Below are 57,545 nucleotides of genomic sequence, written 5' to 3'. Positions count from 1 at the left end.
ACTTTGATCCAGCCGTTACCGTACCGCGCCGCGTTGACCACCATGTTGGCAACCGCACGTTTGATGGAGAGCGGGTGCATGCGTACCTGGATCTCCCCCGCCTGAAGGTCGGTATCAATCTCGCGCTCGTAGCCGCTTTCCGCCGCCACCACCTCGCCCAGCACCGCGTTCAGATCCGCCATCTCCATTGGCATCTCCTGCCCGGTGCGCAGGTAGTCGATGAACTGCTCAATGATGGCGTTACACTCTTCGATGTCCTTGTTGATGGACTCGGCAAGGTAACCGTCCTCTTCCCCCATCATCTCCGTCGCCAGGCGAATACGCGTCAGCGGCGTGCGCAGGTCATGGCTGACGCCCGCCATCAGCAGCGTACGGTCATCCGCCAGCTGCTTCACGCCTGCCGCCATATGGTTAAACGCGCGCGTCACCGAACGGACTTCCGAGGCGCCATACTCGCGCAGCGGAGGAGGAATAATTCCTTTACCGACCTGCAGCGCAGCGTGCTCCAGGTCGACCAGCGGTCGGTTCTGTATACGGATAAATAGCCACGCGCCGCCTATCGCCAGCAGCATAATCGCCAGGGTGTAGCGGAACAGCGGCGAGAAGTCGCCCTGATGGATTTCGGTCAGCGGGACGCGCACCCAGATATTGGGTGACAGCCAGGTTTTCAGCCAGACGACGGGCGAGCTTTTGTTGACCTCAACGCGCACTTCCGTTGGGCCGCCCAGCTGCTGCGCCATCTGCTGGCTGAGGAATTCGTAATGCTGCGCCCAGCGCAGGCCCGCGTCTTCCGCCGCTTCGTTGGAGTAGAGCGAAATGCCCAGCTCACGGTAGATTTCACGGCGAAACGCCGGGGGAACGACGAGCTGCGTGCCGTCCTCCAGCTGCAGTTTGTCGGTCATCAGCATACGGACTTCGTAGGCCAGGACCTTATTAAACTGCTGGAGGCTCGGCAGGATCGCAAAGTTCAGCACCACCAGATAGGTCGTCACCAGGCTGACGAACAGCAGGGTGACGATCAGCAACAGGGTGCGGGCAAACGAGCTACGCGGCGAGAAGCGCATTCGCCTCATGCTTTAGAGCCGTCCGGGACGAACACGTAGCCCAGACCCCATACGGTCTGAATATAACGAGGATGAGCAGGATCTTCTTCCACCATGCGGCGCAGGCGAGAGATCTGCACGTCAATAGAGCGTTCCATTGCGGAGTATTCGCGACCGCGCGCCAGGTTCATCAGCTTGTCACGGGAAAGCGGTTCACGCGGGTGGCTGACCAGCGCTTTCAGTACCGCAAACTCGCCGCTGGTAAGCGGCATTGGCTCGTCTTCACGGAACATCTCGCGCGTGCCGAGGTTCAGCTTGAACTTGCCGAAGGCGATGACGGCTTCTTCCTGAGACGGTGCACCAGGCAGTTCGTTCGCCTGACGGCGGAGAACAGCGCGAATACGCGCCAGCAGTTCACGCGGGTTAAACGGTTTTGGAATGTAGTCGTCCGCGCCGATTTCGAGGCCCACGATACGGTCAACTTCCTCGCCCTTCGCCGTCACCATGATGATCGGCATCGGGTTGCTCTGGCTGCGCAGACGACGGCAAATAGAAAGCCCGTCTTCGCCAGGCAGCATCAGGTCGAGCACCATCAGGTGGAAAGATTCACGGGTCAGCAGACGGTCCATCTGCTCAGCGTTCGCGACGCTACGAACCTGGAAGCCCTGCTCGGTCAGATAACGCTCCAGCAGCGCACGAAGGCGCATGTCGTCATCCACGACCAGAATTTTGTAGTTCTCTTGCATTGTGTGTACTCCCAAAGGTTCGGATAGTCTTTGTAACAGCGTATTCTAAAAAAGTGCACGTATTCGACCAGCTAATTCTGGTATAAATTCTAGTCGAAATTGTTACAAAGCATATTTAACAGCAGCTTATCTGCTCATTTCATCACATAAATCATTATTAATCCTGTCTGTTACACTGTGTGGTACGTATTGTGCGCAAGACAGAAAACCGGCAGCAAAGGCTTTACCATGAAAACGCCCCTTATCACCCGCGAAGGGTATGAGAAACTCAAAAAAGAGATGGATTACCTCTGGCGCGAAGAGCGTCCTGAAGTGACAAAAAAGGTGACCTGGGCGGCAAGCCTGGGCGATCGCAGCGAAAACGCTGACTACCAGTACAACAAAAAGCGGCTGCGCGAAATTGACCGCCGGGTTCGCTATCTGACGAAGTGCCTTGAGAACCTGAAAATTGTCGATTACTCCCCGCAGCAGGAGGGCAAAGTGTTCTTCGGCGCTTGGGTCGAGATTGAAAACGACGACGGTGACACCCTGCGGTTTCGCATTGTTGGCTACGATGAAATTTTTGGTCGTAAGGATTACATCTCCATCGACTCCCCGATGGCCCGCGCTCTACTGAAAAAGGAAGTGGGCGATCTGGCCGTCGTTCAGACCCCGGCCGGAGAAGCCAGCTGGTACGTCAATGAGATCGTCTACGTAAAATAGTCCGAGAGCGCCCTCCCCGGCTGGCATTTTGCCGTGTCAGCCCGTATAACTATCCCCTGATTTTTCGACTCAACAGATGATAAAGCCATGATGAAAGATTCGCTCTGCCGCATTATTGCGGGTGATATTCAGGCCAGAGCCGAACAGGTAGAAGCTGCCGTTCGCCTGCTTGATGAAGGGAACACCGTGCCGTTTATTGCACGCTATCGTAAGGAAGTCACCGGCGGTCTGGATGACACGCAGCTGCGTAACCTGGAGACCCGTCTGGGCTATCTGCGCGAGCTGGAAGAACGTCGTCAGGCGATCCTCAAATCCATCGGCGAACAGGGCAAACTGACCAGCGAGCTGGAAAGCGCCATTAACGGTACCCTGAGCAAAACCGAACTCGAAGATCTCTATCTGCCGTATAAACCGAAGCGCCGCACGCGCGGGCAGATTGCGATTGAAGCGGGCCTTGAGCCGCTGGCCGACCTGCTGTGGAACGAGCCGTCCCACGACCCGGAAACCGAAGCCGCCAAATTTATCGACGCCGACAAAGGCGTAGCGGACACCAAGGCCGCCCTCGACGGCGCGCGCTACATTCTGATGGAGCGCTTCGCCGAAGACGCCGCCCTGCTCGCTAAAGTGCGTGATTACCTGTGGAAGAATGCCCACATCGTCTCTACCGTCGTCGCGGGTAAAGAGGAAGAAGGCGCGAAATTCCGCGACTACTTCGATCACCACGAATCGATTTCTACCGCCCCTTCACACCGCGCGCTGGCGATGTTCCGCGGCCGCAACGAAGGCGTGCTCCAGCTCTCCCTGAACGCCGACCCGCAGTTTGACGAGCCGCCGAAAGAGAGCCACTGCGAGCAGATCATTATCGACCATCTCGGCCTGCGCCTGAACAACGCCCCGGCGGACAGCTGGCGCAAAGGCGTGGTGAGCTGGACCTGGCGCATCAAGGTGCTGATGCACCTCGAAACCGAGCTGATGGGCACCGTGCGCGAGCGCGCCGAAGATGAAGCGATTAACGTCTTCGCCCGTAACCTGCACGACCTGCTGATGGCCGCCCCTGCCGGCCTGCGCGCAACCATGGGTCTCGATCCGGGTCTGCGTACCGGCGTGAAGGTCGCCGTGGTTGACGGCACCGGCAAGCTGGTAGCGACCGATACCATCTATCCGCACACCGGCCAGGCAGCGAAAGCGGCCGTCGTGGTGGCGGCGCTGTGCGAAAAATACAACGTGGAGCTGGTTGCCATCGGCAACGGTACGGCGTCCCGCGAAACCGAACGTTTCTACCTCGACGTGCAGAAGCAGTTCCCGAAAGTGACGGCGCAGAAAGTGATCGTCAGCGAAGCGGGGGCATCCGTCTATTCCGCGTCCGAGCTGGCGGCGCTGGAGTTCCCGGACCTGGACGTTTCCCTGCGCGGTGCGGTTTCTATCGCACGCCGCCTGCAGGATCCGCTGGCGGAGCTGGTGAAGATCGATCCGAAATCTATCGGCGTGGGTCAGTATCAGCACGACGTGAGCCAGACTCAGCTGGCGCGCAAGCTGGATGCGGTGGTGGAAGACTGCGTAAACGCCGTCGGCGTTGACCTGAACACCGCCTCCGTTCCCCTGCTGACCCGCGTGGCGGGCTTAACCCGCATGATGGCGCAGAACATCGTCGCCTGGCGTGATGAGAATGGTCAGTTCCAGAACCGTCAGCAACTGCTGAAGGTGAGCCGTCTGGGGCCAAAAGCCTTTGAGCAGTGCGCGGGCTTCCTGCGCATCAACCACGGCGATAACCCGCTGGATGCCTCTACCGTTCACCCGGAAGCGTACCCTGTGGTGGAACGCATTCTGGCCGCCACCCAGCAGGCACTGAAAGATCTTATGGGTGACAACAGCGCCCTGCGCAACCTGAAAGCCGTTGATTTCACCGACGACAAATTTGGTGTCCCAACCGTCACCGACATCATCAAAGAGCTGGAAAAGCCGGGCCGCGATCCGCGTCCTGAGTTCAAAACGGCGACCTTTGCCGACGGCGTGGAAACCATGAACGACCTGCTGCCCGGCATGGTGCTGGAAGGCGCGGTGACCAACGTCACCAACTTTGGCGCGTTTGTGGATATCGGCGTGCATCAGGACGGTCTGGTGCATATCTCATCCCTTGCCGACAAGTTCGTTGAAGACCCGCACACCGTAGTCAAAGCGGGCGACATCGTGAAGGTCAAAGTGCTGGAAGTGGATCTGCAGCGCAAGCGTATCGCCCTGACCATGCGTCTGGACGAGCAGCCTGGCGACACCAACGCGCGCCGTGGCGGAAACGGCGGTGGCCGCGAGCAGCAGCGTCCGGCCGCGAAAGCGGCAAAACCGCGCGGACGTGAAGCGCAGCCTGCAGGCAACAGCGCGATGATGGATGCGCTGGCGGCAGCGATGGGTAAGAAACGCTAAGGTTGTCAATGCCCGGTGGCGCTGCGCTTACCGGGCCTACGGTTTTGTAGGCCGGGCAAACGCAGTGCCGCCCGGCAAGCAGGCCGCAACGAATTAAAATAAATAGAATGTAGCCATATTTAAACCGCTAATTATCACCCCGTTAACAAATACTCCTCTTTTCATTTTCCAGGCAATTCAGCAAATATTGAGCAAGGTCAAACAGGCCGTAAATTAATACCGCAAACAACATTCCGTCACAGTTTTAATATTGCTGATAAAAACTATTCTCATTATCATCCCATAGTAGATAATTTAACCTTTCGTGGAATCAGGCGTTATGCAATTCACTCCAGACAGTGCATGGAAGATTACCGGTTTTACCCGCGAAATTAGCCCGGCCTATCGGCAAAAGCTGCTGTCGCTGGGCATGCTGCCCGGCTCGTCATTCCAGGTCGTGCGCGTGGCGCCGCTAGGTGACCCGGTTCACATCGAAACCCGCCGCGTGAATCTGGTGCTGCGTAAGAAAGACCTCGCGTTAATAGAAGTCGAAGCCTTATCCCGATAACAAGCCAGCGGTTTCAGTGAGTCTAAAAAAATGAAAAAGTTAACTATTGGCTTAATTGGCAATCCTAATTCCGGCAAGACCACCCTTTTTAACCAGCTGACCGGCGCACGCCAGCGCGTGGGCAACTGGGCGGGCGTGACGGTTGAGCGTAAAGAGGGCCAGTTCACGACAACGGACAACCAGGTGACGCTGGTTGACCTTCCCGGCACCTACTCCTTAACCACCATTTCGTCGCAAACCTCGCTCGATGAGCAGATCGCCTGCCACTATATTCTCAGCGGCGACGCGGACCTGCTGATCAACGTGGTGGACGCCTCCAATCTCGAGCGTAACCTTTATCTGACGCTGCAGCTGCTGGAGCTGGGGATCCCCTGCATCGTGGCGCTCAACATGCTCGACATTGCGGAGAAACAAAAGCTGCGCATCGACGTCGATGCCCTCTCCGCGCGCCTGGGGTGCCCGGTCGTTCCGCTGGTCTCGACGCGCGCTCGCGGTATTGACGCGCTGAAGCTGGCCATTGACCGTCACCAGGGTAATCGCGACATTGAGCTGGTGCATTACGCGCAGCCTCTCCTGCGCGAAGCCAATTTGCTGGCGCAGGAGATGGACAACAGCATGCCTGCGAAACAGCGCCTGTGGCTCGGCCTGCAGATGCTGGAAGGCGATATCTACAGCCGCGCTTACGCCGGGCATGCGGCAGATAAGCTGGACGCGACGGTAGCCCGTCTTAGCGACGAGCTGGACGACCCGGCGCTGCACATCGCCGATGCGCGTTATCAGGCCATCGCCTCGATTTGCGACGTTGTCAGCAACGCCCTGACGGCAGAACCCAGCCGCTTTACGGCAGCGGTGGATAAAGTGGTGCTTAACCGCTTCCTCGGTTTGCCCATCTTCCTGCTGGTGATGTACGTGATGTTCCTGCTCGCCATTAACATCGGCGGCGCACTCCAGCCCATTTTCGACGCCGGTTCCGTCGCGGTCTTCGTGCACGGTATTCAGTGGGTGGGTTACACCCTGCACTTCCCGGAATGGTTAACCATCTTCCTCGCACAGGGGATCGGCGGCGGTATCAACACCGTTCTGCCTCTGGTGCCGCAGATCGGCATGATGTATCTGTTCCTCTCGTTCCTGGAAGATTCCGGCTACATGGCGCGCGCCGCGTTCGTGATGGATCGTCTGATGCAGGCGCTGGGTCTGCCGGGTAAATCCTTCGTTCCGCTGATTGTCGGCTTCGGCTGTAACGTGCCGTCGGTGATGGGCGCGCGCACGCTTGATGCGCCGCGTGAACGTCTGATGACCATCATGATGGCGCCGTTTATGTCCTGCGGTGCCCGCCTGGCAATCTTTGCGGTCTTTGCCGCTGCCTTCTTCGGTCAGCAGGGCGCGCTGGCGGTCTTTTCGCTGTACGTGCTGGGCATCGTGATGGCGATCCTCACCGGTCTGATGCTGAAGCACACCATCATGCGCGGTGAAGCGTCACCGTTTGTGATGGAGCTGCCGGTGTATCACGTGCCGCATCTGAAAAGCCTGGCGATCCAGACCTGGCAGCGCCTGAAAGGCTTTGTGCTGCGCGCCGGTAAGGTCATTGTCATCGTCAGCATTTTCCTGAGCGCGCTGAACAGCTTCACCCTCAGCGGGCAGGCGGCAGATAATATCAACGACTCTGCCCTCGCCTCCGTCAGCCGCGTCATCACGCCGGTCTTTAAACCGATTGGCGTGCATGAGGATAACTGGCAGGCAACCGTCGGGCTGTTCACCGGCGCGATGGCAAAAGAGGTGGTTGTCGGCACCCTGAACACGCTTTACACCGCTGAGAACATTCAGGAGCAGGAATTTAATCCGGCAGAGTTTCATCTCGGGCATGAACTGCTGGTTGCCGTAGAGGAGACCTGGCAGAGCCTGAAAGACACCTTCAGCCTGAGCGTGCTGGCGAACCCTATTGAGGCGAGCAAAGGCGACGGCGAAATGGCGACGGGTGCCATGGGCGTGATGGGCGAGAAATTTGGCAGCGCGTCCGCGGCCTATAGCTACCTCATCTTTGTTCTGCTCTACATTCCGTGCATCTCCGTGATGGGGGCGATTGCCCGCGAGTCCAGCCGCGGCTGGATGGGCTTCTCCATCCTGTGGGGGTTAAACATTGCGTACTCGCTGTCGACGCTCTTTTATCAAACCGTTAACTTCAGCCAGCATCCGCGCTACAGCCTGGTCTGCATTCTCGCGGTTGTGCTGTTTAACGTGATAGTGCTCGGTCTTCTGCGGCGGGCACGCAGCCGCGTCGACATCGACCTGCTGGCAAACCGTAAAACCGCCGCGACCTGCTGCAGCAGCCCGGCGGGCGACTGTCACTAAGGAGCAAACCATGGCATCGTTGATTCAGGTTCGTGACCTGCTGGCACTACAAGGGCGGATGGAGGCGAAACAGCTGAGCCTCAGCCTGCATACGCCGCAGCCGATGATCGATGCCATGCTGGAAAGACTGGAAGCCATGGGGAAAGCCGTGCGGATTCAGGAAGACGCGGACGGCTGTCTATCCGGCAGTTGTAAAAGCTGTCCGGAAGGAAAGGCCTGCCTCAGGGAGTGGTGGGCACTGCGTTAATCAAGCCAGGCATCGCTGCCTGGCTTTATCGTATTACTTGTAGACGTCCGCCGTTGCGCGTACGTTTTTGGTCTGCTTTTCAGCGCTGGTGACGACGTAGTACGTTCCGCCCAGCTCATCCGCTTTCTTCGACAGCTCTTTTCTCGCGTCCATCGGCGCGGTGGTGTCAGACGTAGAAATTTCACCAATTTTCGTCAGATTCATGCCGGCAACTTTATCTTTTTCCAGCTCTTTTGCCGCAAAGACGCCAAATGACAGTGACCCAATAACCAGAGAAGTGACAATACCTGTAACAAGTTTCATAACCTGACTCTCCATAGGATTGTTGTTTTGATTATCGTAGGCAGAACAACCGCAACGACATCAGGAGTATGGTTGCGGTGTGTAACTTTTTCCAGGCTGGATAGAAAATAATCAGTCTAAACGTTGACTTAACGCAATGAGCGCTGAACAAAACTCCGTCGGATGGGAGATGAACGGGGCATGTGCGGCTTTGGCAATAATCTGCGATTCGCTGTCCGGCCAGAGCGAATCCAGTAGCGGAACCACTTTGCGCGGCACAATCCCGTCGAGGTAACCGTAGATACGCAGGTGCGGCACCGTCAGCGCGGCCAGCGGCTCGCGCAGGTCAACCGTTTTCAGGAGCTCAAGACCCCCGTTAAGCACCTCAACCTCCGGCATCGGCAGCGAAAGCACGGTCTGCTTCAGCGTTCGGGCATCTTTACGCGCGGTGTCAGTGCCCATTGTCTGCAATGCAAGAAACCGCTCCACGGTCCGCTGAAAATCTTCGCTCAGCTGCTGCTGGAAGCCCGCCAGCACTTCAGGTTTGATCCCTGGCCACGCGTCCTGCGCGCTAAAACAGGGTGACGACGCCACCGTTACCAGGGCTTGTACGCGGTCAGGCCGCGACAGTGCAATCTGGCTCGCCACCAGCCCGCCCAGGCTCCAGCCCAGCCAGACCGCGTTTTGCGGCGCTGCGTCCAGAACCTGCTGCGCCATCTCATCAAGCGATAACGCGCCATATCCGCGGCTGCGGCCAAAGCCGGGTAAATCCACCAGATGCAGTGTGAAATGCGAGGCAAGTTCCTCACGTATGCAATGCCATATCTCCGCGTTCAGGCCCCATCCGTGCAGCAGCACAAGATGGCAATTTCCTGTCCCTACGGTCTGCCACCACAGCGTCTTCATCAGTTACTGTTCTCTTTTTTCACATGGAGGTTGCACATGCTAACAGTACCTGGCTTGTGCTGGCTATGCCAAATGCCGCTGGCGCTCAGCCGGTGGGGCGTCTGCTCCGTCTGCACGCGATCGCTGGAATGGCGTATCGGGACCTGTCCACAATGTGGTTTACCGGCCACAAATCCCTCTTTGCCCTGTGGCCGCTGCCTGAAAAAATCTCCGCCGTGGAGCGCGCTGGTGGCCGTGGATGATTATGTTCCCCCGCTGAGCAGGCTGATTCACGCGCTAAAGTTTTCCGGGCAGAGCTCGCTGGCACAGCCCCTTGCCCGCCTGCTATTGCTGGCGGTTTTGCAGGCACGGCGTCAGCGTGCGCTGCCGAAAATCGACATGGTGGTGAATGTCCCCCTATACCGGCGTCGGCACTGGCGGCGCGGCTATAACCAGAGTGACCTGATCTGCCGCCCCCTCGCGCGGTGGCTCGGCTGTCGGTATGAGGCCAACGCGCTTACACGAGTTCATGCCACCGCCATCCAGCATCAGCTCAGCGCCCGGCTGCGCAAAAGAAATCTCAAAAATGCCTTTCGCCTTGAATTGCCGGTCGACGGTCTCCATATCGCGATTGTGGATGATGTCGTCACCACGGGCAGTACCGTTGCTGAACTTTCCCGACTGCTTTTGCGAAGCGGCGCCGCGTCGGTTCAGGTATGGTGTCTGTGCCGTACCTTGTAGCCCTTCTTCAATGGGCGTATGATTATACCCAGGTAATTTAGTCAACTATTAGGCCAAAGCTATGATCCGTATTTCCGATTCTGCACAAGCGCACTTTGCCAAACTGCTGGCAAATCAGGAAGAAGGGACGCAGATCCGCGTGTTTGTGATTAATCCAGGCACTCCGAATGCAGAATGTGGTGTTTCTTATTGTCCTCCGGACGCTGTGGAAGCGACTGACACTGCCCTTAAATTTGAACAGCTCACCGCCTACGTTGATGAGCTGAGCGCACCGTATCTTGAAGATGCTGAGATCGACTTCGTCACCGATCAGCTGGGTTCTCAGCTGACCCTGAAAGCGCCGAACGCGAAAATGCGTAAAGTGTCTGACGATGCCCCGCTGATGGAGCGCGTTGAGTATCTGCTGCAATCCCAGATCAACCCACAGCTGGCGGGCCACGGCGGCCGTGTAACCCTGATGGAAATCACGGAAGACGGTCTGGCGATCCTGCAGTTCGGCGGCGGCTGTAACGGCTGTTCGATGGTCGACGTGACCCTGAAGGAAGGGATCGAGAAGCAGCTGCTGAACGAATTCCCGGAACTGAAAGGCGTGCGTGACCTGACCGAGCACCAGCGCGGCGAGCACTCTTACTACTAATTCAGTACCTGTCCGTATTGCCCGGTGGCGCTGCGCTTACCGAGCCTACAAAAATAGTGAGGTCTGATGCCCTCACCCCGGCCCTCTCCCACGGGAGAGGGTGAAAACATTAAAAACGGTAACCTCGTGGTTACCGTTTTGCGTTTACCTCTCCTTCTATATGTTGACCTGCGTCTCATAATTCACATTTTGCCTGCCTGGGTGATTCTCAATCACATCATGTTACCCGTATCATTCTCGTGGGCACTAAGCACACTCATAACAGCCGACTAAACTTAATGGTTTCCAAGGCATCAGTATTAGTGCCGTTAACACTCTGTTCCCAGTTGGGACAATCGGAATTTGTCGTTGAAACAATGACGTTACCCATAACAATTCAAAGGCCAGGTAAATCATGCCATTAGTCATCGTTGCTATCGGTGTTGTGTTATTACTGCTCTTGATGATCCGCTTCAAGCTGAACGGATTTATCGCTCTGGTTCTGGTGGCACTTGCAGTCGGTCTGATGCAAGGGATGCCGCTGGTTAAGGTTATTAGCTCCATTAAAGCCGGCGTCGGCGGTACGCTCGGCAGCCTGGCGCTGATCATGGGCTTCGGTGCCATGCTCGGCAAAATGCTGGCGGACTGCGGTGGCGCGCAGCGTATCGCCACCACCCTGATTGCCAAATTCGGTAAACAGCACATTCAGTGGGCCGTGGTGTTAACCGGTTTTACCGTCGGTTTCGCGCTGTTCTATGAAGTGGGCTTCGTGCTGATGCTGCCGCTGGTGTTCACCATCGCGGCTGCGGCAAACATCCCGCTGCTGTATGTCGGTGTGCCAATGGCTGCGGCGCTGTCCGTGACCCACGGCTTCCTGCCGCCGCACCCGGGTCCAACCGCTATCGCGACCATCTTCCACGCGGATATGGGTAAAACCCTGCTGTTCGGTACGATTCTGGCGATCCCAACCGTGATTCTGGCAGGCCCGGTTTATGCCCGCTTCCTGAAAGGCATTGATAAGCCGATCCCGGAAGGTCTGTACAGCGCCAAAACCTTCACCGAAGAAGAGATGCCTGGCTTTGGCGTCAGCGTCTGGACCTCTCTGGTACCAGTGATCCTGATGGCCATGCGTGCCGTGGCGGAGATGATCCTGCCGAAAGGCCATGCGTTCCTGGCCGTTGCGGAATTCCTGGGTGACCCGGTGATGGCAACGCTAATTGCGGTGCTGATCGCGATGTTCACCTTCGGTCTGAACCGCGGTCGCTCAATGGATCAGATCAACGACACGCTGACCTCTTCCATCAAAATCATTGCCATGATGCTCCTGATCATCGGCGGTGGCGGTGCGTTCAAGCAGGTTCTGGTCGACAGCGGCGTGGACAAATACATCGCTGCCATGATGCATGAAACCAACGTGTCGCCGCTCCTGATGGCCTGGTCAATTGCTGCGGTTCTGCGTATTGCGCTGGGTTCTGCGACCGTTGCGGCGATCACCGCGGGCGGTATCGTTGCCCCGCTGATTGCGACCACGGGCGTAAGCCCTGAGCTGATGGTTATCGCCGTCGGTTCCGGCAGCGTGATTTTCTCTCACGTTAACGACCCTGGCTTCTGGCTGTTCAAGGAGTACTTCAACCTGACGATCGGTGAAACCATCAAGTCCTGGTCCGCGCTGGAAACCATTATTTCGGTGTGCGGTCTGGTCGGGGTGCTGCTGTTGAATATGGTTGTCTGATGTAAAAAAGCCGGGTGGCGCTGACGCTTACCCGGCCTACATTCTATTCCCTCTCCCTCTGGGAGAGGGTTAGGGTGAGGGTGAAACTACCGCTTCTTACCCACCGCCCTTCTGCGCTTGTCCAAATCCTTAATCAGCCTGTTCACCCCGTCATCGGCAAACATCTTCTCAAGCGTTGTGGACAGCTTGCGACGCCAGTTCTTGTACTGATAGCTGGTGCCCGGGATGTTCACCGGCTCCGCCATATCAATCCAGTCTTCCGGCTGCAGGCCCAGCAGCGCGCTGTTGCTGTCGGCAATATAGCGCTGCAGGCCGCGATTGAGGGTAGCGGTCATGGACATCAACGACGCCTTATGCCCGGCACGTTTCGGCAGACAGCCCTGCTTGTGCAGCGCATCCAGCAGCCCCTGCTTCGAGAGCTCGCGATCCTGATACAGGCCGCGCAAAACCTCTTCATCAGGATACAGACCCAGCGTTTTGCCGAGCGTCAGATCGCCGCTTTCCCAATAGCCACGAAGCGTAGGAAGGTCATGCGTCGTCGCGACTGCCATTGACTGTTCAGGGTACGCTTTCGGCGCGCGGAAGGTTTTCTCATGGTCGTTTTCAAAATAGAGCACTTTATAGGAGTAGACGCCGCTGTCGCGGAGCTTGCTGACAATTTCCACCGGCACGGTACCGAGATCTTCACCGATCACCATGCACTGGTGACGCTTACTTTCCAGCGCCAGGATCGACAGCAGATCGTCAACCGGGTACTGCACGTACGCCCCGTGGTCGGCGGTTTCACCGTACGGGATCCACCACAGGCGCAGCACGGACATCACGTGGTCGATACGCAGCGCACCGCAGTTCTGCATGTTGGCGCGCAGCAGGTCGATAAACGGCTCGTAGGCGCGCGCCGCCATAACGTGCGGATCCATCGGCGGCAGTCCCCAGTTCTGGCCGAGCGGGCCGAGGATATCCGGTGGCGCACCGACAGAGGCTTTCAGGCAGTAAAGCTCACGGTCGCACCAGGTTTCCGCGCCGCCTTCCGCCACGCCCACGGCCAGATCGCGATACAGGCCGATCGGCATCTTATAGCCCTGGCTCACCTGCCAGCAGGCGGCAAACTGGCTGTACGCCAGCCACTGCAGCCACAGGTAGAAATCCACTTCATCGGCATATTTATTACAGAACGCTTTCACTTCAGGCGTGTCGACGGACTGATACACTTCAGGCCAGACCGGCCAGCCCCAGCGCATTTCGTCCTCTTTCACCTGATACGCGTGCAGCGCATCAAACGCCGCCTGCCAGTACAGGCTCTCGCCCTCCTGCATCACAAACTGGCGGAACGCGGCCATCTGCTCGTCGTCACGCTGCGAAAAGCCTTTCCACGCCAGACGCAGCGCGGCCATTTTCAGCGCCGTGACGGTGGAATAGTCCACCCAGTCTGCGTCGCGCGCCTGCTTCAGCGCCTGCTGCGTGGTGCTGAGTTTCCACCACGCCTGCGCCTCTTTGCTGTTTTTGAAGTCATCTAACGCGTTAACGTCGATATAAATCACGTTCAGCCAGCGGCGGGACGACGGGCTATACGGGCTGGCGCTCTCCGGGTTGGCCGGATAGAGCGCGTGGATCGGGTTGAGGCCGATAAACGCGCCGCCGCGCTCGCCCACGGATGCCAGCATCTTTTTCAGATCGCCAAAATCACCGATGCCCCAGTTGCTGTCGGAGCGCAGGGTGTAGAGCTGCACGCAGGCGCCCCACAGCTTTTTGCCTTCGAGCAGCGCCTGCGGCTCGTAGCAGCGTTTTGGCGCGACGATTACCCGGCAGTGGAAACGCAGGTCATCCTGGGTGAGCGTGAGGGTGTGATACCCCTCCGGCAGCTTCGCCGGAAGGTTTAACGTTTTGCCGCCGGTGGCGTGGCCTTTGTGCTGATGCCCCTCTTCGGTGGTAAGCAGCCAGCTAAACTCGCCGCGCCCCTCCACCGCCAGCGGCATCTTTTTGCCTGCAGTGAATACCTTCACGTTCGGCACCGGCGCAACCGACGCTTTCGCGTCGGCTTTGTGCATGGCGTCCAGCAAACGTCTTTTGGTGTCGGCGCCAATAGACTGCGGTTTGCCGTGAGCATTAATGTAACTGAGGCTGATCCCCGCCGCCTGCGCGGCGCTGTCCAGACGTTTACTCTCCATCGCGCTTCCTTAGCGTTTTGCCTGCCAGATACGGGCCTGATAATCACGGATTGAACGGTCAGAGCTGAACATACCGCAGCGGGCGGTGTTCAGAATGCACGCGCGGGTCCACGCTTCCTGGTCACGATACAGCACGTCGACCTGTTTTTGCGCTTCGACGTAGGCCGTGAAGTCCGCCATCACCAGATACGGGTCACCGCCGTGTTTGTCCATGCTGTGCAGCATCTGGTCAAACGCGTGCTTGTCGCCGTCGCTGTATTTACCACTTTCCAGCTCTTTCAGTACAGCATCCAGCACTTTGTCTTTCTTACGCCATTTCACCGGGTCATAGCCTTTGGCCTTAATGGCTTTCACCTCTTCCACGGTATGGCCAAAGATAAAGATATTCTCTTCACCGACCTTCTCGGCGATTTCGACGTTTGCCCCGTCGAGCGTACCGACGGTCAGCGCGCCGTTCAGCGCCAGCTTCATGTTGCCGGTACCGGACGCCTCTTTCCCTGCCGTCGAGATCTGCTCGGAGATATCCGCCGCCGGGATCAGCAGTTCAGCCGCCGAGACGCAGTAGTCCGGCAGGAACACTACCTTCAGCTTGTCGCCCACTTTCGGATCGCTGTTGATCGCCGCCGCCACTTTATTGATGGCGAGGATAATGTTTTTCGCCAGGTAGTAGCCCGGCGCCGCTTTCGCACCGAACAGGAACACGCGCGGCACGCGGTCGGCCTGCGGGTTCTCGCGGATCTCTTTGTACAGCGCCAGAATGTGCAGCAGGTTCAGGTGCTGACGTTTGTACTCGTGCAGGCGTTTGATCTGGATATCGAAAATGGCATTCGGGTTGATCTCAATCCCGGTACGCATTTTCACGAACTCCGCCAGGCGAACCTTGTTCTCCAGCTTGATCGCGCGGTACTGCTTGCGGAACTTCGCGTCGTCAGCCTGTTTTTCCAGGTTGATGAGCTGGTCCAGATCGTTGGCCCACTCTTTCTTCAGGGTCTTGTCCAGCAGGCCGGCCAGCAGCGGGTTGCACTGCTTGATCCAGCGGCGCGGCGTGATGCCGTTGGTCACGTTGTGGAATTTGGTCGGCCACAGCTGGTGGTATTCCGGGAAGAGATCTTTGACCACCAGATCCGAGTGCAGCGCCGCCACGCCGTTCACCGCAAAGCCGCTGACTACGCACATGTTCGCCATGCGCACCTGCTTATCGTGAACCACCGCCAGCTTCGCCCAGACCGCTTTGTTGCCCGGCCAGGTTTTATCCACCAGGGTTTTAAACTGGTCGTTAATCTTGTTGATGATCTGCATGTGCCGCGGCAGCAGCGTTTTCACCAGCTTCTCATCCCAGCACTCGAGCGCTTCCGGCATCAGGGTGTGGTTGGTGTAGGCAAAGGTGCGGCTGGTGATGGCCCAGGCGTCGTCCCAGCTCAGCTGATGCTCGTCGATCAGCACGCGCAGCAGTTCCGGGATGGCAATAGTCGGGTGCGTGTCGTTGAGCTGAATCACTTCGAAGTCCGGCAGCTGCGCCAGCTTGCGGCCCGCCAGGTGATGGCGACGCAGAATGTCCGCCACGGAGCAGGCGCACTGGAAGTACTGCTGCATCAGGCGCAGCTTTTTACCCGCCAGGTGGTTGTCGTTCGGGTAGAGGACTTTGGTCAGCTTCTCGGCGTCGATGCCCTGCTGCTCGGCGCGCAGGAAATCGCCGTCGTTGAATTTGGTCAGGTTAAACGGATGCGCGTGCTTCGCCTGCCACAGACGCAGCGGCTGCGCCACGCCGTTACGGTAGCCAAGCACCGGCAGATCCCAGGCTTCACCGGTAATGGTGAACGCCGGTTCCCAGAGCCCCTGCTTTGTGACTTTCCCGCCAATGCCGACCTGCACATCCAGCTGCGCGTTGTGGCGGAACCACGGATAGGTATTGCGATGCCAGTCGTCCGGTGCTTCCATCTGATGGCCATCGGCAAACGACTGACGGAACAGGCCGTACTGATAGTTCAGACCATAGCCGATCGCCGACTGGCCGACGGTCGCCATAGAGTCCAGGAAGCAGGCCGCCAGACGTCCCAGGCCGCCGTTGCCCAGCGCCGGGTCAATCTCTTCTTCCAGCAGGTCGGTCAGGTTAATATCGTGTTCTTTCAGCACATCGCCGACGTCCTGATACCAGCCGAGGTTCAGCAGGTTGTTGCCGGTCAGGCGGCCAATCAGGAATTCCATCGAGATATAGTTCACGTGACGCTGGCCCTTAACAGGCTTCGCCACCGGTTGAGCATCCAGCTGTTCTGCGAGCGCACCGCTCACTGCCTGCCACCACTGGTGAGGCGTCATTTCGTTTGCAGCATGAAGGCCAAAACGCTGCCACTGACGCGTCAGGGCAGCCTGGAATTGAGCTTTGTTGAAGGTAGGCTGTGACATAGGGGATCGGCATCCTTTAGAAAGAAAACACAAGTTGGCGCTAGTGTGCCTGGCTCATTTCACCTCTTCCTCCTCCTGTGGGGGATTAGACAGGGAGGAGTAGCGGGGATGAGCAGAAAAGTGTGATCGAGGCCACTCTCAGAGCATAGTTCGAGTGTGCCCTGAAGATAAAAAAGTAACAGGGGAGAATGTCAAAGAAATGAAATGCAGTTTCGGGGGAAATTAATCCGCTCAGAAATAATTACTTACGTAGAATAATAATTTAGTCATCGGGTCACCTTTATGGAGACTATTACTCTCACTCAACTTTACCCGGACTTTATTAAATTTGACGTCACTATACCTTTCTGAAACCAGTTTCAGCGCAGCGGTAATGTATACAGACAAGCCAGCAGTGACGCGGCGTGAAGCCCCTTTCGGGAAAGTTCCAACATTTGCCTGAATGTTTTGTGACAGAGTGCAAATTCAGAACCACAAAACCCAGACATAACTTGCAATAGTTCTCTTTCTGTTCGACCTTATATCCTATTAATTACGAAGCGCAAAAAAAATAAAATCTCTCGTTCCCCACAGTGAAGTGAAACCTATGTTGATTCCGTCTAAATTAAGTCGCCCGGTTCGCCTTGACCATACAGTGGTTCGCGAGCGTCTGTTGGCTAAACTTTCCGGCGCGCATAATTTCCGACTGGCGCTGGTTACGAGCCCTGCAGGCTATGGAAAAACAACGCTCATTTCGCAATGGGCCGCGGGTAAGAGCGATCTTGGCTGGTACTCCCTCGACGAGGGCGATAACCAGCAGGAGCGTTTTGCCAGCTATCTGATTGCCGCCATACAGCAAGCCACCCACGGACACTGCGTCGCCAGTGAGGTGATGGTGCAAAAGCGCCAGTACGCCAGCCTGTCCTCCCTTTTCTCTCAGCTGTTTATCGAACTGGCCGAATGGCATCGCCCGCTTTACGTGGTGATTGATGATTACCATCTCATCACTAACCCGGTGATTCATGAATCGATGCGTTTCTTCCTGCGCCATCAGCCGGAAAACCTGACCTTAGTGGTGCTGTCACGCAACCTGCCGCAGCTGGGCATTGCCAACCTGCGCGTGCGCGATCAGCTTCTGGAAGTGGGCAGCCAGCAGCTGGCCTTTACCCACCAGGAAGCGAAACAGTTCTTTGACTGCCGCCTGACATCGCCCATTGAGGCCGCCGAAAGCAGCCGCCTGTGCGATGACGTTGCCGGCTGGGCCACGGCGCTGCAGCTCATCGCCCTCTCTGCCCGGCAAAACAACAGTCCGGCGCATCAGTCTGCGCGGCGTCTGGCGGGCATCAACGCCAGCCACCTTTCTGACTACCTCGTGGATGAGGTGCTGGACAGCGTCGATCCCTCGACGCGTAATTTCCTGCTGAAAAGCTCTCTGCTGCGTTCCATGAACGATGCGCTGATCGTGCGCGTCACCGGTTGTGAAAACGGTCAGCTACAGCTCGAAGAGATTGAACGTCAGGGCCTTTTCCTGACGCGCATGGACGATCCGGGCGAGTGGTTTAGCTATCACCCGCTGTTTGGCAGCTTCCTGCGCCAGCGCTGTCAGTGGGAACTGGCGGTTGAACTTCCGGAGATCCACCGCGCCGCTGCCGAAAGCTGGATGGCACAAGGCTTCCCGAGCGAGGCCATCCACCACGCGCTGGCCGCCGGTGATGCCAGCATGCTGCGCGATATCCTCCTCAACCATGCGTGGGGCCTGTTCAACCACAGCGAACTGACGCTGCTGGAAGAGTCTCTCAAAGCCCTGCCGTGGGAAAGCCTGCTGGAAAACCCGCGTCTGGTGCTGCTGCAGGCCTGGCTGATGCAGAGTCAGCACCGCTACAGCGAAGTGAACACCCTGCTGGCGCGCGCCGAGCAGGAGATGGAAAGCGAAATGGATACCACCCTGCACGGCGAGTTCAACGCGCTGCGCGCTCAGGTGGCCATTAACGACGGCGACCCGGACGAAGCTGAGCGGCTGGCGATGGTCGCGCTGGATGAACTGCCGCTGGCTAACTTCTACAGCCGCATCGTGGCGACCTCGGTGCACGGCGAGGTGCTGCACTGCAAAGGCGACCTCACCCGTTCGCTTTCACTGATGCAGCAAACCGAACAGATGGCGCGTCGGCACGATGTCTGGCATTACGCGCTGTGGAGCCTGATCCAACAGAGCGAGATTTTATTTGCACAGGGGTTCCTGCAGGCCGCCTGGGAAAACCAGGAAAAAGCGTTCCAGCTGATTCGTGAACAGCACCTGGAACAGCTGCCGATGCACGAGTTCCTGTTGCGTATTCGCGCTCAGCTGCTGTGGGCATGGTCGCGTCTGGATGAAGCGGAAAGCTGCGCCCGCCAGGGTGTGAATGTCCTTTCCAGCTTCCAGCCTCAGCAGCAGCTGCAGTGTCTGGCGCTGCTGGTGCAGTGCTCGCTGGCGCGCGGCGATCTCGATAATGCCCGCAACCATCTTAACCGCCTGGAGAACCTGCTCGGCAACGGTCAGTATCATAGCGACTGGGTCTCCAACGCCGATAAGGTCCGGGTGATTTACTGGCAGATGACCGGCGATAAAAAATCCGCCGCCAACTGGCTGCGTCAGACGCCCAAACCGGAATTTGCGAACAACCACTTCCTGCAGAGCCAGTGGCGCAACATTGCCCGCGCGCAGATCCTGCTCGGTGAATTAGAGCCCGCTGAGATTGTGCTGGAAGAGCTGAACGAGAACGCGCGCAGCCTGCGTCTGATGAGCGACCTGAACCGCAACCTGCTGCTGCTGAACCAGCTCTACTGGCAGGCGGGTCGTAAAAACGATGCCCAGCGCGTGCTGCTGGAAGCACTGCAGCTGGCTAACCGCACCGGGTTTATCAGCCACTTTGTGATTGAAGGTGAAGTAATGGCGCAGCAGCTGCGTCAGCTTATTCAGCTCAACACGCTGCCGGAGCTGGATCAGCATCGCGCCCAGCGCATTCTGCGCGAGATTAACCAGCATCATCGGCACAAGTTCGCGCACTTTGATGAGAACTTCGTTGAACGTCTGCTGAACCACCCGGAAGTGCCGGAGCTTATCCGCACCAGCCCGCTCACCCAGCGTGAATGGCAGGTTCTGGGGCTGATCTATTCAGGCTACAGCAACGAGCAGATCGCCGGCGAGCTCGCGGTGGCGGCGACCACCATCAAAACGCATATCCGCAATCTGTATCAGAAGCTGGGTGTGGCGCATCGACAGGATGCGGTGCAGCATGCGCAGCAGCTGTTGAAGATGATGGGGTATGGGGTTTAGGTTTTGTGCAGCCTGATGCCCTCACCCCGACCCTCTCCCACAGGGAGAGGGAGAACGGCTTTTCAACACAACTCTAACTGCAAATTATTATCCTTAATCACCTGCATCACGCCCGCCGGCGGCATCACGTCGGTATAGACCGCATCCACCATGCTGATGCTGCCCATGTTCACCATCGCGTTACGGCCAAACTTGGAATGGTCCACCACCAGCATCACGTGGCGCGAGTTTTCAATAATCGCGCGCTTGGTGCGTACCTCGTGATAATCGAACTCCAGCAGGGAGCCGTCGCTGTCGATGCCGCTGATCCCCAGAATGCCGAAGTCGAGGCGGAACTGAGAGATAAAATCGAGGGTCGCTTCGCCAATAATCCCACCGTCGCGGCTGCGCAGTTCGCCGCCCGCGAGGATGATGCGGAAATCGTCTTTCTGCATCAGGGTATTGGCCACGTTCAGGTTATTGGTGACCACGCGCAGGTTCTCGTGATCCAGCAGCGCATGGGCCACCGCTTCCGGCGTGGTGCCGATATCAATAAACAGCGTCGCCCCGTTTGGGATCTGGCTGGCGACCTTGCGGGCAATGCGCTCTTTCTCTGCCGTCTGCGTGGCTTTACGGTCGTGCCAGGAGGTATTGACCGAACTGGACGGCAGCGCCGCCCCGCCGTGGTGGCGAAGAATGCGGTTCTGATCGGCCAGGTCGTTCAGGTCACGACGGATGGTTTGTGGGCTGACGGCAAACTGCTCCACCAGCTCTTCGGTGCTGACGTATCCCTGTTTTTTTACCAGTTCGATAATAGCGTCATGACGTTGTGTTTGTTTCATCAATTATCCCTGAGAATTATGTTCGTTTTCGCGCATGGAGCGTGTCGGCAAACGCCATCGCCAGCCCCACGGCCAGCCCGGCGACGTGTGCACCGTTGGCGATAGACATACCAAACAGATCAAACCATCCGGCAATTAGCCATATTAACGCAAAGGTTATTAATCCGCGTTGCAGATAGATGCCGCTTTCCGGATCGCGCTCCCCGCGAAGCCAGACATAGCCCATCAGGGCGTACACGACGCCCGACAGCCCGCCGAACCACGGCCCGCTGAACTTGTGCTGCACATAGCCGCTCAGCAGGGCGCTGATAAGGGTGATAACGATCAGCTTGCCGCTGCCCAGACGCTTTTCAACGGCACCGCCGAGATACCACCACCACAGCAGGTTAAAGAGGATATGCATCACCGAGAAGTGCATCAGCGCGTGGCTAAAGTAGCGCCAGACGTCAAACTCAAGAGACGGGTCATAGGGCCAGGCCAGAGCAATCATCACGCTCTGGTCGCCCACCACGTTCATAATAATGAAGACGATAATGCAGGCCGCCATCAGCAGCAGCGTAAACGGGCCCGCGCGTTCGCGGATGGTGGCAAGGAAGGGAAAACGGCTGTAGTGCAATCCGCTGCCGGTCTGCCCGGACTGCCAGCTGGCCGCCAGATAGCGCGGGTCGCCGGGGTTCTCAAGAAAACGCGCCAGCTCTTCGTTTACGCGCGCGGCCTGGCTCTCGTCGGCCAGCCAGACGTCGGTCTGGTTATGTTGCTGAATGGTCAGAATAACGCCCTGCGTCGCCATATAGTCGACAAACGCCTGGGCGACGCGCGGGTTGGTAAAAGAGGTGATCATCAACATGGGCAGCGGTCGCTTATTTCCACACAAAAGGGGACAGTATAGCGGGATCAGCGCTCAAAAGCGTATTCCACTTCTGCCGGGAAATGACGATGCCAGGCATCGAAGCCGCCGTCGACGCTGTACACCGCGTCGTAGCCCTGCTGAAGCAGATACTGCGCCGCACCTTTGCTGCTGTTGCCGTGGTAGCACATGACCATGACCGGCGTCTCGAAGTCGTTATCGCGCATAAACGCGCCCAGCGTGTCGTTGGTGAGATGGAACGCGCCCGGCGTGTGGCCCATCGCAAAACTCTGCGGATCGCGGATGTCCACCAGCACCGCTTTTCCCTGGTGCATCTTCTGGTGGGCTTCTTCTACGTTAATACATTCAAACTGATCCATGGTGTTCTCTTCTTATATTCAGGTGTGGTGCGTTTTTCCCCTCACCCTCCCCTCTCCCGGAGGGAGAGGGAAACGGATCACCCTCTCCCCGTGGGAGAGGGCTGGGGTGAGGGCATCAGACAGCACTATTTTACCCCGTAGTGTACGTCCTGGCGGCGGGTAAACGCCATTATGTTATCCATATCACTCTAAATTGTTTTTTTGATGTTACCAAAAGCGCGTTCCTTTGCTATTATGAGCGATATCGAACATTTATGAGCTTTAACGAAAGTGCATGAGGGTGTTATGGAAACCAAAGATCTGATTGTGATAGGCGGTGGCATCAACGGTGCCGGTATTGCGGTTGATGCCGCAGGACGCGGTTTATCCGTACTGATGCTGGAAGCTAACGATCTCGCCTGCGCGACGTCGTCCGCCAGCTCAAAACTGATTCACGGTGGCCTGCGCTACCTGGAACACTACGAATTCCGCCTGGTCAGTGAAGCGCTGGCCGAACGTGAAGTGCTGCTGAAAATGGCGCCGCATCTGGCTATTCCGATGCGCTTCCGCCTGCCCCATCGCCCGCATCTGCGTCCGGCGTGGATGATCCGAATTGGTCTGTTTATGTACGATCATCTGGGTAAACGCACCAGCCTCCCGGGTTCGAAAGGTTTGCGTTTTGGCTCAGAATCGGTCCTTAAGCCAGAAATCGTGCGCGGTTTCGAATATTCCGACTGCTGGGTGGACGATGCGCGCCTGGTGCTGGCGAATGCCCAGATGGTCGAGAAGAAAGGTGGCGAGGTGAAAACCCGTACCCGCGCGACCGCTGCCCGTCGTGAAAACGGCCTGTGGATTGTGGAAGCGGAAGACATCGATACCGGCGAGAAATTCAGCTGGAAAGCGCGCGGCCTGGTGAACGCTACCGGCCCGTGGGTGAAGCAGTTCTTCGACGACGGCATGCATCTGCCTTCGCCGTACGGCATTCGCCTGATCAAGGGCAGCCACATTGTGGTGCCGCGCGTGCATACGCAGAAGCAGGCCTACATTCTGCAGAACGAAGACAAGCGCATCGTGTTTGTGATCCCGTGGATGGACGAGTTCTCGATCATCGGTACCACCGACGTGGAGTACAAAGGCGATCCGAAGAACGTCGAGATCGACGAGAGCGAAGTGAACTACCTGCTCAAAGTGTATAACGCGCACTTTAAGAAACAGCTGTCTCGCGATGACGTTGTCTGGACCTACTCCGGCGTGCGTCCGCTGTGCGATGACGAGTCTGACTCGCCGCAGGCGATTACCCGCGACTATACGCTCGATATTCACGACGTTGACGGCCAGGCGCCGCTGCTTTCCGTGTTTGGCGGCAAGCTGACCACCTACCGCAAGCTGGCCGAGCACGCGCTGGAAAAACTGGCGCCGTACTATAAAGGCATTGGCCCGGCATGGACCAAAGGCGCGGTACTGCCCGGCGGTGATATCGGCGATAACCGCGATGATTACGCCGCGAAGCTGCGCCGTCGCTTCCCGTTCATCACCGAAGGAATGGCGCGCCACTATGCCCGCACCTACGGCAGCAATACCGAGCTGTTCCTGGGCGATGCGAAGGACATTGCGGATCTGGGCGAGCATTTTGGCCACGAGCTGTACGAAGCCGAGCTGCGCTACCTGGTTGAGCACGAGTGGGTTCGTCGTCTGGATGATGCTATCTGGCGTCGTACCAAAGAAGGGATGTGGCTCAACGCCGAGCAGCAGTCTCGCGTGGCGCAGTGGTTACTGCAAAATGCGGGGAAGCGTGAGCTGTCGCTGGCGTCGTAATACGATCGGTGCGGGCTGATGCCCTCACCCTGACCCTCTCCCACAGGGAGAGGGAACAAACACTAACAACGGCAACCGAGGTTGCCGTTTTGCTTTTATAACCTCACCGGATCAATATGCCAGATCGTCTCGGCATACTCCTTGATGGTCCTGTCAGACGAGAAATAGCCCATATTGGCGATGTTATACATCGCGGCGCTGGTCCACTTCTCCTGCTGACGATACAGTTCGTCCACCTTATCCTGACAGTCCACGTAGCTGCGATAATCCGCCAGCACCTGGTAGTGATCGCCAAAGTTAATCAGCGAATCCACCAGATCGCGATAGCGGCTCGGTTCATCCGGGCTAAACACGCCGGTCGCGATCTGCGTCAGCACCTGGCGTAACTCTTCATCCTCTTCGTAATATTTACGCGGCGAGTAGCCTTTCCTGCGCAGCGCCTCCACCTCTTCCGTCGTATTACCGAAGATAAAGATATTTTCTTCGCCCACGTGCTCCAGCATCTCAACATTCGCCCCGTCAAGCGTACCAATGGTCAGCGCGCCGTTAAGGGCAAACTTCATGTTGCTGGTGCCGGATGCTTCCGTACCCGCCGTAGAAATCTGCTCAGAAAGATCCGCCGCCGGGATGATCATCTGCGCCAGGCTCACGCTGTAGTTCGGAATGAACACCACCTTCAGCTTGTCGCCAATGTCCGGATCCTGGTTAACCACCTTCGCCACATCGTTGATGAGATGAATGATGTGCTTCGCCATGTAGTAGGCAGAGGCCGCCTTACCGGCGAAGATCTTCACGCGCGGCACCCATTCGGCCGTTGGATCGGCCTTGATGCGGTTGTAATGGGTGATCACGTGCAGCACGTTCATCAGCTGACGTTTGTATTCGTGGATGCGTTTGATCTGAACGTCGAACAGCGCTTTCGGGTTTGCCACCACGTTGAGGTGCATCGCCAGCCAGACCGCCAGACGCTTTTTGTTCAGCAGCTTGGCTTCGCGCACGGCTTTGTTCACCGTCGGGAAATCAATGTGCTGTTCCAGCTCGCTCAGCTGGCTCAAATCGGTCCGCCAGGTACGGCCGATATTCTCGTCCAGCACCTCAGAGAGCGGCTGGTTGGCCAGCGCCAGCCAGCGGCGCGGCGTGACGCCGTTGGTCACGTTGCAGAAGCGCGTCGGGAAAATCTTCGCGAAGTCCGCAAACAGCGACTGCACCATCAGGTTCGAGTGGAGCTCGGACACGCCGTTGACCTTGTGGCTGATGACCACCGCCAGCCAGGCCATGCGCACGCGGCGACCGTTTGATTCATCAATGATGGACGCGCGGCTCAGCAGCCCGGTATCGTTCGGGTACTGCTCCTGCAGCGTCTTGAGGAAGTAGTCGTTAATCTCAAAGATGATCTGCAGATGGCGCGGCAGGATTTTGCCGAGCATGTCCACCGGCCACGTTTCCAGCGCTTCGCTCATCAGCGTGTGGTTGGTGTAGGAGAACACCTGACAGGTCACTTCAAACGCGTCATCCCAGCTGAACTTATGCTCGTCGATCAGCAGGCGCATCAGCTCCGGAATGGAGAGCACCGGGTGGGTGTCGTTAAGGTGAATCGCGGTTTTCTCCGCCAGGTTGGCGTAGGTTTTGTGCAGCTGATGGTGGCGGCTGAGGATATCCTGAATCGTCGAAGAGACGAGGAAATACTCCTGACGCAGGCGCAGCTCGCGGCCGGAGTAGGTCGAGTCATCCGGGTACAGCACGCGGGACACGTTCTCGGAGTGGTTTTTATCTTCCACCGCCGCAAAGTAGTCACCCTGGTTGAATTTACCGAGGTTAATTTCGCTACTGGCCTGGGCACTCCACAGGCGCAGCGTGTTGGTGGCATCGGTGTCATAGCCGGGGATAATCTGGTCGTAGGCTACGGCCAGGATCTCTTCCGTTTCGACCCAGCGGGATTTTTTGCCTTCCTGCTGGATACGCCCGCCAAAGCGTACCTTGTAGCGCGTATTGTGGCGCTTGAACTCCCACGGGTTGCCGTACTCCAGCCAGTAGTCCGGCGACTCTTTCTGACGCCCGTCGACGATGTTCTGTTTGAACATACCGTAGTCGTAGCGAATACCGTAGCCGCGGCCCGGCAGCGCCAGCGTCGCGAGCGAGTCGAGGAAGCAGGCGGCGAGACGCCCCAGGCCGCCGTTGCCGAGGCCCGGGTCGTTCTCTTCATCGATCAGTTCTTCTAAATCTAACCCCATCTCTTCCAGTGCGGTTTTGACGTCGTCATAAATACCGAGCGACAACAGCGCGTTGGAAAGCGTGCGGCCAATCAAAAATTCCATCGACAGGTAGTAAACCTGACGCGTTTCCTGCGAGAGCTGGGCGCGGTTTGAGCGCAGCCAGCGTTCCACTAAACGGTCACGCACCGCAAACAGGGTGGCGTTCAGCCACTCGTGTTTGTTCGCAATAACCGGATCTTTCCCGATGGTGAACATCAGCTTGTAGGCGATGGAGTGCTTTAACGCCTCAACGCTGAGCGTGGGTGAAGAGTAGCTAAATGGAGCGTTCATATCAGTAACTTCGCCTCGTTACATCAAGCGTTGATAGAGATCGCGGTATGACTGCGCCGCGACATGCCAGCTAAAGTCCATGGACATCGCCTGACGCTGAACGTAACGCCAGAGCGATGGACGGGACCACAAGACGAAAGCACGCCGAATCGCCCGAAGCAGCGACCAGGCATTACTGTCCTCAAAGACAAACCCGCTGGCGATACCGTCCGCCAGGTTTTCCAGAGAGCTATCGGATACGGTATCCGCCAGCCCGCCCGTGCGGCGTACCAGCGGCAGCGTGCCGTATTTCAGACCGTAAAGCTGCGTCAGGCCGCAGGGTTCGAAACGGCTCGGCACCAGGATGACGTCCGCGCCGCCCATGATGCGGTGCGAGAACGCTTCGTGGTAGCCAATCTGCACGCCCACCTGCCCCGGATGTTCCGCGGCGGCGGCAAGGAAACCTTCCTGCAGCACCGGGTCGCCCGCGCCGAGCAGCGCCAGCTGCCCGCCCTGCTCCAGTAAACCGGGCAGCGCCTCCAGCACCAGATCCAGCCCTTTCTGGCTGGTCAGGCGGCTGACCACCGCGAACAGCGGCACCTTGTCGTTAACCTTCAGGCCCATCGCAATCTGCAGCTGGCGTTTGTTTTCCGCTTTGTCTTCCACGGAATCACGGCCATAGCGCGCCGCCAGCAGGAGATCGGTCTCCGGGCTCCAGATCTGTTCATCCACGCCGTTCAGAATGCCCGACAGGCGGCCTTCGCGATGGCGCTGTTGCAGCAACCCTTCCAGACCGTAGCCAAACTCCGGCTGGGTGATCTCACGCGCGTAGGTTGGGCTCACCGCCGTGATGTGATCGGCGTAGTACAGCCCGGCTTTCAGGAACGAGATCTGCCCGTTAAATTCCAGTCCGTGCATGTTATAGAACGATAATGGCAGATCGATTTCACTCATGTGATGGGCATAGTACATCCCCTGATACGCCAGGTTATGCACGGTAAAGACCGATTTGGCCGGATGGCCGCGCGCCGCGAGATACGCCGGGGCGAGCCCGGCGTGCCAGTCGTGCGCGTGCACCACATCCGGGCGCCAGAACGGATCCAGCCCCGTCGCCATTTCGGCACCGACCCAGCCGAGCAGCGCAAAGCGCAGCACGTTGTCGGTATAGGCGAACAGGTTCGTATCGTGATACGGGCTGCCCGGTCGATCGTATAAGTGCGGCGCGTCGATCAGGTAAATCCCTACGCCATTGTAATGTCCAAACAGCAGGGTGATGCGTCCGGCGAAGGTCTCACGGCGGGTCACCACTTTTGCATCAGGTATACCGCGCCGGATATCCGGAAAGGCGGGCAGCAGGACTCGGGTATCCACGCCTCCGGCGATTTGCGCCGCCGGTAATGCACCCAGAACATCCGCCAGACCGCCCGTTTTTAACAACGGGAACATCTCAGAACATACGTGTAAAACCTGCATCATCGCTCCTGTTTGATCTGCAGCTTCCGCAACATTTCCCGTGTAACTAACACGATCCCCTCTTCCGAACGATAGAAACGACGCGCGTCTTCTTCCGCGTTTTCACCAATCACCATCCCTTCGGGAATGACGCAGGCACGATCGATAACGCAGCGACGCAGACGACACGAGCGACCTACCCAGACATCAGGCAGTAAGACTGCCGAATCGATATTACAGAATGAATTTATCCGCACGCGGGGGAACAGCACCGACTGCACCACCACCGAGCCTGAAATAATGCACCCGCCGGACACCAGCGAGTTCAGCGTCATACCGTGGCTGCCGGAGCGATCCTGCACAAATTTCGCCGGCGGCAGCGATTCCATATGGGTACGAATCGGCCAGTTCTGGTCGTACATATCCAGCTCAGGCGTGACCGACGCCAGGTCGAGGTTCGCTTTCCAGTACGCTTCCAGGGTTCCCACATCGCGCCAGTAGGGTTCCGCATTCGGGTCGGACTGCACGCAGGACAGCGGGAAAGGATGTGCATACGCCATGCCAGCTTTCGTGATTTTCGGAATGATGTCTTTACCGAAGTCGTGGCTGGAGTTTTCGTCTTTGTCATCTTCTTCCAGCAGCTCATAAAGATATTCTGCATCAAAGATGTAGATCCCCATGCTGGCAAGCGATTTGGTGTCATCGCCCGGCATGGTTGGCGGGTTCGCCGGTTTTTCAACAAAGTCGATAATTTTGTCGTCGGCATCCACGTGCATCACGCCAAACGCCGTCGCTTCAGCAACGGGCACGGGCAGACACGCCACGGTGCAGCGCGCCCCTTTTTCGACGTGATCGATGAGCATGTGGGAGTAATCTTGCTTGTAGATGTGGTCCCCGGCGAGGATCACAATGTATTCCGCGCTGTAGCGACGAATGATGTCGAGGTTCTGCGTCACCGCATCCGCCGTCCCGCGGTACCAGTTCTCGCCGTGAACGCGCTGCTGAGCAGGAAGGAGATCGACAAACTCGTTCATCTCTTCGCTGAAGAATGACCAGCCGCGCTGGATATGCTGAACCAGCGTGTGCGACTGATACTGCGTTATGACGCCAATACGGCGAATGCCCGAGTTCAGGCAGTTGGAGAGCGCAAAGTCGATGATGCGGAACTTACCACCAAAGTGAACAGCCGGTTTGGCGCGCTTGATGGTCAAATCTTTCAGACGGGTACCACGCCCACCCGCAAGTATCAGGGCAACCGTTTTTAATGGTAGCTGGCGTGCCAACATTAAGGGATCGTTCTTCTCTAATCTAACCATGACTAACTCCTTTTTTATCATCTTTGGAATACGCACACTCCGTGCGCAGGCCCGTGCCAGACAGCCATTACTACCGGATTATCCGCTCCGGCAAAGGGGGGAACAGCTCGCCATTCCCCTTCAGGTAAAACAATCTCTGCGACGTCATCCGTCGCGTTCAGCGTGACCAGCCATTTATCCGACAGCAGGATTTGCAGGCGTGGTACGCCGTGTTGCCACTCTTGCGCGCTTAACGGTTGCGCGTCTTGATTCAACCAGCGAACGTTGCCGTCACCCTCTTCCCACCAGCGATCGGCGGTCAGCGCGGGGATCTGCTGGCGAAGATGGATCAGCGCAGCGGTAAAATGAATCAGCCCGCTGTTGGCTTCACCCCAGTCGAGCCAGGTTAACGTGTTGTCCTGGCAATACGCATTGTTGTTACCGTGCTGGCTGTGGCCGTGCTCATCGCCTGCCAGCAGCATCGGCGTGCCCTGCGACAATAAAAGCGTTGTCAGCAGCGCATGTACGCTGGCGCGTCGCCGCTCGATAACGTCAAGGCTTCCGCCTAACCCTTCTATACCATGATTAAAGCTATGGTTATTGTTAGTGCCATCGCGATTCTCTTCGCCGTTTGCCTCATTGTGTTTCTGATTGAAACAAACGCAGTCCCTGAGCGTAAAACCGTCGTGCGCCGTCAACAGATTGACGGTGGCCGACGGGCGTTTGCCGTCGCGCTTAAAGAGATCGCTTGAAGCGGCAAAGCGTCCGGCGAACTCCCCCAGCGACAGACTCCGTTCCAGCCAGAAGCGGCGCGCGGCATCGCGGTAGTGATCGTTCCACTCGGCAAACAGCGGCGGGAAATTCCCAACCTGATAACCGCCTTCACCGATGTCCCACGGCTCGGCAATGAGCTTCACCTGCGAGAGCACCGGACAGTTTTTTATCACCTCAAACAGCGGCGCCTGCTGGCTGAACGCCGGCGTGCGGCCCATCACGGGCGCCAGGTCGAAACGAAAACCGTCGACGTGGAACGTTTCTACCCAGTATTTCAGGCACTCATAAGCAAAATGCGTGACCGCCGGATGGCTGAGGTTGAGCGTGTTACCGCAGCCGGTCCAGTTCTCATAATCGCCATCCTGCCTGATCCAATAATAGCTACGGTTATCAATTCCGCGCATGGAGAGCGTCGGACCGTCGAGATCGCTTTCGGCACTGTGGTTCAGCACGACGTCCAAAATGACCTCAATGCCCGCCGTATGAAGCGCCTTCACCGCATCGCGAAACTCGTCCCGCGCCTTTTCCGGATGAGCGGCATAGCGTGGCTCAAGCGCGAACATCGCCAGCGGGTTGTAGCCCCAGTAGTTGCTTAGCCCCAGCCGCTGCAGGCGCGGCTCGCTGGCAAAATGGGCGACGGGCAGCAGTTCCAGCGCGGTAATGCCGAGGTGTTTCAGGTAGGCGATCATGGTGGGATGCCCGAGCGCCTTATAGGTGCCTCGCATCTCTTTGGGGATCGACGGATGCAGGTACGTCAGCCCTTTGACGTGGGCTTCATAAATGACGGTATTGCCCCACGGCGTCTGCGGCGGGGCATCGTCTTCCCAGTCATAAAGATCGTTCACCACCACGCTTTTTGGCGCGACGGGCGCGCTGTCGCGGTGGTCGGGCTCGCCGTAGCCCACGTGGAAGAGCGGGTCATCTTTGAATTCACCGTCCACGCGGTGCGCGCACGGGTCGATCAGCAGCTTCGCCGGGTTAAACCAGTGCCCCTGCGCCGGATCCCACGGACCGTGTACGCGAAAGCCGTAGTGCATGCCTGGCCGTCCTCCGGCCAGGTAGCCGTGCCAGGTATCCCCCGTACGCTCGGGTAAATCGTAACGGTGCTCGTTACCTTCCCCATCAAAAACGCACAGTTCTACCCGCTCAGCGTGAGCGGAAAAGAGGGTGAAATTGACACCCTTTCCGTCAAAACGCGCGCCGAGCGGTTCGGGTTTACCTGCCGTAAGCTGCGTCATTCGCCCTCCCGCATCAGCCAGATGGTGCCAAGCGGCGGCAGCGTCAGGCTCAGGGAGTTTGGTCGTCCGTGGCTTTCGATGGCGTCGCTCTGTACCAGCCCGCCGTTACCGGCGTTACTGCCGTGGTAATGCATCGAGTCGGTATTCAGGATCTCGCGCCATTTACCCGGCTGGTTAATGCCGAAGCGGTAGTGTTCGCGCGGCACCGGCGTGAAGTTGCTGGCGACGACGATCTCGTTACCCGCTTTGTCACGACGCACAAAGACAAACACCGAGCGCTCGTGGTCGTCCACCACCAGCCACTCAAAGCCGTACGGATCGAAGTCGAGCTCGTGCAGCGCTTTGTGGTGACGGTAGGTCAGGTTCAGGTCGCGCACCAGACGCTGCACCCCGTGGTGCCAGTTGTCACCGCCTTCCAGCAGATGCCAGTCGAGGCTGGCGTCGTGGTTCCACTCGCGTCCCTGAGCGAACTCATTGCCCATAAACAGCAGTTTCTTGCCCGGGAAGGCAAACATCCAGCCGTAGTAAGCGCGCAGGTTGGCAAACTTCTGCCACGCGTCGCCCGGCATGCGGTCGAGAATGGATTTTTTGCCGTGCACCACTTCATCGTGGGACAGCGGCAGCATGAAGTTTTCGGTGTAGTTGTAGAGCATCCCGAACGTCAGCTTGTCGTGATGGTACTTGCGGTGAACCGGATCCAGCTTCATGTAGTCGAGCGTGTCGTGCATCCAGCCCAGGTTCCACTTATACCAGAACCCCAGGCCGCCTAGTGACGGCGGACGGGAGACGCCCGCAAAGTCGGTCGACTCTTCCGCCATGGTCACGGCACCGTCCACCTGCTCGCCGATAATGCGGTTGGTATTGCGCAGGAATTCAATCGCTTCCAGGTTTTCACGGCCGCCAAACTCGTTCGGGATCCACTCGCCCTCTTTGCGGCTGTAGTCGCGGTAGATCATCGACGCCACCGCATCGACGCGCAGGGCATCAATACCAAATCGCTCGATCCAGTACAGGGCATTCCCGACCAGGTAGTTTGCGACTTCACGGCGACCGTAGTTGTAGATCAGCGTATTCCAGTCCTGGTGATAGCCTTCGCGCGGGTCGCTGTGCTCGTACAGCTTCGTGCCGTCAAACTCTGCCAGCGCAAAGTCATCCGACGGGAAATGGCCCGGCACCCAGTCGAGGATGACGTTCAGCCCGGCAGCGTGCGCGGCATCAATGAAATAGCGGAAGTCATCGCGCGTGCCGAAGCGGCGCGTTGGCGCATACAGCCCGGTGGGCTGATAGCCCCAGCTGCCGTCGAACGGATGCTCGTTGACCGGCAGCAGCTCAAGGTGGGTAAAGCCCATCCATTTGGCATAGGGCACCAGTTGGTCGGCAAGCTCACGGTAGCTCAGCCAGAAGTTGTTATCGGTGTGGCGACGCCAGGAGCCAAGGTGGACCTCATAGACGGAGATGGGCGCATCAAAGCGGTTGGCCTGTTTACGCTCCTCCGTCTGGATGACCTTCTCCGGCAGGCCGCAAATCAGCGACGCGGTCTCCGGGCGCATCTGCGCTTCGAAGGCATACGGATCGGCTTTAATGCGCAGCTTGCCGTGGGCGTCGATCATCTCGAATTTATAAAGCTGCCCGTGGTGCGCCCCGGGGATAAACAGCTCCCAGATGCCGGTTTCCCGGCGCAGGCGCATCGGGTGGCGGCGGCCGTCCCAGTAGTTGAACTGGCCGACAACGGAGACGCGCTGGGCGTTAGGTGCCCATACGGAGAACCGCGTGCCGGTAATGCCGTCCATGGTATCGGCATGGGCACCCAGCGTTTCATAAGGGCGAAGATGCGTTCCTTCGGAGAGCAGCCAGGCATCCATCTCTTTAAGCAGAGGGCCAAAGCTGTAAGGATCGTCAATCAGGTTTTGCTGACCGTGCCAGAGAACGGCGAGCTGATAGCGAAAAGGGTTTTTACGACGGGGCATCACGCCCGAGAAGAAGCCACGGGAATCGAGGCATTCAAGATTACCCACCTTGCGGCCGGTTTTGGGTTCAATCACCCAGACTTCTGTGGCATCCGGTAACAGTGCCCGAACTTCAAGGCCATCCTCAGTATAATGCATCCCAAGCACAGAAAAGGGGTCAGCAAAATGACCCGCAATAAGCGCATTAATCACGTCTCTATCCACACGATCGGACATGGTATTCATCCTGTTTTTTATGTCGTCCTTTTTAAGCGCTCCGGGACGACTTTTAATGTGACCTGAACGGGACAGCACAAAAATGTGCATCCATTCTGCTCCGTTCGAACCTCAGGTAAGAAATGACTCTTCCTTAAAGCATAGCCAACGCTCTAGATGACTCCTGATAAAAAATAAGACATACGCGTGTTACTCCATGTAGTACGCAAAAAAAAGGGGTGAAAATCACCCCCGGTATTTAACAAATTATTACGCCAGCTGGCGCAGCATGCGGCGCAGCGGCTCGGCGGCACCCCACAGGAGCTGGTCGCCGACGGTGAACGCGGAGAGATATTCCGGCCCCATGTTCAGCTTGCGCAGACGGCCAACCGGCGTGGTCAGCGTGCCGGTAACGGCAGCCGGGGTCAGCTCGCGCATGGTGATATCGCGATCGTTTGGCACCACTTTCGCCCACGGGTTGTGCGCGGCCAGCAGCTCTTCCACGGTCGGAATAGACACATCTTTTTTCAGTTTAATGGTGAAGGCCTGGCTGTGGCAGCGCAGCGCGCCGATACGCACGCACAGACCGTCAACCGGAATGGTGTTCGCGGTCGCGAGGATTTTGTTGGTCTCAGCCTGGCCCTTCCACTCTTCGCGGGTCTGGCCGTTATCCAGCTGTTTGTCGATCCACGGGATCAGGCCACCGGCCAGCGGTACGCCGAAGTTATCCACCGGCAGCTCGCCGCTGCGGGTCAGCTGAGTCACTTTACGTTCAATATCGAGGATCGCGGACGCCGGGTTTGCCAGCTCGGTCGCGACGCTCTGGTGCAGCTGGCCCATCTGGGTCAGCAGCTCGCGCATGTGACGCGCGCCGCCGCCGGACGCGGCCTGGTAGGTCGCCACGGAGACCCACTCCACCAGATCCTGCGCGAACAGGCCGCCGAGGGACATCAGCATCAGGCTGACGGTGCAGTTGCCGCCAACAAAGGTTTTCACGCCGTTGTTCAGGCCGTCGGTGATGACGCCCTGGTTAACCGGGTCGAGAATGATGATGGCATCGTCTTTCATACGCAGCGAAGAGGCCGCGTCAATCCAGTAGCCCTGCCAGCCGCTTTCACGCAGCTTTGGATAGATTTCGTTGGTATAATCGCCGCCCTGGCACGTGACAATAATGTCGAGTGCCTTCAGCGCTTCCAGATCGTAAGCATCCTGCAACGTGCCTGTGGTACCACCAAAGGACGGAGCAGCCTGGCCGAGCTGGGAAGTGGAGAAGAAGACCGGGCGGATAGCGTCGAAATCGCGCTCTTCAACCATGCGTTGCATGAGTACAGAGCCGACCATACCGCGCCAGCCGATAAAACCAACGTTTTTCATAGCATTTTTTTCCTGCTGAGGGTGTGTGCTGTTTGTGCAAGCCAGTATTGAACTGGGATATGCTTCACATTACAAAATGCTGCCAAAGTCGCAAGCGAAATTAATCGATGATTGCCCGGCAATCAGAAATACAGCTAATTATCATAATAACCATAGAGAATTTCAGGGATAATTTACATGAGTGAAATCATTTCCGCAGCGGTTTTATTGATTCTGATAATGGATCCACTGGGTAACCTGCCGATCTTCATGTCGGTGCTGAAGCACACCGAGCCGAAGCGCCGCCGGGCGATCATGATCCGCGAGCTGCTCATCGCCCTGCTGGTGATGTTTATCTTCCTGTTTGCGGGTGAAAAAATTCTCGCGTTCCTGAACCTGCGCGCCGAAACGGTTTCGATTTCCGGCGGGATTATTCTGTTCCTGATTGCCATTAAGATGATTTTCCCGAGCGCGGAAGGCAGCAGCAGCGGCCTGCCTGCGGGTGAAGAGCCGTTTATTGTGCCGCTGGCGATTCCCCTCGTCGCCGGGCCAACCATTCTGGCCACGCTGATGCTGCTGTCGCATCAGTATCCGAACCAGATGAGCCATCTGGTGATTGCCCTGCTGATCGCCTGGGGCGGGACGTTTATTATCCTGCTGCAGTCGTCCCTGTTCCTTCGCCTGCTGGGTGAGAAAGGGGTGAACGCGCTGGAACGCCTGATGGGGCTGATTCTGGTAATGATGGCGACGCAGATGTTCCTGGACGGGATCAGGGCGTGGATGAAAGGATGACTTTCTCCCTCTCCCCGTGGGAGAGGGCCGGGGTGAGGGCATCAGGCCGCAGAGGACAGCCCATCTAACCCTTACGAATCAAATACCGGTACGGCAGCGCCTCGGTCTGCTGTGCCACCAGTTCATGTTCCATAAAGGTACAAAAGCCGGGAATATCGCGGGTCGTGGCCGGGTCATCGGCAATAATCAGCAGCGTTTCACCGGTCTGCATGTTGCGCACGGTTTTGCGTACCATCATTACCGGTTCCGGGCAGCGAAGGCCCTGGGCATCAAGAGTGTGGTCTGGGCTGGAAAACAGGTCGGTCATGGTCTTCTCGGTCTGGTAAAAACGGCTGTAGTTTACGCCCGGTTGCGATCAATGCAAACCAGGTTAACGATTGCGTAAAAACTAACCATTGCAATGTCCTGCCAAAGCAGTATCATGCTGCGGTTTTTATTGGGTTCCCTCACCCCAACGTATAAAAAGGTCACAATATGACGTCGTTTTCTGAATCACAGCGCGTAAAAGCGTTGTTCTGGCTTTCGCTTTTCCATTTGCTGGTGATCACCTCCAGCAACTATCTGGTGCAGCTCCCGATCTCCATCTTTGGTTTTCATACCACCTGGGGCGCGTTCAGTTTTCCGTTTATTTTCCTCGCGACCGACTTGACCGTGCGTATCTTTGGCGCACCGCTGGCTCGCCGCATTATTTTTTCGGTCATGCTCCCGGCGCTATTCATCTCGTACGTGATTTCCTCTCTGTTTTATATGGGAAGCTGGCAGGGCTTTGAGGCGTTAACCCACTTCAACCTGTTTGTTGCCCGTATCGCCGCGGCAAGCTTTATGGCCTACGCGCTGGGGCAGATCCTCGACGTGCATGTGTTTAACCGCCTGCGTCAGAACCATCGCTGGTGGATGGCACCAACCGCCTCCACGCTGTTCGGTAACGTGAGCGATACGCTGGCCTTCTTCTTCATCGCCTTCTGGCGCAGCCCGGATGCGTTCATGGCTGAACACTGGATGGAAATCGCGCTGGTGGACTACTGCTTCAAGGTCCTTATCAGCATTGTCTTCTTCCTGCCGATGTACGGCGTGCTGCTCAATATGCTGCTGAAAAGGCTGGCAGATAAATCTGAAATCACGGCATTGCAGGCTGGTTAAGGGTTCGCTTTATCAGTTGTGATAAGATGAGCGAATGAGCCGTTATGGCCGTTTATCGAAAGGAAGAAGTCAATGCGCAATCTGGTTAAATATGTCGGGATTGGCCTGCTGGTTGTGGGTCTTGCAGCCTGTGATAACAGCGACACGAAAACGCCTGCTCAGGGCGCATCCGCAGAGAGCAACGCGACCGGCCAGCCGGTGAATCTGATGGATGGCAAACTCAGTTTCTCTCTGCCAGCCGATATGACTGACCAGAGCGGCAAGCTGGGCACCCAGGCGAACAACATGCACGTGTACTCCGACGCAACCGGGCAGAAAGCGGTCATTGTGATTGTGGGCGACGACACCAGCGAAGATCTGGCCGTTCTGTCCAAACGTCTGGAAGATCAGCAGCGCGGCCGCGATCCGCAGCTGCAGGTCGTCACCAATAAATCCATCGAGCTGAAAGGCCACACGCTGCAACAGCTCGACAGCATCATCTCTGCAAAAGGCCAGACCGCTTACTCTTCTGTGGTGCTGGGCAAGGTCGATAACAAACTGCTGACCCTGCAGATCACCCTGCCAGCGGAAGATCAGCAGAAAGCGCAGACGGCTGCTGAAAACATCATTAACACCATCGTGATCCAGTAACCCTTCACGACGATGACGTGGCCTCCGGTGCCTGCACCGGGGGCCATTTTTTTAGCCGCCACGTCAGCAGCAGCGCAATCACCACCAGGCCCGCCGCGGCAAGATAGATCACCGGAACCCCTGCCCAGGCCATCACCAGCCCCGCCAGCGGGCCGGTAATGCCTAAAGACATATCCATAAACACCGTATAGGTCGCCAGCGCCGCCCCCTGATTCTGCTGCGGCACGGCTTTTACCGCTACCACGCCCAGCGCCGGGAAGACCAGGGAAAAGCCTGCCCCCGCGAGGAACACGCCCACTTTCGCGACCCAGGGCACCATTGCTATTCCGGTCAGCAGCAGCCCGACAATCTCTATCGCAAAGCAGATCATCGCCACGTTCAGCCCGCCCAGACGGTTGATGCCGTTAGGGAAAAGCAGGCGGGCGCCAACAAACGCACAGCTGAACAGGGTTAACGCAAAGGCCGCGCCGTCCCAGCCTTTGGCGTCGTAGAACAGAGTAATGAAGGTCGCGATCACGCCGAAGCCGGTGGTCGCCAGCGCCAGGGCCATGCCGTACGGCCAGACGCGCCCCAGCACCGCCCGAAACGGCAGCGGCTTGCCTTTGCTGGCCTTCACTTTCGGGCGCGGCAGCGCAAAGAGGATCGCCAGCAGCGCGACCACCATGATGGTGATGGCCAGCCCATACAGCCCCCCCAGCGCATAGCAGGCCACGCCGAGCGGCGCACCGAGCGCCATCGCACCGTAGGTGACAATCCCGTTCCAGGAGATCACCCTGCCAATGTGCGGCGCGCCTACCACCCCCACGCCCCACAGCGTCGAGCCGGTTCCCGCCAGACTTTGCCCAATGCCCAGAATGACGCGGCCCAGGCAGAGCAGCGCCAGGCTGACCAGCGGCCAGTGGCTGGTTGCGGCAGCCAGCAGATAGCTCAGGCCACTGAGGAAACAGCCGCACAGTCCCACCACCACGATGCTTTTTGGACCGAACGTGTCCGCGTAGCGCCCGGCATGCGGGCGGCTGAGGAGCGTGGCGAAATATTGCAGGCTAATCACCAGCCCCGCCCAGAAGGCGCTGAAGCCCATCACGTCATGGACATAGCCCGGCAGGACCGCCAGCGGCAGGCCAATGGTCAGATAGCTGGCAAAGTTGAAAATCACAACGGAAACGATGCGCAGATTGAGGCGCAGTCCGCTCAGTGCCGGTTCAGCGGCAGGTTCGGGCATGGGGTTCTACCTGGGTTTTTTACAACAGTGTTTCACTATTACCACGGCGCAATAAGAAAATCAGCCCCGACTTTCAGATTAACGGCCCCAGACGAAGCGGAGCCCGGGCACTACACTTACCGGGTCATCACATTAAGGAACACGCATGATCGCTAACCCGTCCGACAAAACAGGACTTCACATCTTATTAAAACTCGCCTGTCTGGTGGTTATCCTTGCGGGTATCCATGCTGCCGCCGACATTATTGTTCAGCTCCTGCTGGCGCTCTTTTTTGCCATTGTGCTTAATCCTCTGGTCACCTGGTTTTTACGCCGGGGCGTCAGCCGTCCGGTAGCCATCACCATCGTCGTCATCGTGATGCTGATTGCCCTGACGGCGCTCTTCGGCGTGCTGGCGGCATCGCTGAGCGAATTCTCCACCATGCTGCCGCAGTACAACAAAGAGCTGACGCGTAAGATTGTCGCACTGCAGGAGATGGTGCCCTTCCTTAATCTGCATATCTCACCCGAACGGATGCTGCGCCGGATGGATTCAGAGAAGGTTATGACCTACGCCACCACCTTAATGACGGGGCTTTCCGGCGCGATGGCCAGCATTCTGCTGCTGGTCATGACGGTGGTGTTCATGCTGTTCGAAGTCCGCCACGTCCCTTATAAGCTGCGCTTTGCACTGAACAATCCACAAATTCACATTGCGGGATTACACCGGGCACTGAAGGGCGTCTCCAAATACCTGGCGCTGAAAACGCTCCTGAGCGTCTGGACCGGGGTGATTGTCTGGCTGGGGCTGATGCTGATGGACGTGCAGTTCGCGCTGATGTGGGGCGTGCTGGCCTTTCTGCTGAACTACGTGCCCAATATTGGCGCGGTGCTTTCCGCCGTGCCGCCGATGATTCAGGCGTTTCTGTTTAACGGCTTCTACGAATGTATGCTGGTCGGCGCGCTGTTCCTCGTCGTGCATATGGTGCTGGGCAATATTCTTGAGCCGCGCATGATGGGGCACCGGCTGGGCATGTCGACGCTGGTGGTGTTTTTATCCTTACTGGTTTGGGGATGGCTGCTGGGCCCGGTCGGCATGCTGCTTTCGGTCCCGCTGACCAGCGTATGTAAAATCTGGATGGAAACCACCAAAGGCGGCAGCAAGCTGGCGATCCTGCTCGGGCCGGGGAGACCGAAAAGCCGGCTACCCGGGTAACCTACCTGTACAGGTAGGTTTAAACCGTCAGTAATACGCCGTAAATTACCGCGACCTTAATCCGTCGCGGTATTTTTATTTGCGTTAAGGCGATATTCGCCCTGTCTTTATTTACGCTACGCGCATTATGTTGATACGCAATTCATGATTTAACGCAAATTATAAAAAATGAAATTCTTATTTATTTTCCATGATATTATGCCCGTCTTCGCGTCAACGTAATGCAAACATTAATATTGATTAAAAATACATCTGGCGCAAACGATACGCCGGATGAATATTATTTGTAAAAACCACTACCTTTAATTGTTATTATTGATATGGAGTTGTTGATGAAAAAGATCGTTAAATGGTGTGCTGCTGCCGTATTCGTTGGCGCACTGGCAGGCTGTGCGCGTACCGCCCCAATCGCTCAGGTTCACTCTATTGTCAGTGCGGGTCATTCTGCCGAACAGGTAAAAACGGCAATTTTGAAAGCAGGCCAGAAGCGTGACTGGATCATGACGGAAGCGGGTCCTGGGGTGATTAAGGGACGTCTGCAGTCACGCGATCACTCGGTCCAGGTGAGTATTCCGTACACGGCAACAAGCTATTCAATCAACTATGAAAACAGCCTTAACCTGAAAGCGGCAGACGGTAAAATTCACAAAAATTATAACCGCTGGGTGAATAACCTCGACCACGATATTCAGCTGAACCTCTCCGCTGGCGCCGCGCTGTAATTTTTTTCTAAAGTCGGGCCGCGTATGGCCCGATAACCTCTCTTTATTGCCCTAAAAGGTTACGCAGTAATGTACGAAAAGGACACACTCAGCGCACTGGATGCCATTACCGAAGCGCAGCGCATCGCCTTTGCCCCGATGTTATTCCAGACTGCGCTTTGTCTGCGTAACTCAGGCGTTCTCGCCTGGCTCGATAAACAAGGTAAACAGGGTGCCAGCCTCGAGGAAATAACCGAACACAGCACGCTCGGCGGCTATGGTGTCAGCGTACTGCTGGATATGGGATTAAGCGGTCGAATCGTTACCCAACAGAATGGACGTTATTTTCTGGCGAAAGTGGGCCATTTTTTACTGCACGACGAAATGACCCGCGTAAATATGGATTTCACTCAGGACGTTTGTTACCAGGGACTATTTCACCTGGCGGACGCCCTGCAGGAAGAAAAGCCTGCCGGATTAGCCGTGTTTGGCAACTGGCCAACCATCTACCCGGCCTTATCCCAATTACCGGCTCCGGCGAAAGAGAGCTGGTTCGCCTTCGATCATTACTATTCTGACGCCGCTTTTGACGCTGCGTTGCCATATATATTCGCAAGCTCGCCGACAAAATTGTACGATGTGGGCGGAAATACGGGTAAATGGTCGTTACGCTGCTGCCGCTATGACGAAAATGTTGCCGTGACGATCCTCGATCTGCCGCAGCAGATAGCGCTGGCGCAGGAAAACATCGCAAAAGCAGGTTTTTCTCATCGTATTGCATTCCATGCTGTCGATATGCTTAGCCCAGCAGCATTGCCGGGTGACGCCGACGTCTGGTGGATGAGCCAGTTCCTGGATTGTTTCTCTCCGGATCAGATTGTCGCCATGCTGACGCGCGTCGCACAGGTCATGAAGCCAGGCGCACGTTTGTGCATCATGGAGCTTTTCTGGGATGCCCAGAAATTTGAAGCGGCCTCTTTCAGCCTGAATGCCACCTCGCTCTATTTCACCTGTATGGCGAATGGTAATAGCCGGTTTTACAGCGTAGAGAAGTTTTATCGCTATCTGGAGAGCGCAGGTTTCAGCGTTGAACAGCGGCTGGACAACCTTGGGGTCGGTCATACCCTGCTGATATGCACCAAACGTGAACAATAGAGCAGCTTAGCTGCCCGGGTGGCCCAGCCTGCCCTTTGAATACGGTTTTTTTCGCGGACGCGCGTAGATGAAATTTTCACTGAACATTATCGACTGGCAGGCGAGAGCGCCAGGACTCAGCGATGCCACAGAGTGGCAGGCGTGGTCGCGCCTGCAGCTGGCCGTTGACCCAGCGGCCCCGCTTCCCCGGCTGACCGCTTTACCCATGATGACCGCGCGCCGCCTCAATTCAGGCAGTAAGCTGGCGGTGGATATTGGTCTTGCCATGCTGCAAAACCACGCCATTGATGCCGTCGTCTATGCCAGCCGTCACGGCGAGCTGGAGCGCAACTACCGTATTCTGCATGCTCTGGCGACCGGGCAGTCCGTTTCCCCCACCGACTTCGCCATGTCCGTGCACAATTCCGCGGTGGGCAATCTCACGATTACCGCACGCCAGCCCATCGTCTCGTCATCCATTTCTGCCGGGCTGGACACCTTCCAGCAGGCCTTATGCGAAGTGCTGAGCCTGCTGCATGCGGGCTACTCCCGCGTCCTGCTGGTCGATTTTGACGGCGCGCTGCCGGAATTTTACCATCCGGCGCTACCGCCGCAGATGCCCACCTGGCCGTACGCGCTGGCGCTGGTGATTGAATCCGGCAACAACTTGCAGTGCGAAACCCGCAGCGGCAGCACGGGTGAAGAACCCGCCCTGCCGCAAAGCCTGATGTTCCTGCAACGCTATCTCAGAGAGGAACGTCAGTTTGTGGTGCCCGGCGAACGTTTGCTGTGGCAATGGACGCGCGCATGAATCGCCTGGCCGCCCGTATCAACTGGTTATGGCGTCTGGCGATGACCGGCTTCTGCTTCGCGCTGTTTGGCGTGGGCGGGCTGCTGCTGTCGCTGGTCTGGTTCAACCTGCTCCTGATCGTCCAGCGCGACCGCGCCAGCCGTCGTCGCCTGGCGCGTCGCAGCATTGCGGCCAGCTTCCGCTTCTTCCTGACCGTGGCGCGCAGCCTCGGAGTACTGGACTATCGCATTCACAATCTTGACGCGCTGCGCAGCGATCGGGGTTGTCTGGTGGTGGCTAACCACCCCACGTTAATTGACTACGTGATTCTGGCGTCGGTGATGCCGGAAACCGACTGTCTGGTGAAGAGCGCGCTGCTGCGCAACCCGTTTGTCAGCGGCGTTATCCGCGCGGCGGATTACCTGATTAACAGCGAAGCCGAGCCTCTGCTCGCGGCCAGCCAGCAGCGTCTGGCTCAGGGCGACACGCTGTTAATCTTCCCGGAAGGCACGCGTACCCGGTTTGGCGAGGCTATCTCCCTCCAGCGCGGCGCGGCAAATATCGCCGTGCGCTGTAACAGCGATCTGCGGGTGGTGCTGATCCACTGCAGCGAGCACCTGCTGGATAAAAAAAGTCGCTGGTATGATGTACCGCCAGAAAAACCTGTCTTCACCGTGGATGTCCGCGACCGCGTGAACATCGACGAATTTTACGATGCAAATGAACAAGAACCGGCGCTGGCGGCAAGGCAGTTAAACCGGCATCTACAGCATCGATTAACATCAGGCCTTCAATCTTTGTCAGGAATTAATGATGCAAGCGCTTTATCTTGAAATTAAGAATCTCATTATCACCACGCTGAATCTGGACGAGCTTACCGCAGAGGACATTGACACCGATGCCGCGCTGTTTGGCGATGGGCTGGGTCTCGACTCTATCGACGCGCTGGAACTGGGTCTGGCCGTGAAATACCAGTATGGCGTGGTGCTTTCCGCCGAAAGCGAAGAGATGCGCCAGCACTTCTTTTCCGTCGCCACGCTGGCGTCCTTTATTAACGCTCAACGCGCCTGAGATGTGATCACGATGACCGAACAAGAAACCATTTATCAGGAAGTCTGTGGTCTTCTGACCAAGCTTTTTGAAATCGACCCGCAGGATATTTCGCCCGAAGCCCGTCTTTACGAAGACCTGGAGCTGGACAGCATTGATGCGGTGGACATGATTGTTCATCTGCAGAAAAAAACGGGCAAGAAAATCAAGCCGGAAACCTTTAAATCGGTTCGTACCGTTCAGGATGTGGTTGACGCCGTCGAACAGCTTCTGCGCGAAGAATAAGACACCGTGCGTGGTGGACGGACGTTCCCGGTCATCCCACTGCTGACGGGGCTGATGCTGCTGGCGTGGCCCTTCCTGATTGGATTTGGGCTGACGCACAACAGCCTGCAGTGGCTGTTACCGGTGATGGCGCTGGTATTGCTGCTGCGGCTGCGTCAGTCGCAGCGGAACGCTGGCCCGATGCGCTATGTGGTGCAGTGCGTGGCGCTGGCGGGTATCGCGCTCTGCGCGGCCAGCTACCTGCTGAAAACCCACCAGTGGCTGCTGCTCTACCCGGTGGTCGTCAACCTGGTGATGCTGGCCGTGTTCGGGGGGTCGCTGTGGACCGCGATGCCGCTTGTCGAACGGCTGGCGCGCCTGCGCGAGCCAAATTTGCCCCCGGAGGGCGTGCGCTATACCCGCAAGGTGACCCTCGTCTGGTGCGGCTTTTTCATCGGTAACGGCGCGATGGCGCTGTTCACCGTCCTCCACGGCGACATGCGTCTGTGGACGCTGTGGAACGGTATGGTGGCCTACATCCTGATGGGGACGCTGATGGCGACAGAGTGGCTGGTGCGCCAACGGGTGATAAAAAAAGAGATGCACAATGACTAACCCCCTTCCGCTGGGCCAGTGGCTAAACGCGCCGCGCCCTGACGATACGCCCGTAGCCTGGCTTGACGATCGTACCTGGACGCTGGGCCAGCTGCGCCACGACGTGACCTTACTGGTCGCCACCCTGCGTCAGCAGGATGGCGAGCGCTGGGCGCTGTGCTTTGAAAACAGCTACCTGTTTATTGTTGCGCTGCTGGCCTCGCTGCACGCCGGTAAAACGCCGGTCATTCCCGGCCATAGCCGCGTCTCGCAGCTTGAAGAACAGCAGGCGTTGTTTAGCGGCGTTCTGAGCGATCGGACTCTCGGCTTCCATGGGCAGCTGATCGTGGTGGCCTCCAGCCATCAGACGGCTAGCCGCTGGACGCCCCTGCCGGAAATTGACGAAAGCCGCTTCGTTGAGCTGTTCACCTCCGGCTCCACGGGTACCCCGCGCCGGGTGATTAAGCACATCGTCAGTCTGGATCGTGAAGCCCGTCTGCTGGCTGACCGCTTCGGCGAGCGTCTGGCCAGCTGTAGCGTTGTCGCCTCGGTCGTACCGCAACATCTGTACGGCCTGACTTTCCGCATCGTATTGCCGATGGCGCTGGGCCTGCCGCTGCATGCCGCGATGCTCTACTACGCAGAGCAGCTGGCCGCTCTTCCTCATGACAGGCATTACCTGTTCATCAGCAGCCCGGCGTTCCTGAAGCGCCTGGATACCGAGCTGGCCGCGCCGCCCGTCAGGATGCTGATTTCAGCAGGCGGAATGCTGCCCTGGTGTGACGTCTCCACCACCGCGGGCTGGCTTAACATCTGGCCGGACGAAATTTATGGCAGTACCGAAACCGGGATCCTCGCCTGGCGCCATCGCCAGCAGGATAACGTGCCGTGGCTCGCGTTCCCCGGCGTTATCTTCCATCAGGAAGAGGAAGCCTGTCGCGTCACGTCGCCACTGATCCATGAGGAAGAAGGACTCCAGCTGGACGATATCCTCCACTTCGACAGCGAGGGGCTGTTCAGCATCGCCGGTCGTCGCGGGCGGGTGGTCAAAATTGAAGAAAAGCGCATCTCGCTTAACGAGATCGAACGTCGCCTGCTGGAGCTCGACGGCATTTGCGAAGCGGCTGTACTGCCGGTCACGCGCGGAGGCCGTCAGGGAATTGGCGCACTGCTGGTCCTGGACGAAGCGGTTCGTCAGCGCGGATATATGCAGGATAAAAAAGCGCAGGAATTTGCCTGGCGTCGCGCCCTGCTGCCGTGGCTTGAGCCGGTCGCCGTTCCGCGCTACTGGCGCATTGTCGATGAAATGCCGGTAAACAGTATGAACAAGCGTGTCTATGCGCAGTTAGAGGAGTTATTTCATGAAAATTCATGAAATTGAGCGCCACCAGACACAGCCGGAGAAGCTGGAAATCATTTTGCATCTCGACGCGGCGCTGTTCTGGTTTCAGGGCCATTTTGCCGTACAGCCGCTGCTGCCCGGGGTTGCGCAGCTTGACTGGGTGATGCACTACGCCACGACCTTACTGGCACCGGGCTACCGCTTTCACAGCATTCAAAACGTGAAGTTCCAGGCGCCTCTGCTGCCGGAAACCACGGTGACGCTGGTGCTTGAGTGGCATGCCGAACGTCAGATGCTGACCTTCAGCTACCAGCGTCACGCCGGGGCGGAACGCCATACCGCCAGCAGCGGAAAAATCCGTCTATGTCAGTGATCTTTCGCCCCTGCGTGCTGATCCCGTGCTACAACCACGGTGCCATGATCGCCAGCGTGCTGTCGCGTCTCGCACCGTTCGGCCTGCCGTGCCTGGTGGTGGATGACGGCAGCGAAGCGATCACCCGTCAGGAGCTCGAACGCCTGGCGGCGGAGCAGCCGCAGATGACGCTGATCCGTCTGGCGCAAAACGCCGGGAAAGGTGCCGCGGTCATCAGGGGGCTGGAGGCGTGCGCGTGCGCGGGCTATACCCACGCCGTGCAGGTGGACGCGGACGGTCAACACGCCATCGAAGATATTCCCAAACTGCTGGCGCTGGCGGAGCGCCACCCGGACGCGCTGATTTCCGGCCAGCCCATTTACGATGATTCTATTCCACGCTCGCGACTCTACGGGCGCTGGGTAACCCACGTCTGGGTGTGGATTGAGACCTTATCCCTGCAGCTTAAAGACAGCATGTGCGGCTTTAGGGTCTACCCGGTCGCGCCCACGCTGCGGCTGGCAGCGCGTGAGCAGCTCGGTAAACGCATGGACTTTGACACCGAAGTAATGGTCCGTCTCTACTGGCAGGGCAACACCAGCGTCTTTCTGCCCACCCGCGTCACCTATCCGCAGGACGGGTTGTCCCACTTCGACGCGTTAAAAGATAACGTGCGGATCTCCCTGATGCATACCCGGCTGTTCTTCGGCATGCTGCCCCGCATGCCCGGCCTGCTTTTCCGTCGACGCCGCCAGCACTGGGCGCAGCAGGACGAGGTCAAGGGGCTGTGGGGGATGCGACTGTTGCTGCGCGTCTGGGAACTGCTGGGGCGACGGGCCTTTACCGTGCTGCTGTGGCCAACAATCGGCGTGTACTGGCTTATCGCGCGTCCGGCGCGGCAGGCCTCGCGGCAGTGGATTAAGAGAGTGAAGCAAGAGCTGCGTCAGCGGAACATGCCTGTTCCCTCACGGCTCAACAGCTTTTTCCATTTTATGCGCTTCGGCAATGCGATGCTGGATAAAGTCGCCAGCTGGCGCGGTGAGCTGAAGTTTGATCGCGACGTGGTCTTTGCCCCCGGCGCGAGCGAAGCGCTAGATATCGCGGCGCCGCAGGGCAAGCTCCTGCTCGCCTCGCACCTTGGCGACGTAGAAGCCTGCCGGGCGCTGGCTCAGCTCGAAGACAGCAAAATCATCAACGCCCTGGTCTTCAGCGAAAACGCCCAGCGCTTTAAGCAAATTATGAGCGAAATGGCGCCCCAGGCCAGCGTGAACTTGATGTCGGTTACCGACATCGGCCCGGACACCGCGATTGCCATCAAAGAGAAGCTTGAGCGCGGAGAGTGGGTCGCCATTGTGGGCGATCGCATCGCGGTGAATCCGCAGCGTGGCGGCGAGTGGCGCGTGATCTGGAGTCCGTTCATGGGCCAGCCTGCGCCGTTCCCACAGGGGCCGTTTATCCTGGCCTCTATCCTGCGCTGCCCGGTGGTGCTGATTTTTGCCCTGCACCAGCAGGGGAAGCTCACCCTGCACTGCGAACCGTTTGCCGACCCGCTGCGCCTGCCGCGCGGTGAACGCCAGCAGGCACTGCAGGATACCGTCGATCGCTACGCGCAGCGGCTGGAGCATTACGCCCTCATGTCGCCGCTCGACTGGTTTAATTTTTTCGATTTCTGGCATCTGCCAGAGTCCAGAGAGAAGGAGTAAAGGGTGCTGACCGATCCCCGCTTTACGACTGAAGTCGAGATCACCGTTCCGTTCCACGACGTCGATATGATGGGCGTGGTCTGGCACGGTAACTATTTCCGCTACTTTGAGATCGCCCGCGAGGCGCTGCTCAATCAGTTTGACTATGGCTATCGCCAGATGAAGGCCTCCGGCTACGTCTGGCCCGTCGTCGATACCCGGGTGAAATACCGCGATGCGGTGACCTTTGAGCAGCGTATTCGCGTCCGCGCGCACGTTGAAGAGTATGAAAACCGCCTGCGCATTGCCTATCAAATTTTCGATGCGCAGACCGGCAAACGCACCACGACCGGTTACACCATCCAGGTAGCGGTAGAAGAAGCTACCCGCGAAATGTGCTTTGTGAGCCCGGCAATACTGTTTGAACGAATGGGAGTGACGCCATGAAATGGTTGCCTTTGCTGGCGCTGATCGTCAGCCCGCTGGTCAGCGCCGTGACGCTGGATGAACTGCAGCAGCGCTTCACCGAGCAGCCTGTCGTGCGCGCGCACTTCGAACAGGTTCGCACGATAAAAGATATGCCGCAGCCGCTGCGCTCGCAGGGCGAGATGCTGATCGCCCGCGACAGCGGCCTGCTGTGGGATCAAAAAGCGCCGTTTCCGATGACGCTCCTGCTCGATGACAAGCGGATGGTTCAGGCAATTAACGGCCAGCCGCCGCAGACCATCACTGCCGACAATAATCCGCAGATGTTCCAGTTCAACCATCTTCTGCGGGCCCTGTTCCAGGCTGACCGCAAGGTGCTTGAAGAGAACTTCCGCATCGATTTTAAAGACCTGGGCGCGGGCCGCTGGTCGCTGGTGCTTACGCCAAAAACGACGCCGCTGGACAAGATTTTCGCCACCCTCGATCTGGGCGGTGCGACCTATCTGGAGACGATTCGTCTCAACGACAAACAGGGCGACCGTACCGATATCGCCCTTTCACGCCACCAACTGACGCCCGCCAGCCTGACCGATGACGAACGCCAACGCTTTGCCGCACCGTAAATCCCTGCGCCCGGCGCTGCTGTGGGCCACGCTATGCCTGATTCTGCTGGGCGTGCTGCTGTCGCTGCTGCCCGGCGCGCGTCTGAACAGCAGCGTGCTGGCCATGCTGCCGAAACAGACGCTGGGGGCGATCCCGCCAGCGCTCAACGATGGATTTATGCAGCGTCTCGACCGCCAGCTGGTCTGGCTGGTCAGCCCCGGCAAAGAGCCGGATCCGCGCGTGGCGCAGCAGTGGCTGGCGCTGCTGCAAAGCAGCGACGCGCTCAGCGAGGTCAAAGGCCCGATGGACGCCGCCGGGCAAAAGGCCTGGGGAGAATTCTTCTGGCAGCACCGCAACGGCCTGATCGATCCCGCCACCCGCGCCCGCCTGCAAAACGGCGGAGAAGCACAGGCGCAGTGGATTTTATCTCAGCTCTATTCGGCCTTTTCCGGCGTCAGCGGCAAAGAGCTGCAAAACGATCCCCTGATGCTGATGCGCGGCTCCCAGCTCGCGCTGGCACAAAATAGCCAGAAGCTGCGGCTGATGGACGGCTGGCTGGTCACAAAAGATGAGGCGGGAAACTACTGGTATCTGCTTCACGGCGAGCTGGCAGGATCGTCATTTGATATGCAGCAGACCCACCGGCTGGTGACAACGCTTAACGCGCTGCAGGAGACGCTAAAAGCCCGTTACCCTCAGGCACAGCTGCTTTCGCGCGGGACCGTGTTCTACAGCGATTACGCCAGCCAGCAGGCCAAACGCGACGTCTCGACGCTGGGCATCGCCACCCTGCTTGGCGTGTTCCTGCTCATCGTGGCGGTATTCCGCTCTCTGCGCCCGCTGCTGCTGAGCGTGCTCTCGATTGCCATCGGCGCGCTGGCGGGCACGGTGGTGACGCTGCTGCTCTTTGGCGAACTGCACCTGATGACGCTGGTGATGAGCATGAGCATCATCGGTATTTCAGCCGACTATACGCTCTACTACCTGACCGAACGGATGGTGCACGGCGCGGAGCACTCCCCCTGGCAAAGCCTGGCGAAAGTGCGCAATGCGCTGCTGCTGGCGCTGCTGACGACCGTCGCCGCCTACCTGATAATGATGCTGGCCCCCTTCCCCGGGATCCGCCAGATGGCGGTGTTCGCCGCCGTGGGGCTGAGCGCCTCCTGCCTGACGGTGATTTTCTGGCATCCGTGGCTGTGCCGGGGTTTACCGGTGCGCCCGGTTCCGCTGATGGTCCTGATGCTGCGCTGGCTGGCCGCCTGGCGGCGCAATAAAAAATTGTCCGTTGGTCTCCCCGTCGCTCTGGCGCTGCTCTCCGCCGTGGGGATGAGTACCCTGAGGGTGGACGACGACATCGCCCAGCTGCAGGCCCTGCCGAAGGATATTCTGGCGCAGGAGAAGGCCATTACCGCCCTGACCGGACAGAGCGTCGATCAGAAATGGTTTGTGGTCCATGGCGCCTCGCCTCAGCAAACGCTGGAGCGGCTGGAAGCCTTTACCCCGGCGCTGGCGGAGGCGCAAAAAGCGGGAGAGATTGCCCGCTGGCGTACCCTGCCGCTGAACTCGCTGGCCCGCCAGAAAAGCGATCTTACGCTGCTGCGCGACGCTGCCCCTGCGGTAACGAACGTGCTGAAAAGCGCCGGGCTTAACGCCGTATCCCCGAATCTCGACGCCATGCCGGTCAGCGTGGACGCGTGGCTGAAAAGCCCGGCCAGCGAAGGCTGGCGTCTGCTCTGGCTGACCCTGCCCGACGGGGAAAGCGGCGTGCTGGTGCCGGTGGACGGCGCGAAAAACAGCGCCTACCTCGGTGAACTGGCCGCGGGCCATGACGGCGTCGTCTGGGTCGATCGCAAAGCCAGCTTTGACAGCCTGTTTGCCCTCTACCGCACGCTGCTGACGGGGCTACTGTTTGCCGCGCTGGCGGTGATTGCCTGCGGGGCAATGCTGCGCCTCGGCTGGCGTAAAGGGCTAATAAGCCTGGTGCCGTCCGTGCTGTCGCTGAGTTGCGGGCTGGCGGTCCTGGCCGCAACGGGCCACCCGGTGAACCTGTTTTCACTGCTGGCGCTGGTTCTGGTGCTCGGCATCGGCATTAACTACACGCTGTTTTTCAGCAACCCGCGCGGTACGCCGCTGACCTCAATGCTGGCGATTACGCTGGCGATGATGACCACGCTGCTCACGCTGGGCATGCTCGTCTTCAGCGCCACCCAGGCCATCAGCAGCTTTGGTATCGTGCTGGTGAGCGGTATTTTTACCGCCTTCCTGCTGGCTCCGCTGGCGATGCCGGATAAGAAAGAGAGAAAACGTAAATGAACGCTTTTTACCGCGCCGCCGCGCTGGCCGCGGCGCTGCTGCTGGCAGGCTGTAGCCATTCGACCGATACCAATGAGACGCGTCCCCAGGCCTGGCTCCAGCCGGGAACTAAAGTTACGCTCCCGCCACCCGGCATTAGCCCGGCGGTCAGCTCCCAACAGCTGCTGACCGGCAGCTTTAACGGACAAACGCAGTCTCTGCTGGTGATGCTCAACGCGGATGCGCATAAGGTGACGCTGGCCGGGCTCTCTTCCGTGGGCATTCGCCTGTTCCTGGCGACGTACGATGAGGCCGGTATTCATACCGAGCAGTCGATCGTCGTGCCGCAGCTGCCGCCCGCCAGCCAGGTGCTGGCCGACGTGATGCTCAGCCACTGGCCGATTAGCGCCTGGCAGCCGCAGTTGCCGAAGGGCTGGACGTTAACGGACAATGGCGATCGACGCGAGCTGCGCAACGCCGGCGGCAAGCTGGTGACGGAGATTGTCTACCTGCAGCGCAAAGGCAAGCGCGAGCCGATCAGCATCGAGCAGCACGTGTTCAAATACCACATCACCATTCAATATCTGGGTGACTGAGATGATTTATATTTCCGCCGTTGGCATGGTCAACGCGCTGGGCAACTCGCCTGACGAGATTGCCGCGAACCTGACGGCTGGCGTGGCGCCGGGGATGCACGCCCGGACAGGCTGGCTGCAGGGTTCACCCGAAGCCGTACTGGGCGGCGTGGAAGGCGAGCTGCCGACCATCCCGGACACCTTCTCCGCACACCGCACCCGCAACAACCAGCTGCTGCTGGCCGCGCTGGCACAGATTCAGTCGACCGTCGACGAGGCCATCGCCCGCGTCGGTCGCGACCGCGTGGCCGTGGTGCTGGGAACCAGCACCTCCGGGCTGGATGAAGGCGATGAGCACGTTAGGCGCATGACCGACGGCGAGACCAGCACGCCCTGGCAGTATCCGCAGCAGGAGCTTGGCGATCCGTCCCGCTTTCTCGCCAACTGGCTTCAGCTCGAAGGCCCGGCCTATACGATCTCGACGGCCTGCTCTTCCAGCGCGCGGGCGATGATCGGCGGCAAGCGCCTGATCGAAGCCGGGCTGGTGGATATCGCCATTGTCGGCGGAGCAGATACCCTGAGCCGAATGCCCGTCAACGGTTTTAACAGCCTTGAATCCTTCTCCCCTACGCTCTGCGAGCCGTTCGGCCGCGACCGTCGGGGGATCACCATTGGTGAAGCCGCCGCGCTGATGGTGCTGAGCCGTGAGCCCGCCGACGTGGCGCTGCTCGGGACGGGCGAATCCAGCGATGCTTACCATATTTCCGCTCCGCATCCGCAGGGCGAAGGGGCGATAAGGGCTATCGCTCAGGCGCTTAACGAAGCGGGCATGCAGCCGCAAGATATCGGCTACATCAACCTGCACGGCACGGCCACGCCGCTCAACGATCAGATTGAATCGCAGGTCGTTCACGATCTCTTCGGGGAAAGCGTGCCCTGCAGCTCCACCAAACACCTTACCGGCCATACGCTGGGCGCTGCCGGCATTACCGAAGCGGCCCTGAGCTGGCTGATCCTGACGCGCGATCTGCCCTTGCCGCCACAGGACTTTGCCCGCTACGCACCGGACGACACGCTGGCGCCGTGCGGCCTGCTGCACCAGCGCGCCGCCCTGAAAAAGCCGGTCATTTTGTCTAACTCGTTCGCGTTTGGCGGCAATAACGCCAGCATTCTGCTGGGGAGAGCGTCATGAGCTACCTATCACCCGTCGACTATTTGCCGCACGATGCGCCAATGATGCTGCTGGAGTCCGTTGAGTGCGTCACGGACGACACGGCAGTTTGCCGCGTTGCGGTCAACAGGCACAGCGTCCTGGCACCGTTTCTGAATGCCGATGGCGACCTGCCGGGCTGGTACGCGCTCGAGCTGATGGCGCAGACCGTCGGCGTCTGGTCGGGCTGGCATCGCCAGCAGCAGGGGCAGGATCATATTTCGCTGGGCATGGTGCTCGGCGCGCGCGAGCTGATCTGCGCCAGCGGGCGTTTTACGCAGGGGCTGACGCTGGAAATCACCGTAAAACTGCTGATGCAGGACGAACGCTTCGGCAGTTTTGAATGCGCGATTTCCGCAGATGAAGAGACGCTGGCCACGGGCCGGGTCAACACCTTCCAGCCGAGCGCAGAAGAATTAACATCGCTTTTTAATCAGGGATCTAACGCATGAGTCGTTCCGTACTGGTCACAGGGGCCAGCAAAGGCATAGGGCGCGCCATCGCCCGCCAGCTTGCCGCCGACGGGTTTACCGTAGGCGTGCATTATCATCGTGATGCCGCAGGCGCGCAGGAGACGCTGGACGCCATCACGCAGGCGGGTGGCAACGGTCGTTTACTCGCCTTTGATGTGGGCAACCGCGAACAGTGCCGCGTGGTGCTGGAGCAGGAAATTGAAGCCCATGGCGCGTGGTATGGCGTGGTCAGTAACGCCGGGATCGCCCGCGACGGCGCCTTTCCGGCACTGAGTGAAGACGACTGGGACAGCGTTATCCACACCAACCTCGACAGTTTTTATAACGTCATTCACCCCTGCGTTATGCCGATGATTGGCACCCGTAAAGGGGGGCGCATTATCACCTTATCGTCCGTCTCCGGCGTGATGGGCAACCGCGGGCAGGTGAACTACAGCGCGGCGAAAGCGGGCATTATCGGCGCCACCAAAGCGCTGGCGATCGAGCTGGCAAAACGCAAAATCACCGTGAACTGTATTGCCCCGGGGCTGATTGATACCGGCATGATTGAGATGGAAGAGGCCGCGCTGAAAGAGGCGATGTCCATCATTCCAATGAAACGTATGGGCCAGGCTGAGGAAGTCGCCGGGCTGGCAAGCTATCTGATGTCAGATATTGCGGGGTACGTCACCCGCCAGGTCATTTCCATTAACGGAGGAATGCTATGACGCGTCGCGTGGTGATTACGGGCATGGGCGGCGTGACCGCCTTTGGCGAAAACTGGCAATCCGTTTCCAGCAGGCTGCTGGCGTATGAAAACGCGGTGCGTAAAATGCCGGAATGGCAGGTGTATGATGGCCTGCACACCCTGCTGGGCGCGCCGATCGACGATTTCACGCTGCCGGAACACTATACCCGCAAGCGTATTCGCGCCATGGGCCGGGTATCGTTGATGTCGACCCGCGCCACCGAGCTGGCGCTGGAGCAGGCGGGACTGATTGGCGAAGCGGTGCTCACCAACGGGCAAACGGGTATCGCCTATGGCTCATCCACGGGCAGTACCGGACCGGTCAGCGAATTCGCGACCATGCTCACCGAAAAGCACACCAATAACATCACCGGGACAACCTACGTCCAGATGATGCCGCACACGACCGCGGTGAATACCGGCCTGTTCTTTGGGTTACGCGGCCGCGTTATCCCGACGTCGAGCGCCTGTACCTCCGGCAGCCAGGCGATTGGCTACGCCTGGGAGGCGATCCGCCACGGCTATCAGACCGTCATGGTTGCCGGGGGCGCTGAGGAGCTGTGTCCATCTGAAGCGGCGGTATTTGATACGCTTTTCGCCACCAGCCAGCGCAATGACGCGCCTAAACACACCCCATCGCCATTTGATACGCAGCGCGATGGTCTGGTGATTGGAGAAGGTGCGGGTACCCTGATCCTCGAAGAGCTGGAGCATGCCAAAGCGCGCGGGGCCACGATCTACGGTGAAATCGTGGGCTTTGCCACTAACTGTGACGCGGCCCATATCACCCAGCCTCAGCGTGAAACCATGCAGATTTGCATGGAGCAGTCGCTGGCCATGGCGGGATTAAGCGCCCTGGATATGGGGTATATCTCCGCGCACGGTACCGCCACCGATCGCGGTGATATCGCCGAAAGTCTGGCCACCGCGGCTATCTATGGTGACAACGTGCCGGTTTCCTCGCTGAAGAGCTATTTTGGCCATACGTTAGGGGCCTGCGGCGCGCTGGAAGCGTGGATGAGTTTGCAGATGATGCGTGAAGGCTGGTTTGCCCCAACGCTCAATTTAACGCAGCCGGATGAGCAATGCGGTGCTTTAGATTATATTATGGGAGAAGCCCGTCAGATTGACTGCGAGTATCTGCAGAGCAATAACTTCGCGTTTGGCGGCATCAACACCTCGATTATCATTAAACGCTGGGCGTAACTATGTACCAGTTTGTACTGGGAAAAATCTCCACTCTTTGCGCGGACCCGCTGGCGTCAACGCTCGCAGACAGGGCACCTCAGGGCGCCCGACAGGCCTCCTGGCTGGCCGGGAGGACGCTGCTCGCCAGAACGCTATCCCCTCGCCCGCTTCCCGACATCATTTACGGCGAGCAGGGCAAACCGGCCTTTGCGAAGGGGGATCCGCTGTGGTTCAACCTGAGCCACAGCGGTGACGATATCGCCCTGCTGATGAGCGATGAAGGCGAAGTCGGCTGTGATATCGAAGTGATTCGCCCGAGGAAGAACTGGCAGGCGCTGGCTAATGCGGTATTTAGCATGACCGAGCATGATGAGCTGGAGCGTGAAGCGCCCGAGGAACGGCTTTCCGCGTTCTGGCGTATCTGGACGCGGAAAGAAGCGATTGTGAAACAGCGTGGCGGCAGCGCCTGGCAGATTGTCAGCATCGACAGCACCGCGCAGACGCACGCGGTCAGTCAGCTACAGGTCGGCTCGCTGAGCCTTGCCGTCTGCACATCGACCCCTTATACCCTGACCAACGAGTCGATTATTCACGTTGGGACGTTCGGGGCAGAAAAATCACTAACACGCCCAGAATAATAAACCCGACCCCCACCAGCCCGTGCCAGGAGAAACGCTCCTCCCAGCCCGGCAGCAGGATCGCGGCGGCCCACACCAGAATATAGCTGAGGCTCAGCAGGGCATAGGCTTTGCTGAGCGCCATACGGTGCAGCGCCAGATACCAGCAGCCCATCGAGGCCACGTACCCCATCAACCCCAGCATCAGCGCACCGGTGCCGGACGAGAAGTGCCACAGCGCGGAAACAAACACCAGGACCTCACTGACCGGTGGCAATGCCTGCATGGCCTCGCGCAGCAACAGCTGCGCCGCGCTGACTAACAGCACGCTGCATAATGCCCAGAACGCTCCTTTCACAGGCTCCCTCCCAGGACAATAATCCCAATGATGATGAACCCCACCCCCAGCCAGTGATGCGGCGCGACGTTCTCACGCCAGAATGCCTTCGCCGCCAGCGTCACCCAGACAAAATTGAGGCTCAGCATGGGGTAGGCAATGCCGACAGGCAGGCGTTGCAGGACTACCAGCCAGACCAGCATGCCACTCCCCAGCGCCAGCAGTGCCAGACCCAGCCACAGCGCGATATGCGCCCCACGCCGCCCGGCTTTCGCCGGACGGGTGGCTTGTTTCTGACACAGCTGCCCCGCGCAGCTGAGCAAGCTTGCCAGTATCAGCCAGATCCAGGTCATCACTTCGGCAGATACTGCAGGTAGGCCAGACGGCCCTGGATATACAGGCTGTCCGGTTTCGGCAGGTTAGACTGCGAAATATCGTCGTGTTTCGACAGCAGGATCACCAGCGACACGCGGCCCTGCTGACGATGCTCCGCCAGCCATTGTGCAAAATCATCTTTACTGACAAAACGATCTTTCACGTCCGGATAATCCAGCCCGTAGCGCAGCTCGCCCGTCTGACCAAAGAGCGTGATGTCATTACGCTTCAGCTCCCAGGCAATACCGGACGCGATCCCAACGTTATCGGCAAGGATGAACCGACTCTCCTGCAGCGGCTCGCGCACGGTATCCACCAGCGACTGCGGCTGTTTGGAATCCACCACCATGTTTGGAATGGCAAAACCAATCAGCAGCGCCAGCCCTGCGGGGCACAGTGCCGCCAGCCACCAGCGCTGCTGACTCTGCCTGAGCGTAAACCAGCCTACCGCCGCCCAGATAAGGAACGCCACCACCGCACAGAAGACTTTATACAGTTCAACCGACGTCCAGACCGGATGCTTCGACAGTCCCCACGGCGAGACCACCAGCGCCGCCACCACGCCGATAACGCCAAACGCCAGGTTAATCCCGCCGTTAATGCGTAACGCTTTGGCGCCTTTCTCCGCCGCGAGGCAGGCATAGCGCGCCATCAGGATAGCCAGCAGGGCAAAGCACGGCAGGATATAGGTCGGCAGCTTGCCTTTGGCGATGCTGAAGAACAGCAGCGGCATCACCACCCAACCCAGCAGATAGAACCCGCCACCCGCGTTTTGTCTGTCATTCCAGCCGAGACGAAACGCGCCGGGCAAAAGCGCAAGCCACGGCAGGCTGCCCGCAATCAGGAACGGTATGTAGTACCAGAACGGGGCTTTGTGCTGCGCGTCGCTCTGGGCAAAACGCTGAATATGCTCAACCCAGAAGAAGTAACGCCAGAAATCAGGCTCACGCTGCGCAATGGCCAGCGCCCACGGCAGAACAATCAGCACGCAGCTCAGGATCGCGAGCCAGCCAAAAATCAGCACC

The 57,545-nt window shown here is 58.4% G+C and carries 53 protein-coding genes (2 of these 53 cut by a window edge); 33 read left to right on the top strand and 20 right to left on the bottom strand.

All coding sequences use genetic code 11. The annotated features are described in order from the left end of the window. Together envZ and ompR are read right to left on the bottom strand one after the other, a co-directional pair. On the bottom strand, positions 1–1,073 hold the 5' portion of the coding sequence (gene envZ / locus KIF87_RS14625) for a two-component system sensor histidine kinase EnvZ (RefSeq protein ID WP_010436407.1). Its footprint begins 274 nt before the window's first position; 1,073 of the gene's 1,347 nt are visible here — the first part of the coding sequence; it begins with the start codon at positions 1,071–1,073; its stop codon lies beyond the left edge, outside the window. Beyond that, the gene (ompR, locus tag KIF87_RS14620) at positions 1,070–1,789 is read right to left on the bottom strand and encodes an osmolarity response regulator transcription factor OmpR (RefSeq protein WP_001157751.1); all 720 of its coding nucleotides are present in this window, start codon (positions 1,787–1,789) and stop codon (positions 1,070–1,072) included. Before ompR ends, envZ begins: the two co-directional genes overlap by 4 nt. A 228-nt stretch (positions 1,790–2,017) precedes the next feature. Here ompR and greB point away from each other — a divergent pair, with 228 nt between their 5' ends. The 5 genes from greB to feoC all read left to right on the top strand — a co-directional run bounded on the left by greB (position 2,018) and on the right by feoC (position 8,052). After that, a complete protein-coding gene (greB, locus tag KIF87_RS14615; RefSeq protein WP_014885539.1) occupies positions 2,018–2,491 on the top strand; it encodes a transcription elongation factor GreB in 474 nt (157 codons plus the stop codon). Between the two features lie 87 nt (positions 2,492–2,578). Continuing rightward, complete coding sequence (locus KIF87_RS14610; protein ID WP_213329114.1) at positions 2,579–4,909, top strand: Tex family protein; 2,331 nt, start codon at positions 2,579–2,581, stop codon at positions 4,907–4,909. A gap of 319 nt (positions 4,910–5,228) precedes the next feature. Then, complete coding sequence (gene feoA, locus KIF87_RS14605; RefSeq protein WP_008503050.1) at positions 5,229–5,456, top strand: ferrous iron transporter A; 228 nt, start codon at positions 5,229–5,231, stop codon at positions 5,454–5,456. Positions 5,457–5,486: 30 nt separating this feature from the next. Next, positions 5,487–7,805: a Fe(2+) transporter permease subunit FeoB gene (feoB, locus tag KIF87_RS14600; RefSeq protein ID WP_213329113.1), complete on the top strand. Its 2,319-nt coding sequence runs from the start codon at positions 5,487–5,489 to the stop codon at positions 7,803–7,805. Between the two features lie 10 nt (positions 7,806–7,815). Continuing rightward, positions 7,816–8,052 carry a [Fe-S]-dependent transcriptional repressor FeoC gene (gene feoC / locus KIF87_RS14595; protein WP_024907906.1) on the top strand — a complete coding sequence of 79 codons (237 nt, stop codon included), beginning with the start codon at positions 7,816–7,818 and terminating at the stop codon, positions 8,050–8,052. 33 nt (positions 8,053–8,085) lie between these two features. Here feoC and KIF87_RS14590 read toward each other — a convergent pair whose 3' ends face one another. Both KIF87_RS14590 and bioH read right to left on the bottom strand, forming a co-directional pair. Further along, a complete protein-coding gene (locus KIF87_RS14590; protein WP_023309499.1) occupies positions 8,086–8,355 on the bottom strand; it encodes a YdgH/BhsA/McbA-like domain containing protein in 270 nt (89 codons plus the stop codon). Positions 8,356–8,466: 111 nt separating this feature from the next. Then, a complete protein-coding gene (bioH, locus tag KIF87_RS14585) occupies positions 8,467–9,240 on the bottom strand; it encodes a pimeloyl-ACP methyl ester esterase BioH (RefSeq protein WP_213329112.1) in 774 nt (257 codons plus the stop codon). Positions 9,241–9,276: 36 nt separating this feature from the next. Between bioH and gntX the strand changes: the two genes are divergently transcribed. The 3 genes from gntX (at position 9,277) to gntT (ending at position 12,308) form a co-directional block, all read left to right on the top strand. Next, positions 9,277–9,960 (top strand): DNA utilization protein GntX, encoded by a 684-nt coding sequence (gene gntX / locus KIF87_RS14580; RefSeq protein WP_213329111.1) that lies wholly within the window; start codon positions 9,277–9,279, stop codon positions 9,958–9,960. 61 nt (positions 9,961–10,021) lie between these two features. Beyond that, the gene (nfuA, locus tag KIF87_RS14575) at positions 10,022–10,597 is read left to right on the top strand and encodes a Fe-S biogenesis protein NfuA (RefSeq protein ID WP_029742206.1); all 576 of its coding nucleotides are present in this window, start codon (positions 10,022–10,024) and stop codon (positions 10,595–10,597) included. 394 nt (positions 10,598–10,991) lie between these two features. After that, positions 10,992–12,308 (top strand): gluconate transporter, encoded by a 1,317-nt coding sequence (gene gntT / locus KIF87_RS14570; protein WP_213329110.1) that lies wholly within the window; start codon positions 10,992–10,994, stop codon positions 12,306–12,308. Between the two features lie 86 nt (positions 12,309–12,394). Here gntT and malQ read toward each other — a convergent pair whose 3' ends face one another. After that, a complete protein-coding gene (gene malQ, locus KIF87_RS14565) occupies positions 12,395–14,476 on the bottom strand; it encodes a 4-alpha-glucanotransferase (RefSeq protein ID WP_213329109.1) in 2,082 nt (693 codons plus the stop codon). Between the two features lie 9 nt (positions 14,477–14,485). Further along, entirely contained in the window at positions 14,486–16,879 is a 2,394-nt protein-coding gene (gene malP / locus KIF87_RS14560) for a maltodextrin phosphorylase (RefSeq protein ID WP_213329108.1), read from the bottom strand. Between the two features lie 586 nt (positions 16,880–17,465). On the opposite strand from malP, the gene malT reads away from it, so the two are divergent. After that, positions 17,466–20,171: an HTH-type transcriptional regulator MalT gene (gene malT / locus KIF87_RS14555; RefSeq protein WP_213329107.1), complete on the top strand. Its 2,706-nt coding sequence runs from the start codon at positions 17,466–17,468 to the stop codon at positions 20,169–20,171. 62 nt (positions 20,172–20,233) lie between these two features. On the opposite strand, the gene KIF87_RS14550 is transcribed toward malT, so the two are convergent. Genes KIF87_RS14550 through glpE form a run of 3 tightly spaced genes read right to left on the bottom strand, consistent with a single transcriptional unit; the run spans position 20,234 to position 22,219 of the window. Then, positions 20,234–20,992 carry a DeoR/GlpR family transcriptional regulator gene (locus tag KIF87_RS14550; RefSeq protein WP_008503060.1) on the bottom strand — a complete coding sequence of 253 codons (759 nt, stop codon included), beginning with the start codon at positions 20,990–20,992 and terminating at the stop codon, positions 20,234–20,236. Between the two features lie 16 nt (positions 20,993–21,008). Continuing rightward, positions 21,009–21,839, bottom strand: coding sequence for a rhomboid family intramembrane serine protease GlpG (glpG, locus tag KIF87_RS14545; protein ID WP_121426134.1), 831 nt, complete (start codon positions 21,837–21,839; stop codon positions 21,009–21,011). 47 nt (positions 21,840–21,886) lie between these two features. Next, on the bottom strand, positions 21,887–22,219 hold the full coding sequence (glpE, locus tag KIF87_RS14540) for a thiosulfate sulfurtransferase GlpE (protein WP_006177908.1): 333 nt from the start codon (positions 22,217–22,219) through the stop codon (positions 21,887–21,889). Between the two features lie 285 nt (positions 22,220–22,504). Between glpE and glpD the strand changes: the two genes are divergently transcribed. Next, entirely contained in the window at positions 22,505–24,013 is a 1,509-nt protein-coding gene (gene glpD / locus KIF87_RS14535) for a glycerol-3-phosphate dehydrogenase (protein WP_032662239.1), read from the top strand. Between the two features lie 95 nt (positions 24,014–24,108). On the opposite strand, the gene glgP is transcribed toward glpD, so the two are convergent. From glgP to asd, 6 genes are all read right to left on the bottom strand, one after another. Continuing rightward, positions 24,109–26,556, bottom strand: coding sequence for a glycogen phosphorylase (gene glgP / locus KIF87_RS14530; protein WP_213329106.1), 2,448 nt, complete (start codon positions 26,554–26,556; stop codon positions 24,109–24,111). An 18-nt stretch (positions 26,557–26,574) separates the two neighbouring features. Continuing rightward, the gene (gene glgA, locus KIF87_RS14525; RefSeq protein ID WP_063144255.1) at positions 26,575–28,008 is read right to left on the bottom strand and encodes a glycogen synthase GlgA; all 1,434 of its coding nucleotides are present in this window, start codon (positions 28,006–28,008) and stop codon (positions 26,575–26,577) included. Beyond that, entirely contained in the window at positions 28,008–29,303 is a 1,296-nt protein-coding gene (gene glgC, locus KIF87_RS14520) for a glucose-1-phosphate adenylyltransferase (RefSeq protein ID WP_063144256.1), read from the bottom strand. The genes glgA and glgC overlap by 1 nt, the downstream gene beginning before the upstream one ends. A gap of 17 nt (positions 29,304–29,320) precedes the next feature. Beyond that, positions 29,321–31,294 carry a glycogen debranching protein GlgX gene (gene glgX, locus KIF87_RS14515; protein WP_213329105.1) on the bottom strand — a complete coding sequence of 658 codons (1,974 nt, stop codon included), beginning with the start codon at positions 31,292–31,294 and terminating at the stop codon, positions 29,321–29,323. After that, the gene (gene glgB / locus KIF87_RS14510; protein WP_213329104.1) at positions 31,291–33,477 is read right to left on the bottom strand and encodes a 1,4-alpha-glucan branching enzyme; all 2,187 of its coding nucleotides are present in this window, start codon (positions 33,475–33,477) and stop codon (positions 31,291–31,293) included. The genes glgX and glgB overlap by 4 nt, the downstream gene beginning before the upstream one ends. 249 nt (positions 33,478–33,726) lie before the next feature. Then, positions 33,727–34,830, bottom strand: coding sequence for an aspartate-semialdehyde dehydrogenase (asd, locus tag KIF87_RS14505; RefSeq protein WP_033146834.1), 1,104 nt, complete (start codon positions 34,828–34,830; stop codon positions 33,727–33,729). Positions 34,831–35,007: 177 nt separating this feature from the next. Here asd and yhgN point away from each other — a divergent pair, with 177 nt between their 5' ends. Continuing rightward, positions 35,008–35,601 carry an NAAT family transporter YhgN gene (gene yhgN, locus KIF87_RS14500; RefSeq protein WP_003861574.1) on the top strand — a complete coding sequence of 198 codons (594 nt, stop codon included), beginning with the start codon at positions 35,008–35,010 and terminating at the stop codon, positions 35,599–35,601. A 64-nt stretch (positions 35,602–35,665) separates the two neighbouring features. Here yhgN and tusA read toward each other — a convergent pair whose 3' ends face one another. Next, positions 35,666–35,908 (bottom strand): sulfurtransferase TusA, encoded by a 243-nt coding sequence (tusA, locus tag KIF87_RS14495; RefSeq protein WP_008503071.1) that lies wholly within the window; start codon positions 35,906–35,908, stop codon positions 35,666–35,668. Between the two features lie 167 nt (positions 35,909–36,075). Here tusA and KIF87_RS14490 point away from each other — a divergent pair, with 167 nt between their 5' ends. Continuing rightward, a complete protein-coding gene (locus KIF87_RS14490; RefSeq protein ID WP_032648297.1) occupies positions 36,076–36,741 on the top strand; it encodes a 7-cyano-7-deazaguanine/7-aminomethyl-7-deazaguanine transporter in 666 nt (221 codons plus the stop codon). A 72-nt stretch (positions 36,742–36,813) separates the two neighbouring features. Beyond that, positions 36,814–37,371, top strand: a complete 558-nt coding sequence (locus tag KIF87_RS14485) for a DcrB family lipoprotein (protein ID WP_023309515.1) — start codon at positions 36,814–36,816, stop codon at positions 37,369–37,371. A gap of 4 nt (positions 37,372–37,375) precedes the next feature. On the opposite strand, the gene KIF87_RS14480 is transcribed toward KIF87_RS14485, so the two are convergent. Continuing rightward, a complete protein-coding gene (locus KIF87_RS14480; protein ID WP_213329103.1) occupies positions 37,376–38,593 on the bottom strand; it encodes an MFS transporter in 1,218 nt (405 codons plus the stop codon). A gap of 145 nt (positions 38,594–38,738) precedes the next feature. On the opposite strand from KIF87_RS14480, the gene KIF87_RS14475 reads away from it, so the two are divergent. The 20 genes from KIF87_RS14475 to acpT all read left to right on the top strand — a co-directional run bounded on the left by KIF87_RS14475 (position 38,739) and on the right by acpT (position 55,829). Then, entirely contained in the window at positions 38,739–39,788 is a 1,050-nt protein-coding gene (locus KIF87_RS14475) for an AI-2E family transporter (protein ID WP_213329102.1), read from the top strand. Positions 39,789–40,120: 332 nt separating this feature from the next. Continuing rightward, positions 40,121–40,510 (top strand): lipoprotein, encoded by a 390-nt coding sequence (locus KIF87_RS14470; RefSeq protein ID WP_213329101.1) that lies wholly within the window; start codon positions 40,121–40,123, stop codon positions 40,508–40,510. Between the two features lie 69 nt (positions 40,511–40,579). Continuing rightward, positions 40,580–41,644 (top strand): class I SAM-dependent methyltransferase, encoded by a 1,065-nt coding sequence (locus tag KIF87_RS14465; RefSeq protein ID WP_159515068.1) that lies wholly within the window; start codon positions 40,580–40,582, stop codon positions 41,642–41,644. A 67-nt stretch (positions 41,645–41,711) separates the two neighbouring features. Continuing rightward, positions 41,712–42,434 carry a beta-ketoacyl synthase chain length factor gene (locus tag KIF87_RS14460; RefSeq protein WP_213329100.1) on the top strand — a complete coding sequence of 241 codons (723 nt, stop codon included), beginning with the start codon at positions 41,712–41,714 and terminating at the stop codon, positions 42,432–42,434. Next, entirely contained in the window at positions 42,431–43,246 is an 816-nt protein-coding gene (locus tag KIF87_RS14455) for a lysophospholipid acyltransferase family protein (protein ID WP_213329099.1), read from the top strand. Before KIF87_RS14460 ends, KIF87_RS14455 begins: the two co-directional genes overlap by 4 nt. Continuing rightward, the gene (locus tag KIF87_RS14450) at positions 43,227–43,484 is read left to right on the top strand and encodes a phosphopantetheine-binding protein (RefSeq protein ID WP_213329140.1); all 258 of its coding nucleotides are present in this window, start codon (positions 43,227–43,229) and stop codon (positions 43,482–43,484) included. The genes KIF87_RS14455 and KIF87_RS14450 overlap by 20 nt, the downstream gene beginning before the upstream one ends. A 12-nt stretch (positions 43,485–43,496) precedes the next feature. Further along, the gene (locus KIF87_RS14445) at positions 43,497–43,748 is read left to right on the top strand and encodes an acyl carrier protein (RefSeq protein WP_121426142.1); all 252 of its coding nucleotides are present in this window, start codon (positions 43,497–43,499) and stop codon (positions 43,746–43,748) included. A gap of 6 nt (positions 43,749–43,754) precedes the next feature. Further along, positions 43,755–44,342 (top strand): COG4648 family protein, encoded by a 588-nt coding sequence (locus tag KIF87_RS14440; protein WP_213329098.1) that lies wholly within the window; start codon positions 43,755–43,757, stop codon positions 44,340–44,342. Then, positions 44,335–45,696 (top strand): class I adenylate-forming enzyme family protein, encoded by a 1,362-nt coding sequence (locus KIF87_RS14435; RefSeq protein ID WP_213329097.1) that lies wholly within the window; start codon positions 44,335–44,337, stop codon positions 45,694–45,696. The genes KIF87_RS14440 and KIF87_RS14435 overlap by 8 nt, the downstream gene beginning before the upstream one ends. Next, positions 45,683–46,036, top strand: a complete 354-nt coding sequence (locus tag KIF87_RS14430) for an ApeI family dehydratase (RefSeq protein ID WP_033146841.1) — start codon at positions 45,683–45,685, stop codon at positions 46,034–46,036. Before KIF87_RS14435 ends, KIF87_RS14430 begins: the two co-directional genes overlap by 14 nt. Beyond that, on the top strand, positions 46,027–47,718 hold the full coding sequence (locus tag KIF87_RS14425; protein ID WP_213329096.1) for a glycosyltransferase family 2 protein: 1,692 nt from the start codon (positions 46,027–46,029) through the stop codon (positions 47,716–47,718). The genes KIF87_RS14430 and KIF87_RS14425 overlap by 10 nt, the downstream gene beginning before the upstream one ends. A gap of 3 nt (positions 47,719–47,721) precedes the next feature. Then, positions 47,722–48,144: an acyl-CoA thioesterase gene (locus KIF87_RS14420; protein WP_023309526.1), complete on the top strand. Its 423-nt coding sequence runs from the start codon at positions 47,722–47,724 to the stop codon at positions 48,142–48,144. Continuing rightward, positions 48,141–48,746: a LolA family protein gene (locus KIF87_RS14415; RefSeq protein ID WP_008503088.1), complete on the top strand. Its 606-nt coding sequence runs from the start codon at positions 48,141–48,143 to the stop codon at positions 48,744–48,746. Before KIF87_RS14420 ends, KIF87_RS14415 begins: the two co-directional genes overlap by 4 nt. Continuing rightward, complete coding sequence (locus tag KIF87_RS14410) at positions 48,715–51,039, top strand: MMPL family transporter (RefSeq protein ID WP_213329095.1); 2,325 nt, start codon at positions 48,715–48,717, stop codon at positions 51,037–51,039. Before KIF87_RS14415 ends, KIF87_RS14410 begins: the two co-directional genes overlap by 32 nt. Further along, on the top strand, positions 51,036–51,614 hold the full coding sequence (locus KIF87_RS14405; protein WP_213329094.1) for a DUF3261 domain-containing protein: 579 nt from the start codon (positions 51,036–51,038) through the stop codon (positions 51,612–51,614). Before KIF87_RS14410 ends, KIF87_RS14405 begins: the two co-directional genes overlap by 4 nt. Position 51,615: 1 nt before the next feature. After that, the gene (locus tag KIF87_RS14400; protein ID WP_213329093.1) at positions 51,616–52,785 is read left to right on the top strand and encodes a beta-ketoacyl-[acyl-carrier-protein] synthase family protein; all 1,170 of its coding nucleotides are present in this window, start codon (positions 51,616–51,618) and stop codon (positions 52,783–52,785) included. Then, the gene (locus KIF87_RS14395) at positions 52,782–53,255 is read left to right on the top strand and encodes a hotdog family protein (RefSeq protein WP_121426149.1); all 474 of its coding nucleotides are present in this window, start codon (positions 52,782–52,784) and stop codon (positions 53,253–53,255) included. Before KIF87_RS14400 ends, KIF87_RS14395 begins: the two co-directional genes overlap by 4 nt. Continuing rightward, complete coding sequence (locus KIF87_RS14390) at positions 53,252–53,983, top strand: 3-ketoacyl-ACP reductase FabG2 (protein WP_213329092.1); 732 nt, start codon at positions 53,252–53,254, stop codon at positions 53,981–53,983. The genes KIF87_RS14395 and KIF87_RS14390 overlap by 4 nt, the downstream gene beginning before the upstream one ends. Continuing rightward, entirely contained in the window at positions 53,980–55,209 is a 1,230-nt protein-coding gene (locus KIF87_RS14385) for a beta-ketoacyl-ACP synthase (protein WP_121426151.1), read from the top strand. The genes KIF87_RS14390 and KIF87_RS14385 overlap by 4 nt, the downstream gene beginning before the upstream one ends. A 2-nt stretch (positions 55,210–55,211) precedes the next feature. Next, positions 55,212–55,829, top strand: coding sequence for a 4'-phosphopantetheinyl transferase AcpT (gene acpT, locus KIF87_RS14380; protein WP_213329091.1), 618 nt, complete (start codon positions 55,212–55,214; stop codon positions 55,827–55,829). Here acpT and arnF read toward each other — a convergent pair. The 3 genes in view from arnF to arnT are tightly spaced (each overlapping or abutting the next) and all read right to left on the bottom strand, a layout consistent with a single transcriptional unit that may run on beyond the window. Continuing rightward, entirely contained in the window at positions 55,777–56,166 is a 390-nt protein-coding gene (gene arnF, locus KIF87_RS14375) for a 4-amino-4-deoxy-L-arabinose-phosphoundecaprenol flippase subunit ArnF (RefSeq protein ID WP_213329090.1), read from the bottom strand. The genes acpT and arnF overlap by 53 nt on opposite strands. Next, a complete protein-coding gene (arnE, locus tag KIF87_RS14370; protein ID WP_047345702.1) occupies positions 56,163–56,498 on the bottom strand; it encodes a 4-amino-4-deoxy-L-arabinose-phosphoundecaprenol flippase subunit ArnE in 336 nt (111 codons plus the stop codon). Before arnE ends, arnF begins: the two co-directional genes overlap by 4 nt. Then, on the bottom strand, positions 56,498–57,545 hold the 3' portion of the coding sequence (gene arnT / locus KIF87_RS14365) for a lipid IV(A) 4-amino-4-deoxy-L-arabinosyltransferase (RefSeq protein WP_213329089.1). The gene runs 608 nt beyond the window's last position; 1,048 of the gene's 1,656 nt are visible here — the last part of the coding sequence; its start codon lies beyond the right edge, outside the window — the gene reads right to left on this strand; it ends in the stop codon at positions 56,498–56,500. Before arnT ends, arnE begins: the two co-directional genes overlap by 1 nt.

The sequence above is a fragment of the Enterobacter sp. 120016 genome, from assembly GCF_018383635.1.
GTDB classification, from domain to species: domain Bacteria; phylum Pseudomonadota; class Gammaproteobacteria; order Enterobacterales; family Enterobacteriaceae; genus Enterobacter; species Enterobacter asburiae_D.
This window is presented reverse-complemented; position numbering and strand designations above follow the sequence as displayed.

Coding starts and splice junctions, on each gene's coding strand:
- ompR (WP_001157751.1), bottom strand. CDS start 1,789: ATGCAAGAGAACTACAAAATTCTGGTCGTGGATGACGACATGCGCCTT.
- greB (WP_014885539.1), top strand. CDS start 2,018: ATGAAAACGCCCCTTATCACCCGCGAAGGGTATGAGAAACTCAAAAAA.
- KIF87_RS14610 (WP_213329114.1), top strand. CDS start 2,579: ATGATGAAAGATTCGCTCTGCCGCATTATTGCGGGTGATATTCAGGCC.
- feoA (WP_008503050.1), top strand. CDS start 5,229: ATGCAATTCACTCCAGACAGTGCATGGAAGATTACCGGTTTTACCCGC.
- feoB (WP_213329113.1), top strand. CDS start 5,487: ATGAAAAAGTTAACTATTGGCTTAATTGGCAATCCTAATTCCGGCAAG.
- feoC (WP_024907906.1), top strand. CDS start 7,816: ATGGCATCGTTGATTCAGGTTCGTGACCTGCTGGCACTACAAGGGCGG.
- KIF87_RS14590 (WP_023309499.1), bottom strand. CDS start 8,355: ATGAAACTTGTTACAGGTATTGTCACTTCTCTGGTTATTGGGTCACTG.
- bioH (WP_213329112.1), bottom strand. CDS start 9,240: ATGAAGACGCTGTGGTGGCAGACCGTAGGGACAGGAAATTGCCATCTT.
- gntX (WP_213329111.1), top strand. CDS start 9,277: ATGCTAACAGTACCTGGCTTGTGCTGGCTATGCCAAATGCCGCTGGCG.
- nfuA (WP_029742206.1), top strand. CDS start 10,022: ATGATCCGTATTTCCGATTCTGCACAAGCGCACTTTGCCAAACTGCTG.
- gntT (WP_213329110.1), top strand. CDS start 10,992: ATGCCATTAGTCATCGTTGCTATCGGTGTTGTGTTATTACTGCTCTTG.
- malQ (WP_213329109.1), bottom strand. CDS start 14,476: ATGGAGAGTAAACGTCTGGACAGCGCCGCGCAGGCGGCGGGGATCAGC.
- malP (WP_213329108.1), bottom strand. CDS start 16,879: ATGTCACAGCCTACCTTCAACAAAGCTCAATTCCAGGCTGCCCTGACG.
- malT (WP_213329107.1), top strand. CDS start 17,466: ATGTTGATTCCGTCTAAATTAAGTCGCCCGGTTCGCCTTGACCATACA.
- KIF87_RS14550 (WP_008503060.1), bottom strand. CDS start 20,992: ATGAAACAAACACAACGTCATGACGCTATTATCGAACTGGTAAAAAAA.
- glpG (WP_121426134.1), bottom strand. CDS start 21,839: ATGTTGATGATCACCTCTTTTACCAACCCGCGCGTCGCCCAGGCGTTT.
- glpE (WP_006177908.1), bottom strand. CDS start 22,219: ATGGATCAGTTTGAATGTATTAACGTAGAAGAAGCCCACCAGAAGATG.
- glpD (WP_032662239.1), top strand. CDS start 22,505: ATGGAAACCAAAGATCTGATTGTGATAGGCGGTGGCATCAACGGTGCC.
- glgP (WP_213329106.1), bottom strand. CDS start 26,556: ATGAACGCTCCATTTAGCTACTCTTCACCCACGCTCAGCGTTGAGGCG.
- glgA (WP_063144255.1), bottom strand. CDS start 28,008: ATGCAGGTTTTACACGTATGTTCTGAGATGTTCCCGTTGTTAAAAACG.
- glgC (WP_063144256.1), bottom strand. CDS start 29,303: ATGGTTAGATTAGAGAAGAACGATCCCTTAATGTTGGCACGCCAGCTA.
- glgX (WP_213329105.1), bottom strand. CDS start 31,294: ATGACGCAGCTTACGGCAGGTAAACCCGAACCGCTCGGCGCGCGTTTT.
- glgB (WP_213329104.1), bottom strand. CDS start 33,477: ATGTCCGATCGTGTGGATAGAGACGTGATTAATGCGCTTATTGCGGGT.
- asd (WP_033146834.1), bottom strand. CDS start 34,830: ATGAAAAACGTTGGTTTTATCGGCTGGCGCGGTATGGTCGGCTCTGTA.
- yhgN (WP_003861574.1), top strand. CDS start 35,008: ATGAGTGAAATCATTTCCGCAGCGGTTTTATTGATTCTGATAATGGAT.
- tusA (WP_008503071.1), bottom strand. CDS start 35,908: ATGACCGACCTGTTTTCCAGCCCAGACCACACTCTTGATGCCCAGGGC.
- KIF87_RS14490 (WP_032648297.1), top strand. CDS start 36,076: ATGACGTCGTTTTCTGAATCACAGCGCGTAAAAGCGTTGTTCTGGCTT.
- KIF87_RS14485 (WP_023309515.1), top strand. CDS start 36,814: ATGCGCAATCTGGTTAAATATGTCGGGATTGGCCTGCTGGTTGTGGGT.
- KIF87_RS14480 (WP_213329103.1), bottom strand. CDS start 38,593: ATGCCCGAACCTGCCGCTGAACCGGCACTGAGCGGACTGCGCCTCAAT.
- KIF87_RS14475 (WP_213329102.1), top strand. CDS start 38,739: ATGATCGCTAACCCGTCCGACAAAACAGGACTTCACATCTTATTAAAA.
- KIF87_RS14470 (WP_213329101.1), top strand. CDS start 40,121: ATGAAAAAGATCGTTAAATGGTGTGCTGCTGCCGTATTCGTTGGCGCA.
- KIF87_RS14465 (WP_159515068.1), top strand. CDS start 40,580: ATGTACGAAAAGGACACACTCAGCGCACTGGATGCCATTACCGAAGCG.
- KIF87_RS14460 (WP_213329100.1), top strand. CDS start 41,712: ATGAAATTTTCACTGAACATTATCGACTGGCAGGCGAGAGCGCCAGGA.
- KIF87_RS14455 (WP_213329099.1), top strand. CDS start 42,431: ATGAATCGCCTGGCCGCCCGTATCAACTGGTTATGGCGTCTGGCGATG.
- KIF87_RS14450 (WP_213329140.1), top strand. CDS start 43,227: ATGCAAGCGCTTTATCTTGAAATTAAGAATCTCATTATCACCACGCTG.
- KIF87_RS14445 (WP_121426142.1), top strand. CDS start 43,497: ATGACCGAACAAGAAACCATTTATCAGGAAGTCTGTGGTCTTCTGACC.
- KIF87_RS14435 (WP_213329097.1), top strand. CDS start 44,335: ATGACTAACCCCCTTCCGCTGGGCCAGTGGCTAAACGCGCCGCGCCCT.
- KIF87_RS14430 (WP_033146841.1), top strand. CDS start 45,683: ATGAAAATTCATGAAATTGAGCGCCACCAGACACAGCCGGAGAAGCTG.
- KIF87_RS14425 (WP_213329096.1), top strand. CDS start 46,027: ATGTCAGTGATCTTTCGCCCCTGCGTGCTGATCCCGTGCTACAACCAC.
- KIF87_RS14415 (WP_008503088.1), top strand. CDS start 48,141: ATGAAATGGTTGCCTTTGCTGGCGCTGATCGTCAGCCCGCTGGTCAGC.
- KIF87_RS14410 (WP_213329095.1), top strand. CDS start 48,715: ATGACGAACGCCAACGCTTTGCCGCACCGTAAATCCCTGCGCCCGGCG.
- KIF87_RS14405 (WP_213329094.1), top strand. CDS start 51,036: ATGAACGCTTTTTACCGCGCCGCCGCGCTGGCCGCGGCGCTGCTGCTG.
- KIF87_RS14400 (WP_213329093.1), top strand. CDS start 51,616: ATGATTTATATTTCCGCCGTTGGCATGGTCAACGCGCTGGGCAACTCG.
- KIF87_RS14395 (WP_121426149.1), top strand. CDS start 52,782: ATGAGCTACCTATCACCCGTCGACTATTTGCCGCACGATGCGCCAATG.
- KIF87_RS14390 (WP_213329092.1), top strand. CDS start 53,252: ATGAGTCGTTCCGTACTGGTCACAGGGGCCAGCAAAGGCATAGGGCGC.
- KIF87_RS14385 (WP_121426151.1), top strand. CDS start 53,980: ATGACGCGTCGCGTGGTGATTACGGGCATGGGCGGCGTGACCGCCTTT.
- acpT (WP_213329091.1), top strand. CDS start 55,212: ATGTACCAGTTTGTACTGGGAAAAATCTCCACTCTTTGCGCGGACCCG.
- arnE (WP_047345702.1), bottom strand. CDS start 56,498: ATGACCTGGATCTGGCTGATACTGGCAAGCTTGCTCAGCTGCGCGGGG.